The 57,671-nt window shown below is 56.8% G+C and carries 49 protein-coding genes and 1 tRNA gene (1 of these 50 running past the window's edge); 30 read left to right on the top strand and 20 right to left on the bottom strand.

Translation table 11 applies throughout. The annotated features are described in order from the left end of the window. Positions 1 to 709, top strand: the 3' portion of a protein-coding gene (locus ACE3SE_RS12545) for a symmetrical bis(5'-nucleosyl)-tetraphosphatase (RefSeq protein ID WP_045846696.1). Its footprint begins 113 nt before the window's first position; the window shows 709 of its 822 coding nt (coding positions 114-822); the start codon falls outside the window, past its left edge; the stop codon is at positions 707 to 709. On the opposite strand, the gene ACE3SE_RS12540 is transcribed toward ACE3SE_RS12545, so the two are convergent. Together ACE3SE_RS12540 and mutM are read right to left on the bottom strand one after the other, a co-directional pair. Then, positions 636 to 1,466, bottom strand: a complete 831-nt coding sequence (locus ACE3SE_RS12540; RefSeq protein ID WP_045846695.1) for a lysophospholipid acyltransferase family protein — start codon at positions 1,464 to 1,466, stop codon at positions 636 to 638. The genes ACE3SE_RS12545 and ACE3SE_RS12540 overlap by 74 nt on opposite strands. Before the next feature lie 42 nt (positions 1,467 to 1,508). Beyond that, positions 1,509 to 2,324, bottom strand: coding sequence for a bifunctional DNA-formamidopyrimidine glycosylase/DNA-(apurinic or apyrimidinic site) lyase (gene mutM, locus ACE3SE_RS12535; RefSeq protein ID WP_374555709.1), 816 nt, complete (start codon positions 2,322 to 2,324; stop codon positions 1,509 to 1,511). Between the two features lie 87 nt (positions 2,325 to 2,411). Between mutM and ACE3SE_RS12530 the strand changes: the two genes are divergently transcribed. The 8 genes from ACE3SE_RS12530 (at position 2,412) to ychF (ending at position 9,197) form a co-directional block, all read left to right on the top strand. Beyond that, positions 2,412 to 4,166, top strand: coding sequence for a tetratricopeptide repeat protein (locus tag ACE3SE_RS12530; protein ID WP_239689517.1), 1,755 nt, complete (start codon positions 2,412 to 2,414; stop codon positions 4,164 to 4,166). Next, positions 4,163 to 4,714, top strand: a complete 552-nt coding sequence (gene lolB, locus ACE3SE_RS12525; RefSeq protein ID WP_374555707.1) for a lipoprotein insertase outer membrane protein LolB — start codon at positions 4,163 to 4,165, stop codon at positions 4,712 to 4,714. Before ACE3SE_RS12530 ends, lolB begins: the two co-directional genes overlap by 4 nt. A 42-nt stretch (positions 4,715 to 4,756) precedes the next feature. Then, entirely contained in the window at positions 4,757 to 5,608 is an 852-nt protein-coding gene (gene ispE / locus ACE3SE_RS12520; protein WP_374555705.1) for a 4-(cytidine 5'-diphospho)-2-C-methyl-D-erythritol kinase, read from the top strand. A gap of 8 nt (positions 5,609 to 5,616) precedes the next feature. Then, positions 5,617 to 5,691 (top strand) — tRNA-Gln (locus ACE3SE_RS12515). Positions 5,692 to 5,780: 89 nt separating this feature from the next. Beyond that, positions 5,781 to 6,764, top strand: a complete 984-nt coding sequence (locus tag ACE3SE_RS12510) for a ribose-phosphate pyrophosphokinase (protein WP_045846690.1) — start codon at positions 5,781 to 5,783, stop codon at positions 6,762 to 6,764. 60 nt (positions 6,765 to 6,824) lie between these two features. Then, a complete protein-coding gene (locus tag ACE3SE_RS12505) occupies positions 6,825 to 7,385 on the top strand; it encodes a 50S ribosomal protein L25/general stress protein Ctc (RefSeq protein ID WP_045846689.1) in 561 nt (186 codons plus the stop codon). Positions 7,386 to 7,459: 74 nt separating this feature from the next. After that, positions 7,460 to 8,044, top strand: a complete 585-nt coding sequence (gene pth, locus ACE3SE_RS12500) for an aminoacyl-tRNA hydrolase (protein ID WP_197077171.1) — start codon at positions 7,460 to 7,462, stop codon at positions 8,042 to 8,044. A 61-nt stretch (positions 8,045 to 8,105) separates the two neighbouring features. After that, positions 8,106 to 9,197: a redox-regulated ATPase YchF gene (gene ychF / locus ACE3SE_RS12495; RefSeq protein ID WP_062788843.1), complete on the top strand. Its 1,092-nt coding sequence runs from the start codon at positions 8,106 to 8,108 to the stop codon at positions 9,195 to 9,197. Between the two features lie 71 nt (positions 9,198 to 9,268). Here the strand turns inward: ychF and ACE3SE_RS12490 are convergent, their stop codons facing one another. Beyond that, positions 9,269 to 10,888, bottom strand: coding sequence for a DUF945 family protein (locus tag ACE3SE_RS12490; RefSeq protein ID WP_374555702.1), 1,620 nt, complete (start codon positions 10,886 to 10,888; stop codon positions 9,269 to 9,271). Positions 10,889 to 11,093: 205 nt separating this feature from the next. Here ACE3SE_RS12490 and ACE3SE_RS12485 point away from each other — a divergent pair, with 205 nt between their 5' ends. The 3 genes from ACE3SE_RS12485 (at position 11,094) to ACE3SE_RS12475 (ending at position 13,527) form a co-directional block, all read left to right on the top strand. Further along, complete coding sequence (locus ACE3SE_RS12485) at positions 11,094 to 11,870, top strand: sulfite exporter TauE/SafE family protein (RefSeq protein ID WP_374555700.1); 777 nt, start codon at positions 11,094 to 11,096, stop codon at positions 11,868 to 11,870. A gap of 101 nt (positions 11,871 to 11,971) precedes the next feature. Further along, a complete protein-coding gene (locus ACE3SE_RS12480; protein WP_045846684.1) occupies positions 11,972 to 12,754 on the top strand; it encodes a transporter substrate-binding domain-containing protein in 783 nt (260 codons plus the stop codon). A 113-nt stretch (positions 12,755 to 12,867) separates the two neighbouring features. Further along, positions 12,868 to 13,527, top strand: coding sequence for an amino acid ABC transporter permease (locus ACE3SE_RS12475; RefSeq protein WP_062788883.1), 660 nt, complete (start codon positions 12,868 to 12,870; stop codon positions 13,525 to 13,527). A gap of 62 nt (positions 13,528 to 13,589) precedes the next feature. Here the strand turns inward: ACE3SE_RS12475 and ACE3SE_RS12470 are convergent, their stop codons facing one another. Beyond that, on the bottom strand, positions 13,590 to 15,245 hold the full coding sequence (locus ACE3SE_RS12470) for an AMP-dependent synthetase/ligase (protein WP_374555697.1): 1,656 nt from the start codon (positions 15,243 to 15,245) through the stop codon (positions 13,590 to 13,592). 321 nt (positions 15,246 to 15,566) lie between these two features. On the opposite strand from ACE3SE_RS12470, the gene ACE3SE_RS12465 reads away from it, so the two are divergent. Both ACE3SE_RS12465 and ACE3SE_RS12460 read left to right on the top strand, forming a co-directional pair. After that, entirely contained in the window at positions 15,567 to 16,712 is a 1,146-nt protein-coding gene (locus ACE3SE_RS12465; RefSeq protein ID WP_374555695.1) for a trans-sulfuration enzyme family protein, read from the top strand. Between the two features lie 101 nt (positions 16,713 to 16,813). Next, entirely contained in the window at positions 16,814 to 17,593 is a 780-nt protein-coding gene (locus tag ACE3SE_RS12460; RefSeq protein ID WP_062788833.1) for a ferredoxin--NADP reductase, read from the top strand. A gap of 53 nt (positions 17,594 to 17,646) precedes the next feature. Here ACE3SE_RS12460 and ACE3SE_RS12455 read toward each other — a convergent pair whose 3' ends face one another. Continuing rightward, entirely contained in the window at positions 17,647 to 19,902 is a 2,256-nt protein-coding gene (locus ACE3SE_RS12455) for an arginine/lysine/ornithine decarboxylase (protein WP_045846677.1), read from the bottom strand. Between the two features lie 493 nt (positions 19,903 to 20,395). Next, entirely contained in the window at positions 20,396 to 21,946 is a 1,551-nt protein-coding gene (locus ACE3SE_RS12450) for a phospholipase D-like domain-containing protein (RefSeq protein ID WP_374555693.1), read from the bottom strand. Positions 21,947 to 22,209: 263 nt separating this feature from the next. On the opposite strand from ACE3SE_RS12450, the gene gltB reads away from it, so the two are divergent. From gltB to ACE3SE_RS12385, 13 genes are all read left to right on the top strand, one after another. After that, positions 22,210 to 26,658 (top strand): glutamate synthase large subunit, encoded by a 4,449-nt coding sequence (gene gltB, locus ACE3SE_RS12445; protein WP_374555691.1) that lies wholly within the window; start codon positions 22,210 to 22,212, stop codon positions 26,656 to 26,658. Between the two features lie 33 nt (positions 26,659 to 26,691). After that, positions 26,692 to 27,054 (top strand): four helix bundle protein, encoded by a 363-nt coding sequence (locus ACE3SE_RS12440; protein WP_374555689.1) that lies wholly within the window; start codon positions 26,692 to 26,694, stop codon positions 27,052 to 27,054. 65 nt (positions 27,055 to 27,119) lie between these two features. Then, positions 27,120 to 28,538: an FAD-dependent oxidoreductase gene (locus ACE3SE_RS12435; protein WP_374555687.1), complete on the top strand. Its 1,419-nt coding sequence runs from the start codon at positions 27,120 to 27,122 to the stop codon at positions 28,536 to 28,538. A 246-nt stretch (positions 28,539 to 28,784) separates the two neighbouring features. Continuing rightward, positions 28,785 to 30,122: an O-antigen ligase family protein gene (locus ACE3SE_RS12430; protein WP_374555685.1), complete on the top strand. Its 1,338-nt coding sequence runs from the start codon at positions 28,785 to 28,787 to the stop codon at positions 30,120 to 30,122. 115 nt (positions 30,123 to 30,237) lie between these two features. Further along, positions 30,238 to 31,674, top strand: a complete 1,437-nt coding sequence (locus ACE3SE_RS12425) for a UbiA family prenyltransferase (protein ID WP_374555683.1) — start codon at positions 30,238 to 30,240, stop codon at positions 31,672 to 31,674. Beyond that, positions 31,671 to 32,966, top strand: a complete 1,296-nt coding sequence (locus tag ACE3SE_RS12420) for an FAD-binding oxidoreductase (RefSeq protein ID WP_374555681.1) — start codon at positions 31,671 to 31,673, stop codon at positions 32,964 to 32,966. Before ACE3SE_RS12425 ends, ACE3SE_RS12420 begins: the two co-directional genes overlap by 4 nt. Positions 32,967 to 32,974: 8 nt before the next feature. Next, positions 32,975 to 33,718, top strand: a complete 744-nt coding sequence (locus ACE3SE_RS12415) for an SDR family NAD(P)-dependent oxidoreductase (RefSeq protein ID WP_374555679.1) — start codon at positions 32,975 to 32,977, stop codon at positions 33,716 to 33,718. Positions 33,719 to 33,737: 19 nt separating this feature from the next. Further along, entirely contained in the window at positions 33,738 to 35,633 is a 1,896-nt protein-coding gene (locus tag ACE3SE_RS12410) for a hypothetical protein (protein WP_374555677.1), read from the top strand. Between the two features lie 37 nt (positions 35,634 to 35,670). Then, positions 35,671 to 37,359 carry a hypothetical protein gene (locus ACE3SE_RS12405; RefSeq protein WP_374555675.1) on the top strand — a complete coding sequence of 563 codons (1,689 nt, stop codon included), beginning with the start codon at positions 35,671 to 35,673 and terminating at the stop codon, positions 37,357 to 37,359. A 72-nt stretch (positions 37,360 to 37,431) separates the two neighbouring features. Beyond that, positions 37,432 to 38,367 (top strand): NAD-dependent epimerase/dehydratase family protein, encoded by a 936-nt coding sequence (locus tag ACE3SE_RS12400; protein WP_374555673.1) that lies wholly within the window; start codon positions 37,432 to 37,434, stop codon positions 38,365 to 38,367. A 2-nt stretch (positions 38,368 to 38,369) separates the two neighbouring features. After that, positions 38,370 to 39,659 (top strand): NAD(P)/FAD-dependent oxidoreductase, encoded by a 1,290-nt coding sequence (locus tag ACE3SE_RS12395; RefSeq protein WP_374555671.1) that lies wholly within the window; start codon positions 38,370 to 38,372, stop codon positions 39,657 to 39,659. Continuing rightward, positions 39,656 to 40,057, top strand: coding sequence for a GtrA family protein (locus ACE3SE_RS12390; RefSeq protein ID WP_045846665.1), 402 nt, complete (start codon positions 39,656 to 39,658; stop codon positions 40,055 to 40,057). The genes ACE3SE_RS12395 and ACE3SE_RS12390 overlap by 4 nt, the downstream gene beginning before the upstream one ends. Before the next feature lie 7 nt (positions 40,058 to 40,064). Further along, complete coding sequence (locus ACE3SE_RS12385) at positions 40,065 to 41,006, top strand: lysylphosphatidylglycerol synthase transmembrane domain-containing protein (RefSeq protein WP_374555669.1); 942 nt, start codon at positions 40,065 to 40,067, stop codon at positions 41,004 to 41,006. A 24-nt stretch (positions 41,007 to 41,030) separates the two neighbouring features. On the opposite strand, the gene ACE3SE_RS12380 is transcribed toward ACE3SE_RS12385, so the two are convergent. The 14 genes from ACE3SE_RS12380 to rfbB all read right to left on the bottom strand — a co-directional run bounded on the left by ACE3SE_RS12380 (position 41,031) and on the right by rfbB (position 54,682). Beyond that, positions 41,031 to 41,837, bottom strand: a complete 807-nt coding sequence (locus ACE3SE_RS12380; protein WP_374555667.1) for a glycosyltransferase family 2 protein — start codon at positions 41,835 to 41,837, stop codon at positions 41,031 to 41,033. Between the two features lies 1 nt (position 41,838). Next, on the bottom strand, positions 41,839 to 42,729 hold the full coding sequence (locus ACE3SE_RS12375; RefSeq protein WP_374555665.1) for a glycosyltransferase family 2 protein: 891 nt from the start codon (positions 42,727 to 42,729) through the stop codon (positions 41,839 to 41,841). A gap of 82 nt (positions 42,730 to 42,811) precedes the next feature. Continuing rightward, positions 42,812 to 43,732: a glycosyltransferase family 2 protein gene (locus ACE3SE_RS12370; RefSeq protein WP_374555663.1), complete on the bottom strand. Its 921-nt coding sequence runs from the start codon at positions 43,730 to 43,732 to the stop codon at positions 42,812 to 42,814. A 124-nt stretch (positions 43,733 to 43,856) separates the two neighbouring features. Further along, complete coding sequence (locus tag ACE3SE_RS12365) at positions 43,857 to 44,846, bottom strand: glycosyltransferase family 2 protein (RefSeq protein ID WP_374555661.1); 990 nt, start codon at positions 44,844 to 44,846, stop codon at positions 43,857 to 43,859. 27 nt (positions 44,847 to 44,873) lie between these two features. Next, positions 44,874 to 46,202, bottom strand: a complete 1,329-nt coding sequence (locus ACE3SE_RS12360; protein WP_374555659.1) for an MATE family efflux transporter — start codon at positions 46,200 to 46,202, stop codon at positions 44,874 to 44,876. After that, entirely contained in the window at positions 46,186 to 47,217 is a 1,032-nt protein-coding gene (locus ACE3SE_RS12355; RefSeq protein WP_374555657.1) for a GDP-mannose 4,6-dehydratase, read from the bottom strand. Before ACE3SE_RS12355 ends, ACE3SE_RS12360 begins: the two co-directional genes overlap by 17 nt. Next, entirely contained in the window at positions 47,214 to 48,074 is an 861-nt protein-coding gene (locus tag ACE3SE_RS12350) for an NAD-dependent epimerase/dehydratase family protein (protein ID WP_374555655.1), read from the bottom strand. The genes ACE3SE_RS12355 and ACE3SE_RS12350 overlap by 4 nt, the downstream gene beginning before the upstream one ends. Positions 48,075 to 48,081: 7 nt before the next feature. Then, positions 48,082 to 49,407, bottom strand: coding sequence for a lipopolysaccharide biosynthesis protein RfbH (gene rfbH, locus ACE3SE_RS12345; protein WP_131357739.1), 1,326 nt, complete (start codon positions 49,405 to 49,407; stop codon positions 48,082 to 48,084). After that, positions 49,407 to 50,495, bottom strand: a complete 1,089-nt coding sequence (gene rfbG, locus ACE3SE_RS12340; RefSeq protein ID WP_207389888.1) for a CDP-glucose 4,6-dehydratase — start codon at positions 50,493 to 50,495, stop codon at positions 49,407 to 49,409. Before rfbG ends, rfbH begins: the two co-directional genes overlap by 1 nt. Next, a complete protein-coding gene (gene rfbF, locus ACE3SE_RS12335) occupies positions 50,492 to 51,265 on the bottom strand; it encodes a glucose-1-phosphate cytidylyltransferase (RefSeq protein WP_131357742.1) in 774 nt (257 codons plus the stop codon). The genes rfbG and rfbF overlap by 4 nt, the downstream gene beginning before the upstream one ends. 12 nt (positions 51,266 to 51,277) lie before the next feature. Then, positions 51,278 to 51,826, bottom strand: coding sequence for a dTDP-4-dehydrorhamnose 3,5-epimerase (gene rfbC / locus ACE3SE_RS12330; RefSeq protein ID WP_131357744.1), 549 nt, complete (start codon positions 51,824 to 51,826; stop codon positions 51,278 to 51,280). A 15-nt stretch (positions 51,827 to 51,841) separates the two neighbouring features. Continuing rightward, on the bottom strand, positions 51,842 to 52,711 hold the full coding sequence (gene rfbA / locus ACE3SE_RS12325; protein WP_045846657.1) for a glucose-1-phosphate thymidylyltransferase RfbA: 870 nt from the start codon (positions 52,709 to 52,711) through the stop codon (positions 51,842 to 51,844). Positions 52,712 to 52,727: 16 nt separating this feature from the next. Then, positions 52,728 to 53,621: a dTDP-4-dehydrorhamnose reductase gene (gene rfbD, locus ACE3SE_RS12320; RefSeq protein ID WP_374555652.1), complete on the bottom strand. Its 894-nt coding sequence runs from the start codon at positions 53,619 to 53,621 to the stop codon at positions 52,728 to 52,730. Continuing rightward, the gene (gene rfbB / locus ACE3SE_RS12315; RefSeq protein ID WP_374555650.1) at positions 53,618 to 54,682 is read right to left on the bottom strand and encodes a dTDP-glucose 4,6-dehydratase; all 1,065 of its coding nucleotides are present in this window, start codon (positions 54,680 to 54,682) and stop codon (positions 53,618 to 53,620) included. The genes rfbD and rfbB overlap by 4 nt, the downstream gene beginning before the upstream one ends. A 200-nt stretch (positions 54,683 to 54,882) precedes the next feature. Here rfbB and ACE3SE_RS12310 point away from each other — a divergent pair, with 200 nt between their 5' ends. From ACE3SE_RS12310 to groL, 3 genes are all read left to right on the top strand, one after another. After that, a complete protein-coding gene (locus tag ACE3SE_RS12310; RefSeq protein ID WP_062789171.1) occupies positions 54,883 to 55,983 on the top strand; it encodes an MraY family glycosyltransferase in 1,101 nt (366 codons plus the stop codon). Positions 55,984 to 56,155: 172 nt separating this feature from the next. Further along, positions 56,156 to 56,443 carry a co-chaperone GroES gene (gene groES / locus ACE3SE_RS12305; RefSeq protein WP_045846653.1) on the top strand — a complete coding sequence of 96 codons (288 nt, stop codon included), beginning with the start codon at positions 56,156 to 56,158 and terminating at the stop codon, positions 56,441 to 56,443. Between the two features lie 54 nt (positions 56,444 to 56,497). After that, the coding region (gene groL / locus ACE3SE_RS12300) for a chaperonin GroEL (protein ID WP_374555647.1) at positions 56,498 to 57,671 on the top strand (1,174 nt) is incomplete at its 3' end.

Genomic DNA, 57,671 nt, shown 5'->3' with positions numbered 1-57,671 from the left:
GGTCAATCGTGGGCCGGAATCCTTGCAGGTGCTGCGCTGGGTATTCCAGCAGCAGGACCGGGTGCAGATTGTATTGGGCAACCACGACCTGCACTTGCTGGCCGTGTCAGAAGGCTTTGGCAAGCTGCACCGCAGCGATACGGTGGAAGACATTCTCAATGCGGCGGATGGCAAGGTATTGCTGGACTGGCTGCGCTGTCAGCCCTTGATGATTGCCGAGCAGGGCTATGCCATGGTGCATGCCGGCCTGTTGCCCGAGTGGAGCATCGACCGGGCACTGCGTCTGGCCGAAGAGGTGGAAGATGGCCTGTCCGGCCCTTACTACCGCGAATTCCTGTCCCGGCTGTATGGCAACAAGCCGGTTCGCTGGTCGGATGAGCTCAAGGGGGCCGAGCGCCTGCGCGTCATCGTCAATGCCATGACCCGCATGCGCTTCATTACCCGTGATGGTGAAATCGACCTCGCCTACAAGGGCGAGCGTGACGGCGCACCGGCCAACCTGATTCCCTGGTTCGAGGCCAAGGGGCGGCGCAGCAGCCATACCCCCATCATCTGCGGTCACTGGTCGGCGCTGGGCTTGCACCTGACCGAGGATGTTCTCGCCATCGACAGCGGCTGCCTGTGGGGCGGCAGCCTTACTGCACTTCGGCTGGAGGACAGGCAGACGTTTTCGCTGCCGTGCCCGGCGTATCGGGAAGTGGCAGCCTGAGCCCGAGGCAGACTTCGCGGAACGCACGTTCCGACAGGGCGAAGCGCGTGGTCAACTCGCCTTCGCCTGCTTTCATCGGCTGACCGTAGGTGAGGGCAACCTCCATCGCCGGCTGCGCCAGAATCAACTTGATGCTTTGCCAGAAGGTGGTGTCACCGGCATAAGCCGGAGCGGTGGTCAGGCTGCCATCCGGCAGTTGATAACGCATGGACACCGGCTGCACCGTGCTGCGCGAAGGCAGGGCGGCTTCAAACAGTGAGGCCTTGAACGGCAGGATGCCACGGCCATCCGAAGTGGTGGCCTCGGGGAACACTGCCATGCAGCTGCCCTTGCCCAGTGCGTCGGCCAAGAGCTGATTCACCCGGCTGGCATCGCGGCGGTTGCTGCGGTCGATGAACAGCGTGCCGCCCGCATTCACCACCCAGCCAATCAGCGGCCAGGAGCGGATTTCACGCTTGGCGACAAAGCGCGAGACCGTGCAGCTGCTGAGCACGAAAATGTCCAGCCAGGACACATGATTGGCCACCAGCAGGGTATTGGGCGGATAAAAGCCGGGGTTCACCCCCTCCACCTTGACCGTGATGCCGAGAATCTTCAGCAAATGACCAGACCAGCGCCGGGTCACCACCGCACGCTCGGCCTGCGCCAGGCGCGGATAGCGGGTGGCAACAATGAAAATGCCCAGGGCAATGTGGCAAACCAGGCGCAGCAAACGGCTGGCGCGGGTGAAATAAGACGTAGAGGCAGTGGACTTCAAGATACGCGGCGCTTCATGTGCGGGTTTGAATGATTTGCCACTCTAGCATGGCTGACACAGCGGGCAATAGTAGGAACTCCGTTGGCCCTGCCGTATCTGATGAATCGGACTGCCACAAGCGCGACAGGGCTGCTCTTGCCGGTCGTAGACATAGTAATCCTGCTGGAAGTAACCCGACTTGCCTTCGGTATTCACAAAATCGCGCAGCGTGCTGCCGCCGGCCTCAATGGCCAGTGCCAGTACCCGCTTGATTTGTGTTGCCAGCCGCTGGCAATCGGCCAGGCTCAGCGCGCTGGCTTCGCGTGCCGGATGAATGCCGGAGTGGAACAGGGATTCGTTGGCGTAGATATTGCCCACGCCCACCACCACGTGGTTGTCCATGATGGCCAGCTTGATGGCGCTATTGCGCTTGCGGATGGCCGCATGCAGCACCGCGCCGTCAAACGCCTCGGACAAGGGTTCCGGGCCCAGCTTTTGCAGCAGCGGATGATGTTCCGGCGGGCCGACATGCCATAGCATGGCACCAAAACGGCGTGGGTCGCGGTAGCGCAGCACGTGGCTGTCCAGCTTCAGGTCGATGTGATCATGTTTTTGCGGCGGCGTATCGGCCGGGACATAACGCAAGCTGCCGGACATGCCCAGGTGGATCAGCAAGGTGCCGCTGTCGAAATGTATGAGCAGGTACTTGGCACGACGCGTGACTGCGCGTACTGTCAAACCGGCAAGGAGACTATCCAGCTGTGGTGGCACCGGCCAGCGCAAGCGCGCCTCGCGTACGATGGCTCCGTGCAGGGTGGCGCCATCCAGATACGGCGCTACGCCGCGGCGGGTGGTTTCGACTTCCGGCAGTTCGGGCATGCTGCTTTCGCTTTCAGGACAAGATTGACTAGATCAAATAACCGAGCGTGCTATTCTACGCGCTCAACCGGCACAGACTCCATGCGAATGAAACCGCTGAATCGACCCCTTTCCCTGCTGCTGGTGCTGCTGTTGTCAGCCTGCACCAGCCTGAAGACGCCAACCCAGGTCAAAACGGCTGCAACTGCTGCCGAGCAAAGCGCGGATGAAGACACTACCGCAGTGGCCGAGGACAATTCCAATTTGCCGCGGGTAGAGCTGACCCCGCAAATCGTCTACGGTGTGCTGGCCAGTGAAATTGCTGCCCAGCGCGGTGCTGCCGCCTCGTCAGCGGTGACCTACCTCGATCTGGCCAGGCAAACGCGCGACCCCCGTCTGGCCCAGCGTGCAGCGGAATTCGCCCTGTTTACCGGCCAGCTGAAAGAAGCGGCCAATGCGCTGGAACTGTGGATGACGCTGGACCCGACATCGCAGATTCCGCGCGAGCAGCTGTTCATTACCATGTTGCGCGCAGGCAAGCTGGCCGAAAGCCAGCCGCTGGTGGAGGACCTGCTCAAACGTGAACCGCAGCGTGCACGCGATGTATTTGTCCAGCTGGCCAGACTCACCGCCCGCCAGGACGACAAGCAAGCGGCTTATACCCTGGTGAAGCGGCTGGCCAGCCAGTATCCCGATTTGCCCGAGGCACGCTTTGCCGTGATTGCCGTCGCTGCCGAAGTGAATGATGACGCCACCATTCAGCAGGAATTCGACCGGCTGGCGAAAATCGCTCCCAAGTGGGACTTGCCGGTTGCCTGGCAAACCGACCGCCTGCGCCGCATCCGGCTGGGGCAGGCCATCGACTTCTTGCAGCAGGAACTGGCACGACGCCCGGATGCCGGGCTGGAGTTACGCATGGCCTATCCGCGCCTGCTGGTGGGGGCCAAGCGCTTCCCCGAGGCCCGCGTCGCGTTTGAGGCCTTGCTCAAGCAAAACCCGGACAATCCCGACCTGCTCTATGCCACCGGCCTGCTGGCCTATCAGCTGCGCGACCTGGACGTTGCCGACCAGCGCCTGAGTGCAGCCCTGCAGCAAAAGCATCCGGAAGCCGACTTCATCCGTTTCAGCCTGGGACAGATTGCCGAAGAGCGGCAGGACAAGGCAGCGGCGCGGCAATGGTACGAAACGGTTGCCAGTGGCCAGCAATACCTGCCAGCCCAGGCCAGGCTGGCGGCACTGGATGCCGAGGCCGGCAAGCTGGATCAGGCCCTGCAAAGACTGGCACCGCTGGGGCAGGGCGAGCAGGAAAAAGTGCAAGTGGCCATGCAGCAGGCCGATCTGGCACGGCATGCCAAGCGTTACGACCTGTCCTATCGCATCCTCAGCCAGGCGCTGGAAAGCTGGCCGCGTTCTCCGGAATTGCTGTATGACCGCGCTCTGGTTTCCGACCAGCTGGGCAATCTGGGCGATGCCGAGCGCGACCTGAAAGCCTTGCTCAAGGAAAAGCCGGACGACACCCAGGCACTCAATGCCCTGGGTTACACCCTCACCAACCGCAGCAACCGTCATCAGGAAGCGCTGGGTTATATCGAGAGGGCGCTCAAGGCTGATCCGGAAAATCCGATGATCCAGGACAGCATGGGCTGGGTACTGTACAAGCTGGGCCGCACCGAAGCCGCGCTCAAGTACCTGCAACGCTCCTACGCTGCGCTGCCGGATAGCGAAGTGGCGGCCCATCTGGGTGAAGTCATGTGGAAGCTGGGTCGCAAGCAAGAGGCCGTCAGCCTGTGGCAGCAAGCGCTGGGCAAGGACCCGGATAATGAAGCCCTGCAAGATGCGCTCAAGCGCTTTCATCAGCCATGAAGCAGCGCCTTGCCCTGATGTGGCTGGCCGGCAGCCTGTTGCTGACCGGCTGCGCCACTGAAACCGTTTTCCGTCCTGCCGCCAGCACGAGCAGCACCGCGCGCGATCAGGCCTTCAATGTCAGTGGCCGTATTTCGGTCAATATGGATGGCAAGGGCTCGGTCGGGCAGTTTGACTGGGCGCATCAGCCGGATGCAGACCAACTGTCCGTGAATAGCCCGCTGGGTACCACCGTGGCCAGGCTGCAGCGCAACCCGGCTGGTGTCAGCCTGCAGGCCGATGGCAAAACCTGGCAAGCCACTGACGTTGAATCACTCACCCAGGATGTACTGGGCTGGACACTGCCGCTGGGCAATCTGGTGTGGTGGATACGCGGCCTGCCGGCCCCGGACGCTCCGTACCAGTTCGCCGCCGATGGCAGCCTGGCGCAACAGGGCTGGACCATCCGCTTTGTCAGTGATGCCGACGTACCTTCCCTTTACCCGAAGCGGGTGGACATGCAGCGCGACCGCCTCACCGTCCGCCTGTTGCCGCAAAGCTGGCATTGAAGCCGCGCCCCGATTTCACGTATTCACCGAATCTGCTTTCGTATGAACCAAACATTCCATTCCTATCCTGCTCCGGCCAAACTCAACCTGCTGCTGCATATCGTCGGCAAGCGCGCTGACGGTTATCACCTGCTGGAGACAGTATTCCGCTTCATCGACTTCAGCGACACGGTGGAACTGTCCGTACGCGACGATGGGCAGATCGTGCTGCTTAACCCGATTGACGGTGTTGAACCCGAGCAGGACCTTACCGTGCGTGCGGCGCGTTTGCTGCAACAAGCCAGTGGCGCTACCCAGGGAGCCAGCATTCGTCTGACCAAACGCATCCCGATGGGCGGTGGATTGGGGGGCGGAAGTTCGGATGCCGCCACTGTTTTGCTGGCGCTGAATCATTTGTGGCAGACAAATCTGTCGCGTGAAAAATTGATGGAGCTGGGTTTGCAGCTGGGAGCAGACGTTCCGGTGTTTATTTTCGGCAAGAATGCGCTGGCTACCGGAATTGGCGAAAAACTGAATGAAATCAATCTCAAACCGGCTTGGTATGTTGTAATTCATCCCGGGGTACATGTACCAACTGCAGAAATATTTAAGAAATTTGCAGGAAGAGTGTTGACAGAGGAAGGCAGCATCAGCATAATGCGAATCCTCGAAACAACGCAGCAACGACGAAACGAGCTGCAGCAAGTTGTTTCAGGGTTGTACCCGGCGGTGAATGAAGTACTGAGCGAGTTGAAAAAATATGGTTCGCCGCTGATGACTGGTTCCGGAGCATGTGTGTTCCTTGAGTGCCAGTCGAAGGAAGAAGCCGATAAAGTTTATCAGGCAATGTCCGGAAAATATAAGGGATTTGTTGCAGAAGGGCTGAATAGCCACCCCTTGTTGGACATTGTTTAAAAGTTTATTGGGGAGTCGCCAAGTGGTAAGGCACCGGATTTTGATTCCGGCATTCGTAGGTTCGATCCCTACCTCCCCAGCCAAGACTTTCTCTCAATAAGAGAGAGCATGAAAAAAGCGTGTAAGAATCCCTTACACGCTTTTTCTTTATCCTGCTAAGGCAAATGGAATCATGGCGTCATACGACAGTTTGATGGTATTTACCGGGACCGCTAACCCGGAACTCGCTCAAAACGTAGTCAAGCATCTGGATATCTCCCTGGGCCGTGCCGATGTCGGCAAGTTCAGCGATGGCGAAGTTGCTGTCGAACTGCTGGAGAATGTCCGCGGACGCGACGTGTTCATCCTGCAGTCCACCTGTGCTCCCACCAATGACAACCTGATGGAAATCCTGACCATGGCCGACGCGCTCAAGCGTGCTTCTGCCGGCCGGATCACCGCAGCCATTCCGTACTTTGGCTACGCCCGTCAGGACCGTCGTCCGCGTTCCGCCCGTGTGCCGATTTCCGCCAAGCTGGTGGCCAACATGCTGACCAGTGCCGGTATCGACCGCGTGCTGACCGTCGACCTGCATGCTGACCAGATCCAGGGCTTCTTCGACATCCCGGTAGACAACGTTTACGCCACCCCGGTACTGCTCAAGGACATCCGTTCCCAGCGCATCGACGACCTGATCGTGGTCAGCCCGGACGTGGGCGGTGTGGTACGTGCCCGTGCCATGGCCAAGGCGCTGAACACCGATCTGGCAATCATCGACAAGCGTCGTCCCAAGGCCAATGTGGCCGAGGTGATGAACATCATCGGTGATGTATCCGGTCGCACCTGTCTGATCGTGGATGACATGATCGACACCGCCAATACCCTGTGCAAGGCCGCTTCTGCGCTGAAAGAGCGCGGTGCCCAGCGCGTACTGGCCTATGCCACCCATGCGATTTTCTCCGGCCAGGCCGTGGATCGCATCAAGAATTCCGACATCGACATGGTCGTTGTCACTGACACCATTCCGTTGACTGCACAGGCCCTGGCCTGCCCGAACATCCGGGTTGCCAGCATCGCCGGCCTGCTGGCCGAGACGCTGCGCCGCATCAACAACGAGGAATCGGTGTCCTACCTCTTCAATGAGGAACTGGTTTCGTCGGGCGCTTGCCTGCCGTAACATCAGGCCCGCTGGTCGCGGCGGGGCTGGTGCCTTTAACTTGAAATACTGGAGTATTACATGTCTTACGAACTGATCGCCGCCAAGCGCGAAGAGATGGGTACTGGTGCGAGCCGCCGCCTGCGTCACGCTGGCAAACTGCCGGCCGTGGTATACGGCAATGGCGCTGCTGAGTCCATCGTTCTGGACCACAACACCATTTTTTACGCACTGAAGGAAGAGGCTTTCCACTCTGCGATCCTGGATCTGGTTATCGACGGCCAGAAGCAAGCTGTCATCCTGCGTGACTTCCAGAACCACCCGTACAAACAGCAAGTTCTGCACATTGATTTCCAACGTGTTGACCTGAGCCAGAAAGTACACGTAAAGATTCAACTGCACTTCGTTAACGCCGACCAATCGGAAGCCGTTAAGCTGCAAGGCGCCAAGATCAGCCACATCATCAATGAAGTGGAAGTTCGCGCTCTGCCGGGCGACCTGCCGAAGTTCATCGAAGTTGACCTGTCCGCCATCAAGGCTGGCGAAGCTGTTCACCTGTCCGACCTGAAACTGCCGGCTGGTGTTGAAATCACCGCTCTGGTACGTGGTGAAGACGCCGCTATCGCTCTGGCCAACGCCTAAGCACTAGTGTTTGTCTGAACAAGGGCTCGTTGTGAGGCTTAGGCCTGCAGCGGGCCTTTTTACTGGAAAATCCGATCATGTCCTCCATTCGCATGATTGTCGGTCTGGGTAACCCCGGGCCGGAATATGAAAGAACCCGTCATAACGCCGGTTTCTGGCTGCTGGACGAGCTGTGCTGGAAATACAAGGGCAACTGGCGGACAGAAGGCAAGTTTCACGGTGATATTGCCCGTGTTGCGATAGAAGGTCAGGATATCTGGCTGCTCAAGCCGATGACCTTCATGAACCTGTCCGGGCAGGCGGTACTGGCGCTGGCGCATTTCTACAAGATTCTGCCTGATGAAATCCTGGTGGTGCATGACGAGCTGGACCTGCCGCCGGGTACGGCCCGCCTGAAGCAGGGCGGTGGCCATGGCGGTCATAACGGCCTGAAAGACATCGCGGCCCGTCTGGGTTCTCCCGCTTTCTGGCGTTTGCGTCTAGGCATCGGCCATCCGGGCGACCGCAACGAAGTGGCGAATTTTGTGCTGAAAAAGCCGCGTGCCGAAGAACAGAGCGCCATCGACGACGCCGTGCTCAAGGCACAGACCTACCTGCCGCTGGCCATTGCCGGCAACATGGCGATGGCGATGAAAGAGCTGCATACTGCAGCCAAGTGATTTCACGGGCCGGACCACATGCCGGCCTGCATCTTAGTGAACCTAATCAAGGAATGCTGACATGAGTCTGAAGTGCGGTATTGTTGGCCTGCCCAATGTTGGCAAGTCCACCCTGTTCAATGCGCTGACCAAGGCCGGTATCGAGGCCGCCAACTATCCTTTCTGCACCATCGAGCCCAATGTGGGCATCGTGGAAGTGCCGGACCCGCGTCTGGCCGAGCTGGCCAAGATCATCAACCCGCAAAAAATCCAGCCTGCCATCGTCGAGTTTGTTGACATCGCCGGTCTGGTAGCCGGTGCCTCCAAGGGTGAAGGCCTGGGTAACCAGTTCCTGGCCAACATTCGCGAAACCGACGCCATCGTCAATGTGGTGCGCTGCTTTGACGACGACAACATCGTGCACGTGGCCGGCAAGGTAGACCCGATTGCCGACATCGAAACCATCGGCACCGAACTGGCGCTGGCCGACCTCTCCTCGGTAGAAAAAGCCATGCAGCGCGAAGGCAAGAAAGCCAAGTCCGGTGACAAGGACGCCCGCGCACTGATCGCCGTACTGGAAAAGCTGGTGCCGCATCTGGACCAGGGCCAGCCGGTGCGCTCGCTGGACCTGTCCGACGAAGAAAAGGCCATCCTCAAGCCGCTGTGCCTGCTCACCATCAAGCCTGCCATGTACGTGGCCAACGTGTCGGAAGACGGCTTCAGCAACAACCCCTACCTGGACAAGCTGCAGGCACTGGGCGAGCGTGAAGGCGCGCCGGTGGTTGCCCTGTGTGCGGCCATCGAAAGCGAAATTGCCGACCTGGACGATGCCGACAAGGCTGAATTCCTGGCCGAAATGGGCCTGGAAGAGCCGGGTCTGGACCGCCTGATCCGCGCCGGTTACAAGCTGCTGGGCCTGCAAACCTACTTCACCGCCGGTGTGAAGGAAGTACGCGCCTGGACCATCCACGTGGGCGACACCGCTCCGCAGGCTGCCGGTGTGATCCACACCGACTTCGAACGCGGCTTCATCCGTGCGCAAACCATTGCCTACAATGACTTCATCACCCTGGGTGGCGAAGCCAAGGCCAAGGAAGCCGGCAAGATGCGTTCCGAAGGCAAGGAATACGTGGTACAGGATGGTGACGTGATGAACTTCCTGTTCAACGTCTGATCAGCCTCACCCACGCCCAATGAAAAACGCCCCCGGATGCCAAGTCCGGGGGCGTTTTGTTTGGCTGGCGTCTAACGGCCCCGGTTGGCGCAGCGGATGATGGCAAGGTCGCCGTGCTGGCGCAGGCAGTAGCGCAGGTCAAGCCGGGGGCCGGGCAGGCGCATGTGGCCTTGGCCTGCTTTGGCTTCCGGTGACGATGCCGGTGCCGCCGTGGCAGCAGGGGCAGCAGCAGGGGCTGGTGCTGTGCTGGCCGGTACAGGTGCTGTGCTGGCCTGCTGCTCGGCCGCTGTCGGCATGGCCGGCGCAGCTTCCGGCGCTGGTGCAACTGGTGCGGGCCTGTTGTTCATCCCCGACATGAGGCCCGGCAGGTTCAGCGGCTGGCCATTGGCTTTTACCCCGTTGCGATCAATCAGCAGGCTGCTGCTGATGACCTTGCCATCGTTCTTGATCAGCCCCTGCGTTTGCCATTGGGTCAGCATCATCTCGGCTTGTGCCTTGGCCTGGCTGGAAGGGGCCAGGGCGTCGAGCAGGCTGCGCTCGACCGCCAGGCTGGCTTTCAGCGTGCTGCGCTGCTGGCCTTGTGCAGCAAGCCAGGGCAGGGTGATGTCGGCGGCCTTGACGCCGCTGCCATCAAAGCCGATGGAGAAACTGCCCTGGATCGTGCCCTTGGGCATGTGCAGTGACAGGCGTTGCAGATTGAAGGACGGGGATTGTGCCAGGAAGGCACCCATGTGCTTGTAGACCAGCGCCATGGATGCCTGATGCATGGCGGCGGGATTGTTGCGCAGGTCGGCACGGCTGGCCAGTGCCATGGTGTCGGCTTGCCAGGCAAGCAAGGCCTGCTTGTTGAGGTTGGTGTAGCTGAAGTCGAGGTCGATATTGTCCTGCTCCTGCGCGGGCAGGCCGGGAGGGGATAGCTTGAGGCTGTCCAGATGAGTCAGGTAGCTGATATCGAAATTGCCACCCTTGTCATCCAGTTTGATCTCCATGCGGCTTGGGCCCACCTGGGCCAGCGGCGTGGCACCAGCCAGCAGGCTGGCACCGCCCAGTTGCTGCTTCATTTGTGAGGCCCATGCGGCATCGGGCTGATTGAAAGCGCTCACCTGGCCATTGAGCTTCAGATCATTCATGCGCAGGACCAGGCCATTATTGCCACTGTTGGCGGCGAGGAAGCTGAAGGTGGGCAGTGTGAAGTCGTAGCTGACCGGCTCGCCTTCTTTGGTGTGGGCCTTGCCTTCGATGCTGAAGGTGAAGGTACCGGCCGCCGTGTTGACGATGACGTCATGGCCGGCAAGATGGCTTTCATTGCTGCCATCGGTCTTGCGGATGCTTTCCAGCGTCAGCGGCAGGGGCAGGCCTGGTTTGCCTTGTTCATCCACTGGCGTGAAGCTGATGTCGGTGCGGGACCAGCGGATGAAAGGCAGCGGCAACTGCTTGATCTTGTAGTCCAGCTGAATCACCTGTACCTGGCTGCCGATGGGCAGCTTCAGTTGCACCCTGGCGGTGGAGGTGAACCAGCCACGGTCGAACTGTTGCAGGCTGAGCATGGAACCACCAGCCTTGTCGGCCATCGTGGCAAAGTCACTGCGCATTTTTTCTTCATAGCGCATGCCGACAATGCCGGGGGCAATGGCACACCATCCCGCCACCACGAGGCCTGCTAGCGCTGCGCTTATCTTGATTGCCTTCATTGCATCTCCCTGTGGCGCTGAATGACATACGCCTATCGCTGACATGTTTGCCAGACTATCAGGGGAAGGAAGGCCGCACCAGCCCGCTTTTGCATTGCCGGCAGCACATGCCGGGGAACATCCGGGTGTCCATGCCCTGGCATTCCGGGCAAAATGGAGCGCTTGTCGCCGGACAATCCCCGGCTGATCCATCTTGGGGCCGTTCATGTTTCATTTTTCGCAGCCTTTACCGCTACCCCTGCTGGCACTGATTGCCGCAGCCGGCCTGTATGCCGGCATCCAGAATGCGCTGGCGGGAGGCGGCTCCTTCATTACCTTTCCCGCCTTGCTGCTGGTAGGGCTCAACCCGCTGGCGGCCAATATGAGCAGCACCATTGCGCTGTTTCCCAGCCAGATCACCTCGGCGCTGGCCGGGCGCAAGCTGGTGGGTGGCGTGGGGCCGGTGCCGTTTCGTCATCTGTTTGTTGTCAGCCTGATTGGCGGCGTACTGGGTGCCTTGCTGCTGCTCTCCACCCCGGTCAGCATCTTTACCCGGCTGGTGCCGTGGCTGGTGCTGTTTGCAACCAGCGTGTTTGCCTGGGGCAGTTTCCGTCGCAAGCCGGTGGTGGACCCAGATGCGCCTCCACGGCACTTGCCCACCCCGCTGTTGCTGCTGATTCAGGGTGCAATTGCGGTGTATGGCGGCTATTTTGGTGGCGGTATCGGTTTCCTGATGCTGGCGGCACTCACCATTGCCGGCCAGCAGGTGCGTATGGCCACTGCCACCAAGAACGCACTGGCCATGACCATGAATGCATCGGCAGTGGCCATTTTCGCCATGTCGCCACAAATCAACTGGGCTGCGGTGCTGGCCTTGGGGGCTGGCGGCATTGCCGGTGGCGTGGTGGGCGGCTGGCTGATGCACCGTTTGCCGGAGCGCCAGTTGCGCGCCTTTGTGGTGGTGGTGGGAACCGCACTGACAATATGGCTGTTTATCCGCTGAGGCTGGAGTATGCTGGCGACTTCTGTCCCCGCCAGCCCGTTACGGTCTGCCACCTGGTTGGCGGAAGGTTTCTGTTTTCATAATCTGATGGATGATCTGTAATGAAAAAAATCCTGTGTGCGTCCCTGTTTGCCGCTTTTGCCAGCCATGCCATGGCTGCTGACCTGCTGGATACCGTCAAGCAGCGCGGTACCCTGAAAATTGCCGTGGAAGGCACTTACCCGCCCTTCACCTTCAAGGATGCCCAGCAGAACCTGACCGGTTTTGATGTGGAAGTGGCCACCGAAGTGGCCAAGCGTCTGAAGGTGAAGCCGGAATTCACCACCGGCGAGTGGAGTGGTCTGCTGGCTGGCCTGCAGGCAGGCAAGTTTGACGTGGTGGTCAACCAGGTGGGCATTACCGACAAGCGCAAGGAAACCTTCGACTTTTCCCAGCCCTACACCTTCTCCAGTGCCCAGCTGATCGTCCGCAAGAACGAGACGCGCGTATTCAAGTCGCTGGACGACCTGAAAGGCAAGAAAGTGGGCGTGGGCCAGGGCAGCAACTACGCTGACATGGTCAAGGCAGTGAACGGTATCGAGGTGAAGGTATACCCGTCTGCGCCGGAAAACCTGCAAGACCTGGCCTCTGGTCGGATTGACGCGGCACTCAACGACAGCCTGCTGATTCCGTTTGCCATCAAGCAAGCCAAGCTGCCGCTGAAGGCTGGTCATCCGGTAGGCGATGTCACCACCATGGGCATTCCGTTTGCCAAGAACAACCCCAAGTTCAAGCAGGCGGTGGACAAGGCACTGAATGACATGAAGGCCGATGGCAGCTTCAAGAAGATTTCGGTGAAGTGGTTCGGTATCGATGTGTCCAAGGCACCGACCGCCGCCAAGTAAGCAGGACTGGCCCCGTGCGGCCATCGTGTTTTGCCTTCAGTACCATTAGAATGTGCTGATTGCTGCGCCCCTGCCGGTCAGGGGCGCAAGTGTTTCTGAATGGGGATAAAAACATGGAGTGGGCAGATCTGATTGCGGCGGCCCTGCCGGTAATGCTGAAAGGGGCGCTGTACACGCTGATGTTTGCCGTGGTGGCCATGGTGCTGGGCTTGCTGCTGGGCTTCGTGGTGGCCTTGCTGCGGGTGGGCAAGGTGCCGGTGCTATCGCAGCTGGTGGCTTTTTACGTCAGCGCCATGCGCGGCACGCCCTTGCTGGTGCAGATTTTTGTGATCTATTACGGCTTGCCCGGCATTGGTATCGAACTGGACCCGGTACCGGCAGGCATCATCGCCCTGACCTTGAATGTGGCGGCTTATCTGTCGGAAAGCCTGCGTGGCGGCATTGCCGGGGTGGAGCGTGGCCAATGGGATGCCGGGCTGTCGCTGGGTTTCAGCTGGTGGCAGACCATGCGCTACATCGTGGCACCGCAGGCTTTGCGCCTGTCCGTGCCCAGCCTGTCCAATTCGCTGATCAGCCTGATCAAGGACACCTCGCTGGTGTCGGTCATTACCGTGACCGAGCTGATGCTGGCCACCAAGGAAGTGATTGCCCAGACCTTTCAGCCGCTGCCGCTCTATCTGGGTGCTGCGGCACTGTACTGGGTAATGAGTGCCAGCTTCGAGCGCCTGCAAAAGCGGGTGGAGCGCAAGCTGGACATGGCACATCAGCGCTGAATGCGCTACTGGGCAATAAAAATCCCCGCACAAGGCGGGGATTTTCATGACTGGCCTGTCACTCAGGCGTGGCGGTACATGCTTTCTATCAAGGCCTGACAGCGCTGGCTGATGACCTTGCGGCGCAGCTTCAGTGTGGGAGCCAGTTCGCCGGCGTCCACACACCAGGGCTTGTCCAGCAGGGCAAACTTCTTGATGTGCTCCCAGCTGCCAAAGTGGCGGTTGAAGCGCTTGATCTCGCGTTCTATCAGTTCCACGATGCGCGGATGCAGCCGCATTTCACTATGGCTGGTATAGGTGATGCCCTGTTCCTGGCACCATTCCTGCAGCTTTTCATACAGCGGCACAATCAGCGCGGCAGCGAATTTCTGGCCATCGCCGACCACCATGATCTGGTCGATATAGGCCGATTCCTTCAGCTTGTTTTCCAGCAACTGCGGCGCGATGTACTTGCCATTGCTGGTCTTGAACATTTCCTTCTTGCGGTCGGTAATGCGCAGATAGCCCTGTTCCAGCACGCCGATGTCCCCGGTATGCAGCCAGCCCTGTTGCAGGGTTTCGGCAGTGAGTTCCGGCTCGCGGTAATAGCCCACCATCACATTGGGGCCGCGCACCAGGATTTCGCCATCTTCAGCCAGTTTCAGTTCCACCCCTTGCAGAGCGATGCCGACGCTGCCAATGCGTACCTTGTCTGGCGAAAAGGGATTGGCAGTGATCACCGGCGCGGCTTCCGTCATGCCATAGCCTTCGGCCACAGCAATGCCGCTGGCCCATAGCAGCCGAGCCAGACGCGGTTGCAAGGCAGCAGAGCCCACATTCACCCAGCGTAACTCGCCACCCATGGCTGCGCGCCATTTGCGGTATACCAGACGGTCGGCAATGGCATGCCGGATGGCGGCCAGACCGCGTGGCGGCTGGTTCGGTTCGTAGGCTTCGGCCTGTGCCAGTGCCCACAGATAGAAGCGGCGTTGCCAGCCCTTGAGCGTGGCAGCCCTGGCGTGCAGCTTTTCATGCACTTTCTCCAGCACGCGGGGAACCGCGCTGAAGGTGTGCGGGCGGACTTCGGCCAGGCTGCCGGACAGCGCCTCGACGCTGGAAAAATACACGCCGCTGCCGGTCAGCAGGTAATACAGCACGCCGGCGCGCTCGAAAATGTGCGACAGCGGTAAAAAGCTCAGCGCCCGGCACTGGCCGGCGGGCAGGCGGGTATGATCTGCCGTGGCGGTGACGGTGCTGACCACATTGCGGTGGGACAGCATCACGCCCTTGGCGCGGCCGGTGGTACCGGAGGTATAGATGATGGTGAACACATCATCCGGCTGGATGCTGTTACGCAGCAGCGCCAGTTGCTGCAGCTTGCCCAGGCGTCCGGCATCGCGCAGCGCCGTCCAGCATGGCAGGCCGTCTAGCGGTTTGAGCCCATAGCAAGGGCAGGGACGGCCACAGAGCGCCTGTTCCAGCTTGCGCTGCAATGCGCTGCTGCCGACAAACGCCAGCTTGACCGCGGCATGCTCCAGGATATAGCGTGCATCTTCCAGCGTGCAGGTAGGGTAGAGCGGTACGCTGATGGCACCGATCTGCTGCAGGGCAAAGTCGACAATCACCCATTCGGGGCAGTTGTCGGCAGCAATGGCCACGGTATCGCCACGCTGAATGCCTTGTTGCAACAAACCCAGGCTGAGTGCATTGACAGCCTCCATCACGGTGCTGCTGCTCATGGATTGCCACTTTCCGTCGACTTTGCCACTCAGGCAATCTGGCCGCGGCAGGCTTTCCAATTGATGAAAGAGGATGTCAAAAGCGCGTTCTAGCTTCATTCGTACAAATGTTTGATTCAAGGACGGCGCAAATTAGCCCTATTCCCTTTCGGTGTAAAGAAAATTGCGGTCTGTTTTTGGGAATAATCAATAAATTGCCGGTAAAGTGCCGGTTTCAGTCATGATCGTGCAGTTATTCATGCCATTGGTATTGCTTGGTCGTCGGGCGCTAACTGTCGTCCTGATCAGGGTGTCACTGGCACAGGACCACCAGGAACAATAATGAAATTTGCCACCAAGACCATCCATTCCGGCTATGACAGCAGCCAGCACTGCAAGTCGGTCATGCCCCCCATTTATCAAACCTCGGCCTTTGAATTTGCCGAAGTCGGCGAGCAACTGCCATTTGCCTATGCCCGCACCGGTACGCCTACTCGCGCTGCGCTGGAAAGCTGCCTCGCCAGTCTGGAAAACGCCAGGCACGGCCTGGCTTTTGCCAGCGGCATGGCTGCCATTGATGCCGTACTGCGCGCCACGCTGAAACCGGGTGACGAAGTGATTGCCGTGGCCGACCTCTACGGTGGCGCTTATCGCCTGCTCACCAAGGTGATGGCACCGGCCGGTATCACGGTGACTTTTGTCGACCTGACCGACCCGGCCAATTTGCAGCAAGCCATCAGCGCGCGCACCAAGCTGCTGTGGCTGGAGTCGCCCACCAATCCGCTGCTGAACCTGGTGGACATCACCGCCTTGTCTGCCATGGCGCACCAGCATGGCGCGGTGGTGGCGGTGGACAGCACCTTTGCCACGCCGTATCTGCAGAACCCCATCGACCTGGGCGCTGACATCGTGGTGCATTCCGCCACCAAATACCTGGGCGGCCATTCCGACGTATTGCTGGGACTGGTGGCGGTCAGCGACGACAAGCTGTTTGCCGACATCAAGTTCATCCAGAACTCGGCCGGTGGCGTGCCGGGGCCGCAGGATTGCTTCCTCACCCTGCGCGGCATCAAGACCCTGCACCTGCGCATGGACCGCCACTGCGACAATGCCGAACAAGTAGCGGCCTTCCTGCAGGGCCATCCCAAGGTGGAAAAAGTATTCTTCCCCGGCTTTGCCGACCACCCTGGCCATGACATCGCCAAACAGCAGATGCGTCGCTTTGGCGGCATCGTCACCATCTGGCTGAAGGAAGACACCCGTGCCGAAGCCAGCCGGGTGGCCAGCAAGCTGCAGCTGTTTGCACTGGCCGAATCGCTGGGTGGGGTGGAATCGCTGGTCAACCACAGCTACACCATGTCGCACGGCGGTATGCCACCGGAACAGAAAGCTGCACTGGGCATCCGTGAAGGCGGCCTGCGCCTGTCCATCGGCGTGGAAGATATCGAAGACATTCTGGCGGATCTGGCACAGGCACTGGCCGATTAAGCCGTCAAGATGTGAAACGGGCTGCGCGGCAAGCCGGGTCTGGCTTGTTGCGGCGGCCCTGATGCGGTAAATTACCTGAGTAAATTACTAAGGTATTGCTCATGAGCGCCCCCGCAGCAGAAAAATACACCACCCAGACCATTCTTTCCTTGCAGCACTGGAGTGAAAAGCTGTTCAGCTTTCGCCTGAGCCGCCCTGAATCCTGGCGTTTTGTCCCCGGCCAGTTTGCCCGGCTGGGCCTGCCGCTGGAAAACGGCGGCATGGTGTGGCGGGCTTATTCCATGACTTCCGCCAGTTGGGACGAGCATCTGGAGTTTTTCTCCATCGTGGTGCCGGACGGGCTGTTCACCTCGCGCCTGGCGCGTTTGCAGGTGGGTGACACGGTATTGCTGGACAACAAGGCCAACGGTTTCTTCACCGTGGACCGTCTGCCCGATGGCGATGACCTGTGGCTGCTGGCCACCGGTACGGGTCTGGCACCCTATCTGTCCATCCTGCAGCAGCCCGAGGTATGGCAGCGTTTTGCCCATATCGTGCTGGTGCACTGTGTGCGTGAGGTCAGCGAACTGGCCTACCGCAGCGAAATTGACGCACTGCGCCAGCACCCCTTGTGGGCGGAGTGGGGCGACCGGCTGCACTATGTGCCGGTGGTAACTCGTCAGGCCGAACCGGGCATGTTGCAACAGCGCATCCCCGCCTTGCTGGCCAGCGGTGAGCTGGCCGAGGCGACCGGACTACCGCTGACAGTGGAGCGTTCGCGCTTCATGATCTGTGGCAATCCGGCCATGGTGGAGGACACCCACCGCCAGCTGATGAAAATGGGCTTCCGTCTGAGCCGGCTGAGCGCTCCTGGCCATCTGGTGCTGGAGAACGGCTGGTAAGCCAAAACAAAAAAGCCCCACTGCAGTGGGGCTTTTGACTTGATGGTTCGCGTTTACTTGACGCAATCCACGCAGTACACCTTGCGGCCTTCCACATCGGTGGCCACCAGGCCGTGCACGTCGGTCTCGAAGCCCGGCAGTTCGCGGTTGAAGGCCTGGGCAAAGCGCAGGTAGTCAACAATGGTCTTGTTGAAACGCTCGCCCGGAATCAGCAGCGGGATACCCGGCGGGTACGGGGTCAGCAGCACGGCGGTGACGCGGCCTTCCAGCTGGTCTACCGGCACGCGTTCGATCTCGCGGTGCGCCATCTTGGCAAAGGCATCGGCCGGACGCATGGCCGGCTCCATCTCGGACAGATAGATCTCGGTGGTCAGGCGGGCGATGTCGTGCTTGGTGTACAGCGCATGAATGCGCTGGCACAGGTCGCGCAGGCCCACGCGTTCGTACTGCGGGTAGCGCGAGACAAAGTCCGGCATGGCGCGCCACAGCGGCTGGTTCTTGTCGAAGTCGTCCTTGAACTGCTGCAGCAGCGAAATCAGCGTGTTCCAGCGGCCCTTGGTAATGCCGATGGTGAACATGATGAAGAAGCTGTACAGGCCGGTTTTTTCCACCACCACACCGTGTTCGGTCAGGTACTTGGTGACGATGGCGGCTGGAATGCCCATTTCTTCGAAGCTGCCGTCCACGTCCAGACCCGGGGTCAGTACGGTGGCCTTGATCGGGTCCAGCAGGTTGAAGCCTTCTTCGATGCCGGCAAAACCGTGCCAGTGCGCGCCGGGTTTCAGTTCCCAGTCCACCGGGTCGCAGATGCCGTCGTCGGACAGCTCGTCCGGGCCCCATACGCTGAACCACCAGTCGTTGCCGTATTCCTCGTCCACCTTGCGCATGGCGCGACGGAAGTCCAGTGCTTCCACCAGCGATTCTTCCACCAGTGCCTGGCCGCCCGGCTGTTCCATCATGGCGGCTGCCACGTCGCAGCTGGCAATAATGGAATATTGCGGGCTGGTGGAGGTGTGCATCAGATAGGCCTCGTTGAACCAGGCGGTATCCAGCTGACGGTTTTGCGGGTCCTGCACCAGAATCTGCGAGGCCTGGCTGATACCGGCCAGCAGCTTGTGGGTGGACTGGGTGGAGAAGATCAGGCTGTCCTTGCAGCGCGGACGGCCTTCGCCAATGGCGTGGAAGTCGCCATAGAAGTCATGGAAGCTGGCGTGCGGCAGCCAGGCTTCGTCAAAGTGCAGCGTGTCCACTTCGCCATCCAGCAGGCCCTTGATCTCTTCCACGTTGTACAGGATGCCATCGTAGGTGGACTGGGTGATGGTGAGGATGCGCGGCTTGAGCTTGGGGTTCTTTTCCAGTGCTTCGCGGGCAAAGGGGTTGGCCAGAATCTTCTTCTTGATGCTTTCCAGCTGGAATTCCGACTTGGGAATCGGGCCGATGATGCCGTAGTGATTGCGCGTGGGCATCAGGAATACCGGAATGGCACCGGTCATCATGATGGCGTGCAGGTTGGACTTGTGGCAGTTGCGGTCCACCAGCACGATGTCACCGGCTGCCACGCAGCTGTGCCAAACGATCTTGTTGGAAGTAGAGGTGCCGTTGGTGACGAAGAACAGGTGGTCGGCATTGAAAATGCGCGCTGCATTGCGTTCCGAGGCGGCAATCGGGCCGGTGTGGTCCAGCAGCTGGCCCAGTTCGTCCACCGCATTGCACACGTCGGCGCGCAGCATGTTTTCGCCAAAAAACTGGTGGAACATCTGGCCGACCGGGCTCTTCAGGAAGGCCACGCCACCGGAGTGACCGGGGCAGTGCCAGGAGTAGGAGCCATCGTGGGCGTAGTCCACCAGCGCGCGGAAAAACGGCGGGGCCAGGCTGTCCAGGTAGCTCTTGGATTCGCGGATGATATGGCGCGCCACGAATTCCGGCGTGTCTTCGTGCATGTGGATGAAACCATGCAGCTCGCGCAGGATGTCGTTGGGAATATGGCGCGCGGTACGGGTTTCGCCATACAGGTATACCGGGATGTCCGGGTTACGGCGGCGGATTTCCGCCACAAAGCTGTACAGCTGGCCCAGGGCGTTTTCCGATGCGTCGTCGGTCTGGAACTCTTCGTCGTCGATGGACAGGATGAAACCGGCTGCCCGGCTTTGCTGCTGGGCAAAAGAGGTGAGGTCACCATAGCTGGTGTAACCAATCACACTCATGCCTTCGGCCTCCATGGCTGCTGCCAGTTCGCGGATGCCGGAGCCGCTGGTGTTTTCCGAGCGGAAGTCCTCGTCGATGATGACGATGGGGAAGTGAAAACGCATACCTGAGTCCTTGTCGGTCAAAACTCGGACACCACAGCCGGGGATGGCCATTCAGGAAGGCAGCCCTTGCCATGGGCAAGGACACTACCGTGCACCTGTAACGCCTGTCGGCCCGCAGCTTGCTGCAGTGTCACTCGGTGCGCGTTGGGGCGCAGTCGCCGGGTTGGCGAGGCTGGCCTTGAGGCGCGTAAAAACGGGGCGCTTTGCGCCGCGGTGCGCACGAAAACCGGGGTGCATCCTGCAGGCTGACGTGGAGTGGCCGCAGATCCCCGGCTTCCTTAGGGAGCACGATGAGCGTGCGTCCTTCACGTCGGCCGGCTTGGAGAACATCCCAAGAAAGCGCGCATTGTAGTCCTTTTACCGTGCTTGTGTTGCAAGGCAATATCAGAGAGTGAAAATATTCTGCAGGTTTGATCAAATATCCTGCTGAAATCCTTGTCTGGCAAGGCTTTCAGCAGGACGCAGCAGGCTTAAAGGATTGTTTTAAGACGGTTTAGCCCGCAGGCGGGACTGGCGGTTTGAGATTATTTTTTGTCTCGGCCAACTGTTGTTTTTTTTCATTGCGCCGCCGATACAGGCCCAGCGCCTTCAACACGATGGCGCCACCGCTCAGGGTGAGCAGGAAAACCAGCGGGCCGGCCACCAGCCAGGGAAACAGGGCGGCCAGTACGGCAAAGCCCAGCAGGCTCAGGCCGATGGTGAGAAAGGCGGTGGCTTCGCTGCTGTCTATGCTGCGGGTACCGCGCACCACGGCACCCAGTGCATCGCCAATGCGCGCGGCCTGCCGGGCGGCCGCACTGGCCCCACTGCGCGCTGCATGCCCGGCACTGGGAAACAGGAAGGAGACTTGCTGGCGCTGGCGCGGGTGGGTCAACACCGGCGTGCGCTTGTGACCGCTGAGCACTACTTCGGTGGATTGTTCCAGATCCTGCAAAAAGCGGGCGGCCAGTTCGCCAGCCACGCATTCGTCCTCGATGGCGACATCGATTTCGCGATTGGCCAGCCAGCTGGAAATGTTCAGGTTGGTTGAACCGATGCGCGCCCAGCGGCCATCTGCCACGGCCGTCTTGGCATGAATCATCGGGCCGTTCCACTCGAATACCCGCACGCCGGATTCCAGTAGTGGCCGGTACATGGTGCGCGACACGGTGGCAATCCAGCGGATGTCGCTGGAGCGGGGCACCAGCAGCCGCACATCCACGCCATCGCGCGCCGCCTGTTTCAGCGCGGATAGATAGGTGCTGGTACCCATGAAATAGGCATCGGTCAGCCACAGGGTACGGCGGGCAAAGCTGGCAATCAGCAAATCCAGCCGCATCATGTGGGCGGTGGACGGGGTGGTGGCAATCAGGCGGGCGGCAATGGTGCCGCTGTCCGGGATCGGGGTGGGAAAATCCAGCCAGTGCGCGTCCAGCGCCGGGCCACAACTGGCCCAGCTGTCCGCAAACGCTGCCATGGCCTCGCTCAGCAGCGGGCCACGCAAGGACAGGCCGGTGTCGCGCCACGGGGCAATGCCGTCTTGCGGCCGGCCTTCCCAGCTGGAGCTGATGCACAAGCCGGAAATGAAGGCTTCCTGCCGGTCCACCACGATCAGCTTGCGATGATTGCGCCCCAGCAGGCTCAGGCCGCCAGTCAGCGTGGGAGGATTGTAGGCCCGCACCTCGACCCCGGCGGCCAGCAGCGGGCGGAAAAAGCCGGTGAGCCATGGCCGCCAGCTGCCCAGCCAGTCATAAAGCAGGCATACCTTGACGCCAGCCGCGGCCTTGTCGGCCAGCAACTGGCGGATTTCACGGCCAAACGCGTCGTTGGCCACGATATACATCTCGATGAACACCGACTCTTCTGCTGCGGCAATGGCCTGTTTCCAGGCCGGAAAGTTGTCCGTGCTGTCGTACAGCAGCCTGACCAGATTGCCGGCAATCAGCGGTGCTCCGGCCGAACGCGAGAAGGCCTGGTCGGCCAGCTGGCGCACGAAATCCTGAGCGGGGGCTGTAGTGCTGTCGCTACGCATGGTGAGTGATGTATGTTGTCCTACAATATTCATTAATTGGCGGTTTTGGCCATTTTGGATTTGCCAGTCGTGCACCAGAATGGGTCGTAATTTTGAATATGGGTGTCACAAAACTGGAAGAAAAATGGACTTTTTTTACGGGTTTTCCCTGATTTTTTTGGCGAAAATTTAAATCAAGTCTTTGAAAAATAAAGGTTATTGCGTTGCGAGAAAATTGGCAATAACTGGTTGCAAGGTCAAGCAAGTTGCCCTTAGAATCAATTCATTCGATTCACAATTATAAGCAGGACAGAGCAATGGACAGACAGCGCTGGTTGCAGGGTACCCTGTACCACCCGGATTTCGAGCAGGACAGCTGCGGATTCGGTCTTATCACCCAACTGGACGACAAACCCAGCCACTGGCTGGTGGAAACCGCCATCTCCTCGCTGGCCAAACTGACACACCGTGGAGCGGTGGCGGCAGACGGCAAGTCGGGCGACGGCTGTGGCTTGCTGTTTCGCAAGCCGGACGGTTTCCTGCGTGAAGTAGCCGCCGAGGCCGACATCGCGCTGAAGGCAGTGTACGCCGCCGGTCTGGTATTCCACCACCCCGACAGTGAAATCGGTGCACGCAGCTTGCGTCGCCTCAAGGAATTCCTGGAAGCCCAGCAACTGGAAGTGGCCGGTTTCCGCGTGGTGCCGACCGATGTCAGCGCCTGTGGCGAAGCCGCACTGGCCAGCCTGCCTGCCATTTCCCAGGTCTTTGTGAACTGTCCTTTCGGTATGGACGAGCTGACTTTCCAGCGTCGTCTGTACATGGGCCGTCGTCAGGCCGAAAAAGCCAACAAGGTGGACGATCCGTCCTTCTACCTGCCCACGCTGTCGCCGCACACCCTGTCCTACAAAGGCCTGGTGACCCCGGAAAACCTGCCCAAGTTCTTCCTGGACCTGAACGACCCGCGTTTTGAATCCAGCCTGGCGGTATTCCACCAGCGCTTCTCCACCAATACCTGGCCGCAATGGAAGCTGGCACAGCCCTTCCGCTTCCTGGCACACAACGGTGAAATCAACACCGTGCAGGGCAACCGTTACTGGGCGCGTGCCCGCGAGCGCATCATGGCCTCGCCGCACCTCGACATGGACGCCGTGCGCCCTATCGTGCAGACCGACGGTTCGGACTCCATGAGCCTGGACAATATGCTGGAAGGCCTCCTGATGGGCGGCATTCCGCTGTTCCGTGCGCTGCGCCTGCTGGTGCCGCCGGCCTGGCAGAACGTCGACTCCACCGACAAGGACCTGCGCGCCTTCTACGAATACAACTCCATGCACATGGAGCCGTGGGACGGCCCGGCCGGCATCGTGCTGACCGATGGCCGCTACGCCGCCTGTATGCTGGACCGCAACGGCCTGCGCCCGGCGCGCTGGGTGCTGACCAAGGATAATATCCTCACCATCGCCTCCGAAGTGGGCGTGTGGGACTACAAGCCGGAAGACGTACTGCGCAAGGGCCGCGTGAAGCCGGGCCAGCTGTTTGCTGCCGACCTGGCAACCGGCGAGCTGCTGATGCCGGAAGACATCGACGCCATGCTCAAGAGCGCCAAGCCGTATCGCCAGTGGATCAAGGACAGTGCCAAGTATCTGGAACTGTCGATCGAGGACGATGCCGGCATCGAGGCGGTGAGCAAGGAAGAACTGTCCCGTCTGCAAAAACTGTACAACTTCAGCTTTGAAGAGCGCGACCAGATCCTGCGCGTACTGGCCGAAGACGGTCAGGAAGCTGTCGGCTCCATGGGTGATGACACCCCGATGGCGGTGCTCAGCCAGAAAGTGCGCTCGCCGTTCGACTACCTGCGCCAGCAATTTGCCCAGGTGACCAACCCGCCGATCGACCCCATCCGCGAAGCGGTGGTGATGTCGCTAAACAGCGTGTTTGGCCCGGAACGCAATATGTTTGAAGAGAGCGCCGAGCACGCCAAGCGTCTGGAAGTACGTTCGCCGGTGCTGTCGCACGAAAAATTCGTGCGCGTTACCACTCGTCCGGAAACCTATCTCAAGGCCACCACCTTCGACCTGTGCTACGACCCGAACGAAAGCTCGCTCAAGCAAGCCATCGAAAAGCTGTGCCAGCACGTGATCGAAGCCGTTCAGGAAGGCACGGTGATCGTGGTGCTGTCCGACCGCATCATCACCCAGGGCCGTCTGCCCATCCATGCGCTGTTTGCCACCGGTGCAGTACACCATGCACTGATTGAATGCGGCCTGCGCTGCAAGACCAACATCCTGCTGGAAACCGGCACCGTGCGCGACGCGCACCAGATGGCCTGTGTCATCGGTTATGGCGCCACCGCGGTTTATCCTTACCTCGCTTACCAGAGCATCATCGACCTGGTGAACAGCGGCGTGGTCAACTGCAAGATCAACGAAGCACTGCAGCACTACCGCAAGGGCATCAACAAGGGCCTGCTCAAAGTGCTGTCCAAGATGGGTATTTCCACCATCGCCTCCTATCGCGGTGCCCAGCTGTTTGAAGCCGTGGGCATCCACAAGGACGTGGTGGACCTCTGCCTGAAGGGCACCGTGTCGCGCGTATCCGGTGCCAGCTTCGAGGACTTCGAAGACGACCAGCAACAACTGCTGCGCTTTGCCTTTAACCCGATGCGCCCGATTTCGCAAGGCGGTCTGCTCAAGTACGTGCACGGCGAGGAATACCACGCCTACAACCCGGACGTGGTGCAGCTGCTGCAAAAAGCGGTACAGAACGACGACTATCAGGCCTACCAGCAATACGCCGACACGGTGAACACCCGTCCGGTAGCCATGCTGCGCGACCTGATGAAGGTGAAACTGGCCGAACAGCCGATCTCCATCGACGAAGTCGAGCCGATCGAAGCCATTCTGAAGCGTTTCGACTCCGCCGGCATGTCGCTGGGCGCGCTGTCGCCGGAAGCCCACGAGGCACTGGCAACCGCCATGAACCGTCTGGGTGGCCGTTCCAACTCCGGTGAAGGTGGTGAAGACGCCGCCCGCTACGGCACCGAAAAGATGTCCAAGATCAAGCAGGTGGCCTCCGGCCGCTTTGGCGTCACCCCGCATTACCTGGTGAATGCCGAAGTGCTGCAGATCAAGGTGGCCCAGGGCGCCAAGCCGGGTGAGGGTGGCCAGCTGCCGGGCGACAAGGTCACCGGCCTGATTGCCCGCCTGCGTCACGCCAAGGAAGGCATCAGCCTGATTTCGCCGCCGCCGCACCACGATATTTACTCCATCGAAGACCTGGCCCAGCTGATCTTCGACCTGAAGCAGGTCAACCCGACCGCGCTGGTGTCGGTAAAACTGGTTGCTGAGCCGGGCGTGGGCACCATTGCCGCCGGTGTGGCCAAGGCCTATGCCGACCTGATCACCATCTCCGGTTACGACGGTGGTACTGGTGCGTCGCCGCTGACCTCGGTGAAATATGCTGGCTCGCCGTGGGAACTGGGCCTGTCCGAAGCACAACAAGTACTGCGTGCCAACGGCCTGCGTGGCCGGGTACGGGTGCAGACCGACGGTGGTCTGAAAACCGGTCTGGACGTGATCAAGGCAGCCATCCTCGGTGCGGAAAGCTTCGGCTTCGGTACCGGCCCGATGGTGGCGCTGGGCTGCAAATACCTGCGTATCTGCCACCTGAACAACTGCGCCACCGGCGTGGCCACCCAGGAAATCAAGCTGCGCTCCAAGTACTTCCTCGGCCTGCCGGAAATGGTGATGAACTACTTCCTGTTCATCGCCCGCGAAACCCGCGAATGGATGGCCAAGCTGGGCGTACGCAGCATGGAAGAGCTGATCGGCCGCATGGACCTGATGGAACTGCTGGAAGGAGAAACCACCAAGCAAGCCAAGCTGGACCTGTCGCCGCTGCTGTCGCAAGGCACGGTGCCGGATGATGTGCCGCGCTTCTGCATCAGCGACAGCAACCCGTCCTTCGACAAGGGCGAGCTGGCCGAGCAGATCCTGGCCGATGCGCTGCCTGCCATCCATAACAAGCAAATGCTGGAGCTGTCCTACCCGATCGAGAACATCCACCGTTCCATCGGTGCCCGCCTGTCCGGCGAAATCGCCCGTGTACACGGTGCGGCTGGCCTGCCGTTTGGCTGTCTCAAGGTCAAGTTCACCGGCAGCGCCGGTCAGAGCTTTGGCGTGTGGAACGCGCCTGGCCTGCACCTGGAACTGGAAGGCGATGCCAACGACTACGTGGGCAAGGGCATGGCCGGTGGCCGCGTCACCATCTACCCGCCGAAGAATGCGGCGTATGAAAGCGGCGAAGCCATCATCATCGGTAACACCTGCCTGTACGGTGCCACCGGTGGCCAGCTGTTTGCCGCCGGTGTGGCCGGCGAGCGTTTCGGTGTGCGTAACTCCGGCGCGCTGGCGGTCATCGAAGGTGCGGGCGACCACTGCTGCGAATACATGACCGGCGGTACCGTCATCGTGCTGGGCGAAACCGGCTACAACTTCGGTGCCGGCATGACCGGTGGCTTCGCCTTCGTCTACGACCCGGGCGAGCGCTTTGCCTACCGCTACAACAATGAACTGGTCGATATTCATCTGATCAACGGCGAAGCAATGGGCATGTACCGTGCCTTCCTGCTGGAGAAGATTGCCAAGCATGTCGAGCTGACCGGCTCCGAAACCGGCCGCGCCATGCTGCAAAACTTCGACGACTACGTGGACTACTTCTGGCTGGTGAAGCCGAAGGCCGCCACGTTGGACAGCCTGCTCAAGGATTGAGGTAAGCCGGGAGTGGTGAGTAGGGAGTAGGGAGTGGACAAGCCGCACAAGCAGCTACAGGCATGGAAGGAAAGCATGAACCTGGCGCAGTTGATATATCAATTGACTGCCAGCTTTCCCGCCGAAGAAAAGTTTGGCCTGACAGCCCAGCTCAGGCGTGCAGCAGTGTCCATTCCTTCCAATATTGCTGAAGGAGCCGCACGCAGTACAACCAGAGACTATGTCCATTTTCTGGTAGTGGCACGCGGCTCACTCAGCGAGATGGATACACAGCTGGAACTCGCGGTTCGGTTGGGTTATCTCCCGCAGCAACATACTGCCATCCCGGCACTTAACAAAACCGGAAAGCTGCTTTCTGCATTGATCAGCAGTTTGCGAAACAAATTGAAAGATTAAGTGGGCTGGTCGGGCCGGGGTTACTCCCCACTCCCGACTCCCCACTCCCAAACAGGGAGAAAACGATGTCAGGTGATGTTTTTCAGTTCATGAAGCTCTCCCGCAACCCCGGCGAAAAAGTTGAAGCCGCGGTGCGCAAGATTGAGTTCAAGGAAATCTATCAACCGCTGCACAAGGTGGACGCCGCCGACCAGGCCGGGCGCTGCCTGTCCTGTGGCAACCCCTATTGCGAATGGGAATGCCCGGTACACAACTACATTCCCAATTGGCTGAAGCTGGTGACTGAAGGCAAGCTGTTCGAAGCGGCCGAAATGTCGCACAAGACCAACAGCCTGCCGGAAATCTGCGGCCGTGTATGCCCGCAAGACCGCCTGTGTGAAGGCTCTTGCACGCTGAATCAGGGTGGTTTCGGTGCCGTTACCATCGGCAGCATCGAAAAATACATCACCGACGAAGCCTATAAAGCTGGCTGGCGTCCGGACATGTCCAAGGTAATCTGGAGCGACAAGAAGGTTGCCGTCATCGGTGCCGGCCCGGCAGGCCTTGCCTGTGCCGACGTGCTGGTACGCAACGGCGTGAAGCCGGTGGTATATGACCGCTACGAAGAAATCGGCGGCCTGCTTACCTTCGGCATCCCGGAATTCAAGCTGGAAAAGGCAGTCGTTCAGCGCCGCCGCGAAATCATGCAAGGCATGGGCGTGGAATTCGTGCTGAATACCGAAATCGGCAAGGACATCGAAATCGAAGCCCTGCTGGAACAGTACGACGCCGTATTCATGGGCATGGGTGCTTACAAGTACATGAAGGGTGGCTTTGCCGGTGAAGACCTGCCAGGCGTGCTGGAAGCACTGCCGTATCTGGTGAACAACGTGCGCCAGTGCATGGAAACCCTGCCTGCAGACGAGCCTGCCATCTCCATGGCCGGCAAGCGCGTGGCGGTGCTGGGTGGTGGCGACACCGCCATGGACTGCAACCGTACCGCCATCCGTCAGGGTGCCAAGCGCGTCACCTGCGCCTACCGTCGTGACGAGGCAAACATGCCGGGCTCCAAGCGCGAAGTGGCCAATGCCAAGGAAGAGGGCGTGGAATTCCGCTGGAACAGTCAGCCGGTGGGCATCGAACAACTGCCCAATGGCGCGCTGGCGGTGATCCTGGCCGAAACCCGCCTGGGTGAGCCGGATGCCCGTGGCCGTCGCAATGCCGAAATCGTACCGGGCAGCGAAGAGCGCATCGAGTGCGACCACGTCATCATCGCCTTCGGCTTCCAGGTGGAAGCAGCCAGCTGGTTCGACCGCGCCGGCATCAGCAGCCAGCCCAATGGCCGCACCATCGCCTCGGAAAAGTCCAGGTTCAAGTACCAGACCAGCCACGCCAAGATCTTCGCCGGTGGCGACCAGGTACGCGGTGCCGACCTGGTGGTGCGTGCCGTGTTCGAAGGCCGTCAGGCGGCAGAAGGCATCCTGAGCTACCTGCAGGTGTGGTAAGCAGGGACTGCCTGATTGCTTGAGTAAAGAAGCCCGCCGTATAGCGGGCTTTTTCTTTACGCATGCGGTATGTGGCTGTACTCAAGGCAGCTGTTACAATGTGCCGTTTTTGATTTTGATTATGCAGACTGGTTTGCACACCATCTGCTCGGTCCGCACGCATTTTGGAATGTGGCTGCCTGCACACCGTGTGTACACGGCGAGATGCATGCCTGGCCATCATTGTTTGCCATGTATGAGGTATTCATGAGTCGTTTCCTGTCGATCAGCGACACGGCGGCCAGCAAGGGCTGGCACGCAATAGCGGTACTGTTGCTGTCTTTCATCTATGTTGCCGTATGCAGTGTGGGGCATACGGTAGCGCTGCGCTATGCCTTGCAAGGCGGCCTGCTGCTGTTGGCGCTGCCTTTATTGCGCCACAGCTGGCCCACCTTCCGCGCTGCCAGATATCCCATCATCCTGCTGGCCCTGTTCATGGCTTATGCCACTCTGCATACCTTGTTGTTATCACGCTGGCCAGCCATTTCCATGGCGGAACTGCGCAGCCAGCTGGGCATGGCTACCTTGTGGTTCTTTATCGGGATGGTTTTGTACCGGGTATGGCGCAAGTATTCCATCATTGATGTCGTGATTGCCGGTGGGGTAGCGCTGGCGCTGGCCGAGTTCGGCCTTGAGGCCTACCAGTATCTTGCGACTGGTACCTGGCCTTATCGCGAAACATTTTCCACACCCACGTATCTTGAGTTCACCTTCCTGATCAACTTTGTGCTGGCCTTTGTCGTCGCTACCCTGTGTTTTGGTCATTGGGGCCGGCAACGGGTCAGCCGCATCAGCAAACCATGGCTGCTGGCCATTCTGGCCTTGTTCGTGTTCGTCAGCCTGCATGCTGCTGCGCGCAACGGCATGATAGGTATGGTCTACCTCAGCTTTTCCATGCTGTTGTTATATTCCATTTTCCAGGGGGTGAAGCATGGCTGGGCCAAGTTATTGCTGATCTGGCTGGTGGTGATTGGAACGCTGAGTAGCTTGGTGGTGTATGCCATCAAGCAGGACAGTCGCAATCTGGCGTTTACCGAGTCCGTGGCTGCAGGCTGGGACTACCAGCATCATCCCAGCTGGACGCAGCTAGGCCCCCTGCCGCTGATGTCAAACGGCGAACCGGTGGATGACTCGGCCTTCAAACGCGTGGCCTGGATTCACAGTGGTCTGGACATGATTGCCAGCCATCCCCTTGGATTCGGCTTCATGCGCGAAGTATTTGCCCAGGCTGCCACTAGCTTGGGCATCAAGAATAATCTGGGGCATGCCCATAGCGGCTTCATCGACCTTGGGTTGGCTCTGGGTGTGCCGGGCATTGTGCTGTGGCTGCTGTTTTGTGCCAGCCTGTTTGTCACCGGCTACCGGCGCTTCCGCTATCAGCAGGATGTGCGCGGGCTGATGCTGATGCTGATGGTGTGTGGTTTCCTGGGGCGCATGCTCAACGAAAGCATCTTCCGCGATCACATGCTGCAGTTGTTGTTGTTTGTGGCCGGTGCCTTGCTGGCAGAGATGATTGCCATGGCCAAGCCAGGCCAAGGTTATTGATGTGGATTCGACAATTTGGCGGCTGTCCCTGCGCTTAGGCGATACCGGATCTTGTAGTTTAATCACGCCGCTTGCCATGTCCCCATGTTTGCTGTTCAGGATGTAACAATTGACAATGAATAATCATCCCCCCTTGTGTGTCGATCTGGACGGAACGCTGATTTACTCCGACATGCTGCATGAGTCCACCTTGAGCATGTTGAAGACCAAGCCGCTTGCCGCGTTTTGTCTGCCGGGCTGGCTACTGCAAGGCAAGGCAGTCCTCAAGGAAAAAGTGGCAGCAGCAGGTGATTTCAATCCGGCAAGCCTGCCTTATAACCAGCCTTTTTTGGACTGGCTGCGCGCGCAACATGCCCAGGGGCGCAGGCTGATCCTGTGTACTGCATCCGACCAGAAAATTGCCCAACGTATTGCTGAGCACCTGCAGGTCTTTGACGAGGTGATGGCTAGCGAAGGGGCCGTCAATCTGGCGGGAGCCAACAAGGCTGATGCGCTGGTGCAGCGCTTTGGTGAAAAGGGTTTCGATTACGCGGGCAACTCCACTGCCGATATTGCAGTCTGGGAGCGCGCACGCAAGGGTGTCGTGGTGAATGCATCAGCTACCGTGCAGCAAGATGCTGAAAGTTGCGTAGATGTCGAAAAGGTATTCGCCGGTCCTTGCAAGGGCATTGCCGTTTGGCGGCGCGTATTGCGCATGCACCAGTGGCTGAAGAACATCCTGCTGTTCATTCCCTTGATTGCCGCCCATCGCATTGCCGACATGGATGCATGGCTGTCCTTGCTGTTGGGTTTCCTCGCCTTCAGCTTGTGTGCGTCGTCGGTGTATATCGCCAATGACTTGCTGGACCTGGAAAGCGACCGCGCCCATCCGCGCAAATGCCAGCGTCCGTTTGCTTCGGGTTCGGTCCCGGTCTGGCAGGGCTGTATTGCCGCACCCATGTTGCTGCTGGCCAGCTTTGGCATTGCCTGCCAGGTGGGTGGCAGTTTCCTGCCCTGGCTGGTGGGCTATTTTCTGCTGACCTGCCTGTATTCGCTCAAGCTCAAGCAGCTGGCACTGGTCGATTGTCTGACCCTGGCCTTGCTCTACACCTTGCGCATACTGTCCGGGGCGGCAGCAGTATCCATCAGCATGTCATTCTGGTTGCTGGCTTTTTCCGGTTTTCTGTTCCTGTCGCTGTCCTTTGTCAAACGCTTTGCCGAACTGCAAATGCAGATCCTGCACAACAAGCACAAGGCCCATGGCCGTGGTTATTACTCAACAGATGCGCCCTTGGTGCAAATGCTGGGGGTTGCTTCAGGATTTTCCGCCGTACTGGTGCTGGCCATGTACTTGAACAGCAAGGAAGTGCTGTTGTTGTACCGTCACCCGGAGTGGATCTGGGGAACGGTGCCGGTGATGCTGTTCTGGATCAGCTGGATGTGGCTGCGCGCGGCACGCGGCGAAATGCATGACGACCCGCTGGTGTTTGCCGTCAAGGACAAGGCAAGCCTGATGGCCGGACTGCTGTTTGCCCTGTTGCTGCTGGCCGGTTCGGTAGGAGGCATGGCATGAAGGTGTATTCATGGGGCCGGCTCAGTGGTGAGCCACATGCAGTAAGCATGCTTGCCAGTACCCGCAGCTTACCCCCGCTAGCCGATGGGCAACGCGCATTGCCACACGGCATGGGCCGCAGCTATGGCGACAGCTGCCTGAATCCACAGGGTGCGCTGTGGAAAACCACCGCGCTGGATCACTACGTTTCATTCGACCCTGAGACTGGCCTGCTGGTGTGCGAAGCCGGCATCCTGCTGCGGGATATCCAGCGCACTTTCATTCCCCGGGGCTGGATCCTGCCGGTCACTCCCGGCACCCAGCTGGTGACCGTAGGTGGTGCCATCGCCAACGATGTACACGGCAAGAATCATCATGTACACGGCTCCTTTGGCGACCATGTCCGCCAGCTGCGCCTGCTGCGCACTGACGGCAGCGTCATCGAGTGCGGTCCGACAGAGAATGCAGACTGGTTTGCCGCCACCGTGGGCGGGCTGGGGCTGACCGGTGTGATTACCCAGGCTTGCCTGCAATTGCGGCCGGTAGCCGGGCCGTGGATGGAGACGGAAACCCGTCCTTACCATTCGCTGGATGACTTTTTTGAGCTGGCCGATGCCTCCGAGGCACAATGGGAACATACCGTGTCCTGGATCGACTGCATGTCTGGCAGTCACAGTCGTGGCATCTTCATGCGCGGCAATCCTGCCACGGCAGACAACCGGCAACCGGAACCCGCGGCCAAGGCATTGACGGTTCCCCTGGTGCCGCCGGTTTCACTCATCAATCCGCTGTCCTTGCGCCCCTTCAATGCGGCTTATTTCCATGCACATGCACGTAAAACCGGGCGCCGTATCCAGCACTATGCCAGCTATTTTTATCCGCTGGACAATTTGCTGGAGTGGAACCGCATCTATGGCCCGCGCGGCTTTTACCAATACCAGAGTGTGGTGCCACGGCACGTTGGCCAGGATGCCGTCGCTGCCATGCTGAAAGAAATTACCCGTTCCGGTGCAGGTTCCTTCCTGGCTGTGCTGAAAACTTTCGGTAACCGCCAGGCCTTGGGCATGATGAGCTTTCCACAGCCGGGCGTGACGCTGGCACTGGATTTCCCCAACAAGGGCGCACCGACCCTGGCCTTGTTCGAGAGGCTTGATGCCATCGTGCGCGAAGCCGGTGGCAGGCTGTACATGGCCAAGGATGCGCGCATGCCGCGCGATTTGTTCGAGGCCGGCTATCCCCGGCTTGCCGAATTCCTCAACTATCGTGATCCGGGCCTCAGTTCCGCCCTGTCACGCCGTCTGATCGGATACTGATGTCTAGCATGCGTAAAATTGTGATTGTGGGTGCCACCTCCGCCATGGCCGAGCATTGTGCCCGCCTGTGGCTGCAACAAGGTGTGGACGAAATGGTGCTGATCGGACGCGATCTACAACGTACCGACCGGGTTGCTGCGGATTTGCGTGTGCGTGCTCCGCAGTGCCGGATCCAGACCATCTGCAGCGACTTTCTGCAGCCGGAGGCCATTGCCAGTACGGTAGAGCAGGCCTGCGCCACCATCAGTCCGGACATTGTACTGATCGCCCATGGCTCCCTGCCCGAGCAGGCGCTTTGCCAGCAAGACCTGCAGGACAATCGTACCGCACTGGAAGTGAATGCCATTTCGCCGGTGCTGTTTGCCGAAGCCTTTGCCACGCATCTGGAACAGGCAGGGCAGGGCAAGCTGGTATTGATTGGCTCGGTGGCGGGGGATCGCGGCCGCAAGTCCAATTATGTGTATGGCGCCGCCAAAGGCCTGGTGACGCGTTATGCGCAAGGCCTGCAACATCGCTTTGCCGGCAGCCGGATTCAGGTGGTGCTGGTCAAGCCAGGCCCGACCGACACCCCGATGACCGCTCACCTCAAGAGCAGCGGCGCAAAACTGGCGAGCGTGGAGCAGGTGGCCGGCAATATCGTATCCGGTGTGGCGCGCGGCAAGGCCGTGATTTATGCACCGGCCAAGTGGCAGTTGATCATGCTTATCATCCGGCATTTGCCTCGTGTCATTTTCAACCAGATGAATATCTGACCAGCAGAACCGCGATTACATGAAGCCGAATTTCACCTCGAACCGCAGCAAATTCCAGTTCTGGCTATTGCTCCTGACTGTGTATGCAGTTTTTGTCCCTTTGATGCCCGGTATGCCATCCGGTGGTCTGGACGAATCATGGCAACTGGGAGTCAACGAGGCCTTGGCCAAGGGCATGGTGTTTGGTCGCGACCTGATCTTTACATTCGGGCCTTACGCATCGGTCTATGCCAATAAATACCATCCTGCCGTCGCGCACAGCATGCTCTGGTCAGGTTTTTTCCTGGGTAGTTGTTTCTTTCTGGCCGCGATTCTGAATTTCGCCAGTTTGTCCTTGCGGATGACGCTGTTCCTGGTACTGGTTTTGGCGGTCAACTTCGCGTTTGATCCGCGTTTCCTGGTCTATCCGCTGTTGGTGTTTGCTGCGCTGACCAGGCTGGACTGGAGCCTGCTGCGGATGCCAGGGCAATACTTGGGCAGGTTGCTGCTGGTCTCGGCCTTGTTTGCGCCCTTCGGCATGATTGTGCTGGTCAAAGGGTCGTTTCTGGTGACCTGTCTGTGCGGAATGGTGCTTTCCTCTGCCTTCCTGTTCAGAAGAAAGCAATGGCTGCTCGCCGCTCTGGTGGTGATACTTCCTTTTGCCGCCATGGCCGGATTCTGGTGGTTGGCAGGACAGCCGATGGATGCATTGCCGGATTACTTCCGGTCCATGCTCCCGATCATTTCGGGTTATACCGAGGCGATGGCCTACAACAGCCGCGTCAGTGAACTATTGTTGTACCTGCTGGCGGCCATCCTGCTGCTGGTTGTCGCTGCAAGAGAGCTGGAACTGCATTTTTTCGACAAGATGCTCTTTCTGGCCTGTCTGTTTGTCACTTTGTTCATTACCTTCAAGGCCGGCTTCGTCAGACATGATGGCCACGCGGTGATTGCCGCCAGCAGCCTCGCCATTTGTGCGGTCCTGGTTTGCTCCCGGGTTGACAGCAGAAACGCCCGCTCTGTGCTGGCCTTGTCGTTCATTGTCTGGCTCGGTGTGTGTGCCCTGCATAACAAACCACTCCCCAAGCAGGCATTGCAGGCAGTCGCCTCAACGTATGGCAATCTCTTCAAGGGGAGCTACTATCGCCTTTTCGAGCCAGATGCCATCACGCAGCGTTACAAGGTTCGCATGACGGAAATTGCCAAAGAGGGAAAGTTTCCCTTGTTGCATGGCAGCAGTGATGTTTATTCCTATGACCAAGCCTTTCTGATTGCCACGGGGAATGACTGGCGGCCTCGTCCCATTTTCCAGAGTTATTCGGTTTATACCGACACACTCTCACAAATCAACCTGCAGCATCTGTCTTCATCGCGTGCTCCGGCCAACATTTTCTTCAAGGTCCAGCCCATCGATGAGCGTTTGCCATCCCTGGAAGATGGTGCCAGCTGGATGGCACTGTGGCAGGGATACCACCCAGTCCGTCTGTTTAATGACTATCTTCAGCTGGCACGGAATACACAGCCACCAATCATGCAGCTGTCTGCGGCCGGGCTTGAAAAGCGCACGGCACATCTGGGTGAAGCCATCTCCGTACCGCAAAACGGTAGCCTGGTGATGATGCGGGTTCATGTGCAGAAAAACATGCCGGGTAACCTGGTTTCCCTGTTATTCAAGCCAGGCTTACTATCGGCACGGCTGAAACTGGTCAATGGCCAAGTCAGATCATTCCATGTGGTATCCGGCATGATGAGTTCCGGCTTTGTGGTTTCTCCTCTTATTGAAACCACTAACCAGTTCAATCTGGTTTATTCACAGGATGCTTCATTGGTAAATCAAAAAGTGAGCAGTATTACAATTTTGTCTGACTCCAAAATTATGTTGTGGCAACCGGTTATCACTGTTGAGTTTATTCCTTATTTCATACGCCACGTTTGATTCTTGATTTTGATAATGTATCAAGGAAAGATATTTTGTGATCGAAATTATTAAATTAACCGGTTCAAAATGGCTGTTTGCCATGTTGCTGGTGACAACGGTGCTGATGTTGGGTCTGGCCATTGCTGGTGGCGTATATAATTATACCGCCATTCCCTATTGGGATATGTGGGATGGCACCTTGGGTTTCTTGTTGAAACTGCAACGCGGCGAATATGCTGTTTGGTGGGGGCAGCACAATGAGCATCGTATCGTTTTGTCAAGAATTATATTCTGGTTTGATTCTGTTTTTTTTGGTGATGCCAATATTTTCTCAGAGCTGGTGAATTACATTTTTGTATTCTGTTCTGCTGTGTTTTTTGTTTTCTATCTCAGAGTGCTATCGCGAGATAGGCAGTTGCCAAAAATCTGGTTGCACATTTTTTCCCTGTTGTTGTTCTCCTGGATTTTTCTGTGGAGTCAGGCAGATAATTTTTACCAGGCATTTCAGTCCCAGTTTGTTCTTGCTCAGCTATTGCCCTTGGTGTCTTTTTATTATTTTGCCAAGAGTGTGGATGAGTCGCGTGCCAGATATTTCTGGTATGCCATGGTTTGTGCATGCCTTGCTTTAGGCTCCATGGCGAATGGGGTATTGGCGTTGCCTTTGCTGTTTGCTCTTTCCTTGTTTTTTCGGCAGCCAGTAAAGAATTGTCTGATAGTGCTCTTGTTGGCTGTGCTTGGCGTTGTCGCCTATTTTTATGATTATCACTCTCCGTCTAGTAGTGGTGCATCCTTGTCTCTATTGCTGACACACAAGGAAAAATTACTGCTATATGTACTGACCTACCTGGGGAGCCCGTTTTATTACCTGTTTCTTGGTGTCATGCCGATAGCCATTTTCAGCGGTGCAGTATTCATTCTGCTATTCATACTGGTTGTGCTGCGAGTGCTAAAAGAAAAACAGCGTCATCCATATGTATTGGCATTGGTGTTCTTTTTGATTTATATCTTGTTGACTGCGCTGGTTACCGGAGCAGGAAGGTTGACGCTGGGAGTCGAACAGGCCCTGGAGTCGCGCTATACCACGCCAGTCCTGATGGCTTGGGCTGCGTTGGCACTGACACTAGGCCGCGTTGTGACTTGGCCTGACTGGTTTTTTCCAACCAGTCTGAGCATTGGTATCGTCCTGCTGATGCTGTTGATGTTGTTATTCCAGTTTAATGCGCTACTTTCTGCAAACAGAACCACATTTATCCGTAGCCATGCCGCACTGGCATTGGCGATGGGGGTAAAGGATAATGATCTTGCCCTCAGTCTTTTCCCTGATCCGGCATACCCACGTTTGTTACTTCCCGCGGTAGAGCGTGGTGGTATTTCCATTTTCTCTCGTGAGCCTTTGGTCAGCATGCGTGCCAATATCGGTCGGCCTGCCATCAACACCGCTACCAGTGCCTGTATCGGCTTTGTCGACCATGTTTATGAAATGCGTGATGAGCCGGATTATCTGCGTTTTGATGGCTGGATATTTTCCCCTGCTGTTCAGCGCGTGCCAGAAAGGATCTCGGTGCTTAATCAGCAGGGCATCATTGTCGGCTATGCCGAAGTGGGCCTCGCGCGTGACGATGTCAAGGCTAAATACGGGGCTGCTGCGCTTTTTTCTGGCTTTGGTGGCTATGTCCGGAAATCCTTGATGACCCGATCACTGACGGCCATCGGATCCAACCCTGAATGCAAGCTGGTCCTGTAGTGGATTTTGTCACCAACAGCATGACACGAACGGCTTTGAACTCCTCTGAGTGGAGTGGATAGGAATTGAAGCATGAATAGCAAAATAATATTGCCCGGTGGCGCTGGTCTGGTCGGTCAGAATCTGGTGGTTCACCTGAAAAGAGCGGGCTATACCAATCTGGTGGTGCTGGACAAGCACAAGACCAATCTGGAGATCCTGCGCAGCCTGCATCCGGACATTACTGTTGAATATGCCGATCTGGCAGAACCTGGTGAATGGGAACGCCATTTTGAAGGTGCAGCCGCGCTGGTGATGTTGCAGGCACAAATCGGTGCCCCCACGCTGGAGCCCTTTGTCCGCAACAACATCACCTCCACCAAGCATGTACTGGCAGCCATCAAGCGCTACAACATTCCTTACACCGTACATATCAGTTCATCGGTAGTGGAGTCGGTGGCGAATGATGATTACACCAACACCAAGAAAGAGCAGGAAGAAATGGTGCTGGCCAGTGGCATCAATTGCGTGGTGCTGCGCCCGACCCTGATGTTCGGCTGGTTTGACCGCAAGCATCTGGGCTGGTTGTCGCGCTTCATGCAGAAGGTGCCGGTGTTCCCCATTCCCGGTGATGGCCGCTATATGCGTCAGCCGCTGTATGTTGGCGATTTTGCCAGCATTATCGTCAGCTGCCTGAAGTCGGGTATCCACGGTCAGGTTTTCAATATCAGTGGCCGGGAAAAGATCGACTACGTGGATATCATTCGCGCCATCCGCCAGGCTGTCGCAGCCAAGACCATGCTGCTGCACATTCCTTATGGCCTGTTTTATGTCCTGCTCAAAATCTGGGCCCTGTTTGACCGCAATCCGCCCTTTACGGCAGATCAACTCAAGGCACTGGTGGCGCACGACGAATTCGAGGTCATTGACTGGCCAGCCATTTTCCAGGTGACACCAACGCCTTTCAGCAAGGCTGTAGACGCAACTTTCAACGACCCGCAATACAGCCGGGTAGTACTGGATTTCTGAGCATGAACAAACAACGCATTGCAGTACTGGGTGCCGGGCCCATGGGGCTGGCTGTGGCTTATCAGCTGGCACGGGACGGACATGAGCCGGTCCTGTTCGAAGCAGATGACCGGGTGGGTGGCATGACCGCCACTTTTGATTTTGATGGCCTGGATATCGAACGCTATTACCATTTTCATTGCATCTCCGACCATGCCTTCCTGCAGATGCTGGAAGAGTTGAACCTGGGTAGCAAGATGAAATGGGTGGAAACCAAAATGGGCTACTGGTACCAGAACCGTTTGCAACCGTGGGGCAATCCCCTGGCGCTGCTGCGGTTCAAGGGGCTGGGTCTGGTGGCCAAATTCCGTTACGGTCTGCATGCCTTTCTCTCTACCAAGCGTGACGACTGGAAGCCGCTGGATCATGTCGAGGCGACTGGATGGATCCGCCGCTGGGTAGGCGAAGAGGCTTATGAAGTGCTGTGGCGTCGCCTGTTTGATTACAAGTTTTACGACTACAGCTCCAACCTGTCTGCGGCCTGGATCTGGAGCCGTATCCGCCGTATCGGTCGCTCGCGCTACAGCCTGTTCCGCGAAAAACTGGGCTATCTGGAAGGTGGCTCGGCAACCTTGCTGCAAGGCATGCGCGACGATATCACCGCACATGGCGGGGAAATCCGTCTGAGCACGCCGGTCAAGCGGGTGGTGATGGCCGAAGGCAAAGTGCGAGGCGTGGAAACCGCCTCCGGGATCGAAGCCTTTGACAAGGTCATCAGCACGGTCCCGCTGCCGTTTATCCCCAGAATCATGCCGGACTTGCCCGCAGATGTGCTGCAGAAGTTCCAGCAGATCAAGAACATTGCTGTCGTCTGTGTCATTGCCAAGCTGAAAAAGCCGGTAACGGAAAATTTCTGGCTCAACACCAATGATGATGAAATGGATATTCCCGGTCTGGTGGAATACAGCAATTTGCGCCCGCTAGACCAGCATATTGTTTATGTGCCGTTTTACATGCCGGGCGAGCATGCCAAGTATGCCGAGCCGGATGAAGTGTTCCTGGGCAAAGTGAAGCGCTATCTCAAGAAGATTAATCCGGCGTTGCAGGACGACGATTTCATCGCCATGCGGGCCAGCCGTTATCGTCATGCACAGCCGATCTGCGATCCGGGTTATCTGGAGCAGCTGCCACCGGCAGCATTGCCGGTTCAGGGCCTGTGGGTGGCGGATACCTCGTATTACTACCCGGAAGACCGTGGTATTTCCGAGAGTATCGGCTATGGCCGTGCACTGGCGCAAAAGGCGGTGGGATGATCCGTCATTTCATGTCGCGCCAGTTTCTGGTGTTCCTGCTGACCGGGGGATTGGCGGCTGCGGTCAACTTTGGCTCGCGCATTGTGTACAACCAGTGGTGTGACTTCTCCACCGCCGTGATTCTGGCTTATCTCACCGGGATGGTGACCGCCTTTGTGCTGGCCAGAATGTTTGTTTTCAAACAAAGCAGCCAGTCCATGCACCGTTCAGCGCTGTATTTCACCCTGGTCAACCTGGTTGCGGTGATACAGACCTGGCTGATCAGCATGGGTCTGGCACTTTACCTGTTGCCCATGCTCGGCGTGACGCACTTCAGCCGGGAGATCGCCCACGCTATCGGCGTGGCAGCTCCGGTGTTCACCAGTTATCTGGGACACAAACGCTGGTCCTTCCGCTGACACAGGCATGAAGCTGAATCGACCCCTACTGGCATTTGCCGCACTGACTGCCTGTTATCTGGCAGCCTTGCTGATTTCGGATGCCCGGCATGACATGTTTGCCCGATTGCCTGCGCTGGCGAGCATCATGCCGGCGCTGATGGGCATGGCCTTCCTGTCTTTTTTCCTGCGCTATCTGCGCTGGTATTACCTGCTGCGGCGTACCGGGCATGGGCAGCCATTTGGCCTGGGTTTTTGCATTTACCTGTCCGGCTTCGCTTATACCGCAACGCCCGGCAAAGTAGGGGAGCTGATCCGCATCCGCTACCTGCAGCGACTAGGCATTGCGCACGAGCAGGTGCTGTCGGCCTTCATCTACGAACGCGGCTGGGATTTGCTGGTGGTGTTGCTGCTGGCCATGCCAGGCATGCTGGCTGCACCACTGTTTCCGCTACTGGCCCTGTTTGTTGGTGCAGTGTTGCTGGTGCTGGCCATTCTGATGCGGCAGCCGCGCTGGCTGGGACGCTTGCATGCAAGGTTGCGCCTGTATCGATGCCGCAGGCTGTACCGGCTTATGCGCTTGCTGCAGCGTGGCATGCGCGGTGGATTACGCTGGTTGGGCTGGCAAGACATGCTCGTTGCCGCCGTCGCCGGCCTGGCGGCCTGGTCACTCACTGCCACGGCTTTTGTCTGGCTGGTGCAGTCTTTATCCCCCGGCATGGCCTGGTGGCCGCTATTCTCCAGTTATCCACTGGCCATGCTGGCAGGCGCTGCCTCCATGTTGCCTGGTGGCATTGGCTCCACCGAATCGGTCATCGTGGCCAGCCTGCTGTGGCAAGGTGCTTCAATGCCGACAGCAGTCTTGGCCGCCGTTGGCATCCGTTTTGCCACCATGTGGTTTGCCGTCTTGCTGGGGATGGTCGCTATCGTGCTGGCTGAATGGAAACTGTCAGACCATACCACGCATTAGGGCCCCAAGCCGTAAGCAGACCATTCAGCGCCGCGGCAACTGCGCCAGGCATGCCTTGTTCAGTCGGCTGCGTGTCCGGTCGAACAGCCAGCCCCACTTGTTGAAATACTGCACGGCAGAGCGGATGTGGGCTTTCAGCAATTTCCTGTCGGTATACGATGCCTTGGCAAAATGATGGGTCACCGTCATCTGTGGCAGATACAGATTGCCAAACCGTACGGCGCAGCGACGGGACAGATCGACATCCTCCATATACATGAAGAAATTGTCATCAAAGCCGTTCAACTCCAGCAGTGCTGCGGCGCGGAACAACATGAAGCAGCCGGATAGCGACGGGGCAAAAAAGGCCTTGTCAAAGTCTGCATGACGCAGCATGTAGCGCTGGTCCAGCTTCTCTGCCAGCGCGGGCAGAAAACGCCGCGCAAACAGATTAGCCGGGCTGGGTAGCAGTTTGCACAGCTCCTGCTGCGTGCCATCCGGGTAAACGATGCGCGGCATGAACAATCCCGCGGTACGTCCGCTCAGTCCTGTCAGATAACGGTCCAGATCAGCGCTGTGAAACTGGATGTCCGGATTGCAAACCAGAAAGTAATCCGCTTGTCCGGCAAATGCCTGTATGGCCTGATTGTGACCATGACCATAACCACCATTACGATCCGAGCGGATGTAATGCACCTTGGGCAGTGTCAGTTGCCCTGCCCATTCACAGCCACCATTATCCACCAGCACCAGACCGTGCAGGCTGTTGCAGCCAAGTAGCGCATCCATGGTGGGTTGCACATCCTGATGTTGATGCTTGTACAGCACGATGGATGCAAAGAGCTTGGGCATTTCAGTACTTTCCATTCAGTCCATCCTTCAGCCCACGCCACAACGAACGCACATAACCCATTTTGTTGTGCCCAAACAGAATCAATACCAACTGATGTACCAAATTGAAGGCAATTTCCCGTAATGCCAGCAATGTCGGAACATGCGGCATCTTCATCAGGAAAAAGGCATTGCGGATACGGTAATAGCGGCGGAAGGCACTATGCACCGGTACACGCCACTTCAGCAGTTTCAGGGAGTTATCGCCAATCGCGTGCAACATCTGAACCTGCGGATTCACAAAGATGACGTAGCCTTTGGCATGTGCACGCAGACACCATTCGGTATCGACATAATCAATGAAAAAGCGCTCATCCATAGGGCCAATGGCGCGCAAGGCATCAGCCGCAACAAGACTTCCAGAGGAGATGATCAGCGATGCAGCGAAAGGCTGCTGCATATGCTGGGTATCAATCTTGGTGCGACGGCCATGACGGTCAATATTGACAATCTTGTAATGAAAACCGTGTTTCTTGTCGACAAAGGCAGGGCCAATGGCTGCCAGCCGGGGGTGTGCTGACCTGAGTTGTTCAAATGCAGCTGTTTGCTGTTGGATGAATTCGGCATCAATCGTGCTGTCCTGGTCAAAGAACACCAGGTAGGCATAGTCATGATCCAGTGCAAAACGGATACCAACATTTTGGGCATGGGCAATGCCGGTATTTTCCTCAAGGTAGAATGGGTGCACACCAGATGAAACAGAAAAAACAGAACGAATCTGTTCCTTATTTTGCGAATTGTTGTCGACAAGGCAAACGGCAACGCCGCAAGCTATCAGCTGTTCTGTCAGTTTTTGCAGGTTTGTCGGTTCTGGATTAAAACTGACAATAACGGCACAAATCTTGTTTTCCATTATTTAATCGTCGAGGTTTATTTCTATAGTCTATCTTTGACAGTACAGGTAATGTCTGTGCAGGCCCGGATGTTCTGATGGCTTACCAATACAAGAATTTCATGAAATCAATAAATGAAAAGCTATTTATATTCGGTTTGATGTATTTGTACTGCTGGCAATAAATAAACGCAGCTTGCGGGTGAACTATTCCCTGGCTTAGGCTGCGATGAAAGCAGATCGCCTGATTAAAAATTTCTTGTTCAGTCATGCTGAATGCATTTCGATTAATTGCCAGCAAGTTCTGTAATTGTTTCAGTGCTATTTTTTTTCTTAACTGCTTCTGGCCGGTGCCAATTTTAGTGCGCAGCTTTGCCGTTTGGTTGGCTCCCGTGTCCTGATTGGCATGTTGCCGATATCTGACCAATGCCTCATCCAGAAACCTGACGCCATTGCCTTTGGCAGCACACAATGCCAGCCACCAGTCATGATAGGCAATACCTTCCGGGAAAGGTAGTGCGCGTAACAAGCTTTCCCGGCGTAGTAATGCCGTACAGCCAGTGACATTATTGAAAAATAGCAATTCAGCCAGTGTGCTGGTCTGTCGTTCCTTGTTTTTCCAGAATGGCTTGATGGTATGGTCTTGCTCATCAATCAGGCTGCAATTGGAATGGATCAAGTCTGCATTCCCGATCTGGTCCAGCAAGCGTTCTATTTTGTTATTTTCCCAGATGTCATCCTGATCGCATAAGGCAATATAGCTACCCTTTGAGGCTTTTAGTCCTTCTTCGAAATTTTTGACAAATCCGGTATTGTGTTGATTAATTCGAATTCTGATTCTTTGATCCGCAATTTGGCTGGCAATGGCAATGGTGTTGTCAGTCGAAAGATCATCCTGAATGATGATTTCAAGATTTGAATACGTTTGTTGCCTGATGGATTCAAGTTGTTTTGCCAGGTATTTTTCACCATTGTATGTGGCAATCACTATCGAAACCAATGGTTGATGTTTTTCATTTTCCATGTTTTGGCATGCTAACTTGGAGTGTAGTGGGCAAGTAATACTCCTCAAGTCAAGGTGATATGCCTTGTTTCTGTTCGTATTAATGCTTGCCCGTTGTCGAGTTGAATTCTGAAGCTATCAACAATTATTTGAAATGTGAAGATGGTTTTATGCCAATTTTGCCGGAGATGCGCTTGACCAATTTGATGATTGAAATCGGAAATATAATGATTGGATATAGTGAAAACCAGGCAGCTGGTATCGGGTATGTGTATCGAGTCAAATTGCGAATGTTTTCAATGGACAATCTGGTAGTACTATTCAGTTTTGCCGAGTAAACACGGAATATCAGATCGCGCAGGATTGACTTTCTGGCAATTCTATTAAGGCAAGATGGATCAAATCCCATTTCCACTGCGGTGTGTGTCAGCAGTTTGAACCATTGATAGCCAAAGGCATAAAAAATCCGATAGCTACCAGTATATTGACTTCTGATGAAGATGATTGGAGTTGCGCCAATTATTTTTTGTGCCGAAGGGTTGTTGGCTAGTAGAGCATACAGGGTGTATGTCAGATAAATGTCCGTGCCAATATAATCTGCTCTGTTATGGATATTCATCCAGTGTTCGCGTTTGAACAGAAATGAAGAAATAAATGTTGCCCAGACCCAAATTTTTTCGATAAAAATATTGTTGTCTGTTGTAATGATATCCTTATCGGTGTCGATGACTTTTGATGTTTTGCCTTCAAGATTCAGTGGTTTGGCATTCAGAAAGTGGAAGCAAAAGTCCTGTTGATTAATCTTGTTTAATACGTAATCAATTGCATTGTCAGCAATGACATCATCGTCGGATAGCATCCATACATATTCACCACGGCTTCTGTTTACTACCTGATGAATGTTGCCATCAATGCCAAGATTTTTTTCGTTGCGGAAATAATGTATTTCCTTTCCATACTTTTCGGCAGCGAAACGAATAATATTTTCGGTGTTGTCTGTAGATGCATTGTCCGAAATGACAATTTCAATCTCCGCATCCAAAATCGTATTGCATGCGAACAGGCGATCCAATGCTCCTTGCAGGAATTGAGATCTGTTGTACGTTGGTATGGCGATTGATAGTTTCGGGCTCATGTGCAGTATATTCGCAATATTTTAAATTTATGTTGATAGCAAGTTGTTTAATTCTTTTCGGGTAAAAAATGTCAGCCCGGGGATTGCAGTCAAAATGAAGGAGAGACAAAGGCCGATCAGGATGCCATTAATACCATAGTAATCAGCTAGATTCCACTGGCAAATAAAGCCAATTATTGCCTGTATGGGGGTAATAATCCATAGCGGATTTGTCTTGTTCAGGCTTTGTAAAACCATGGCATATGTGTCAGAGTAAATCCTGATGGATAAGTAAAAGCCGAATATTAAGATCGTCGTCAAGCTTACACTTAATGCATGCTTGGGTGTCAATGTGTGGATGATTATGTCTTTTAGTCCAATAAAAAATATTATTCCAAGCAGTGCCAGCGCCATTCCGATCGAAATATATCGTCGAATGGCAGTTTTCATTGCTGGAAATTTCTTATTGATGCGCATTTCTACAAGTGCTGGCCATGCGGCTTGTAATAGTGCGGCATACAAAATAAGAATGAAGCTGAATATTTTGGTCAGTATCCCATAGGCAATAATGTCATTGCTGGAGAGCTTTTGGGAGATGACAATATAGTCTGTCTGCAGGGTAATGGTACCAACTACTGAAAATAACCAGAATCCACTTCCCCGTTTAAAAAGCGCAATGCTCTTGTTTTTCAGGGCGCTGATATGGCATGCCTTGATGGCGGACCAGGTTTTTCCTGCCAGAACCAAAGTCGGGATCATGGCTGTTGGCAGGTAGTATAGAAAAATTGACAGAGTGAGACTTGGGTGTGTGCTGATTGTTCCAAGGCTGATTACCAGAATCAGTCCCGTGATGGTTCCGGCTGTTTGAACCAGATTGGCAATCCATCCATTATGCTCGGCAAACCATATTTTATAAGATACCCCACCTATGCAGGTCATGCCAAACAAGACTAATGATAGATAAACAGTGCTGGCGCTATTGCCTGTTAGCGTTGCGTTTTTCAGGTAGTGAGTGGATAGCACAGCGGCAATCGGCCATGCTAGTAGCAGGAAAACACCAAGCAGAATGAAACAGCATATCCCCGCACTGGCGATCCAGTTGGCATAGCTCTCTTCTTGGGACTTATACTCTGTAATATAATTCTGTAGACTGGTACCAATACCCATATCCGTGAGTGCAATCCATGCAATCAAGGCTGAAATCAGCGTAAAAACAGCATAGTTATCAATGCCAAGAAGCTGTATCAGATAGCGAATGCTGATGATCTGTAAAAAGGCAGATAATAGTCTACACAGCCAAGAGGTCGCTGCAACAAAAACATGAGGAGGAATTTTTGTTGTAGCGACCAAGTCGGCTATTTTATTGATTTTTTTCATTCAGTGATCTAACCCACTCCACCATTCTGTGGATGCCGTCTGTTGCAGAAACGCTGGGTTGCCAACCGAGTAAACGTTGTGCTTTTTTGTGGTTGGCGACAAATACAATCTGATCGCTTTCTCTAGGCGGCAGTTTAGTATAATTCAACTTCTGACCGGTAATTTTTTCCAGAAGGTTGAATAATTCAAGCAGGGAAAGACTGTTGCCGATTCCTCCGCCAATATTGAATGCATTGCCACGAGCTGAGTCGATCTTTTCCAGTCCGGTAAAATAGAGACTGATCATGTCGTCGGCATGAAGGACGTCCCGCACCTGTTTGCCATTCCCGGAGATAGTAAAACTGTGTGACGGATCTTGAATGGTTTCGATTGCTTGCTGGCAAAACCAGCCAATCCATCCTTGATCATAGGTGGAAAACTGTCTGCCACCATACATGGAGGAGTGACGGAATACCATGGTCTTCAGATTGAATATTCTGGCGTAATCCAGCATGTATTGGTCAGCACAACCTTTTGAACAGCCGTAGGGTGAATGAAAATCAAGTGTTACCTGCTCATCGAAACCATCCGGGGAATCATTGCAAACATAGCGCGTCTCATTTTCGGAATAGCTGAATTGTGTCAGGTCGCCATAAACCTTGTTGGTTGATGAATAAAGAATGGCGGTTTCCGGGCTGAAATCACGAACGGCTTCGAGTATATTATGTGTGCCCAGTGCGTTGATTTCAAAATCCTTGCGGGGATTGGCAATTGATGTAGTCATGGCCACTTGGCCCGCAAGATGGAAAATGGCATCGGGTTTGTTCTGGCGCACAGTCGTAGCAACATCATTGCTATTACGAATATCTGCATGAATGAAATGAATCTCGCCTTGCTGTTGCAGCCAGGCCAGATTATCTGTACTGCCTTGTCGAGACAGATTGTCTAGCACAATGAGTTCATCACCGCGTCGCAGTGCTTCTGCCGCCAGATTGCTGCCAAGAAAACCACATCCACCCGTAATCAGTATTTTCATTTCATTGCCTTAAATGTCTTTTCAATTCCGTCAATAATATTCGTTTGTGCTTTCCAGCCAAGTTTTTCAATATCGGTATTATTGGCTACGGATAGCATGGTTTCATTTTTCCGGTAGGGAATGGCACCAAATTGCAAATTGGTACTGCTGTGGCTCAGCGTGTGGATCAATTCGACCATTTTCCTGATGCTGATTGTTTTGCCGGAACCAACTGAATACTTCGTGTAATATTGTTTATGTGGGCTGTGGAGAATTGTCAGATAGGCTGCGACAACGTCATCGATATAGATGAAGTCGCGTTCTGCTTCTCCTTTGGTCAGTTTGAGCTCTGGCGTGTTCTTCAACAAGGTATCCATGACATATGCCATGAACTTTGTTGTGTCGTCGCCTGGGCCGTAGATGTGCTCCAGACAGATGTCGACAAAACGAATTTTCTCCTGACCTGCAAAATAGGCACCCCAGTCAGAAAATTGCGCTTTGCTCAGGGAGTAATAATTGAGGTCGCGTGGCAGGGAGCTGCTGGTGTTGATGAACAGCTTTACGCCATTGACAATGGCCTGGCTCAATAATGCAAGAGGCTGGTTCAGATTGCTGTCCAGCACAGTTGCTAAATCTTCGCCCTGCCTGCCATAGCAGGTTGCGGTGTGTATCACGCATTCCACATCAGGATGGACAGCGAATACATCAGGCGAGCCCTCCGAGCAAACATGCCAACAGGCATGCTTGCCGGCCTCTCCCGCCCTTTCCCTGTTGCTACTGGCTCTCGCCAGTGCCACCACTGCATGGCCCTGCTGCTGCAGGGCGGCCAGGAGATTTCGCCCCAGAAAGCCGGTGGCACCTGTCAGCAGGATTTTCATGTGACTCTCAGAAATTCACGCCAATGATGGTTTCAAGTTTCTCAACACTGTAGTCCAGCATGTCTTGGGTCAGTGCCGGGTGCACGCCGATCCAGAAAGTGTTGTTCATCACCAGGTCAGTATTGGTCAGCTCTCCGCTTACGCGATATTGCTGGCCGTCCATATACGGTTGGCGGGTCAGGTTGCCGGCAAACAGCAGACGGGTGCCTACACGGTGCTGGTCGAGGTATTGCAGGACATCGACACGGCTGATGCCGCTTTCCGGCCGGATGGTAATCGGGAAGCCAAACCAGGACGGATCGCTGTTTTCAGTAGCCTCTGGCAGGATAAGGAATTCGCTGCAGCTTTGCAGGGCATTGCTCAGGTAACGGAAGTTGTCCTTGCGTGCCTGGATGAAGCTTTCCACCTTGTCCAGCTGGGCCAGTGCACAGGCGGCCTGCATGTCGGTGATTTTCAGGTTGTAGCCCAGGTGACTGTAGGTGTACTTGTGGTCATAGCCTGCCGGCAGGCTGCCCAGTTGCCAGCCAAAGCGCTTGCCGCAGGTATTGTCGCAGCCCGGTGCGCAATAGCAGTCGCGGCCCCAGTCGCGGAAGGATTCGATGATTTTCTTCAGTTCGGTATTGTTGGTGAATACCGCACCGCCTTCACCCATGGTGATGTGGTGTGCCGGGTAGAAACTGAGGGTGCCGATATCGCCAAAGGTGCCGACCAGTTTGCCGTCATAGGTACTGCCCAGTGCATCGCAGCAGTCTTCGATCAGCCACAGGCCGTATTTGTCGCACAGCTCGCGGATCACCTTGAGGTTGTACGGATTACCCAGCGTGTGGGCCAGCATGATGGCCTTGGTTTTGCTGGTGATGGCGGCTTCAATCAGCTCGGGCTTGATGTTGTAGGTCGGGATGTCGACATCGACAAACACCGGGACTGCGCCGAATTGCAAAATGGGATTGACTGTGGTGGGAAAGCCGGCAGCAACACCGATGACTTCGTCACCTTTACGGATGGCACGCTCGCCCAGCTTGGGGGAGGTCAATGCCGAGAAGGCAAGCAGGTTGGCCGACGAACCGGAGTTGGTGGTCAGCAGGTGGCGCACTCCCAGAAATGCAGCCAGGCGTTTTTCGAACATGTCGTTGAAACGGCCAGTGGTCAGCCAGCCATCCAGTGAGGCCTCCACCATGTTTTTCAGTTCAGCGCCATCAATCACTTTGCCGGATGGGGGAATGACGGTCTTGCCTGCTTCAAACGGGCGGGGGGCCATGGCAATGGCTGCGTATTCATCAACCAGCTGGGCAATCTGCTGGCGAAGTTGTTGGGCTTTGTCTTGTGTGCTCATTAATGCTGTCCCTTGGCGGGCTGGGCCTCAAAGGCCTTGATTTGTTGAATGGTGATGTCTTGCATATCGGCCCCGGTCAGGTGTGCCTGATGCCAGCTGCAGATGTGTTCGAGTGCGGTATGCAGCGTCCAGCGTGGTTGCCAGTCAAGTCGGGTTTGTGCCTTGCTGCAATCCAGACGCAGATAATGGGCTTCGTGCAGGTCTGCACCGGCAGGGTCGATCTGGTAACTGGCACCCTGGCCCCAGATCCGGGTGAGGGTATCCACAATCCAGGCCACCGGCTGGGCATCTTGCGGGCGTGGGCCAAAATTCCAGCCTTCGGCAAATTCGCTGCCGGAGCTGAACAGTTGCTCTGCCAGGAGCAAATAGCCTGACAGGGGCTCCAGCACGTGCTGCCATGGGCGGATGGCATGGGGGCTGCGTATCTGCACTGGCTTGGCCTGTTCGATGGAGCGCATGATATCGGGAATCAGCCGGTCTTCCGCCCAGTCGCCACCGCCAATGACATTGCCGGCACGGGCACTGGCCAGGGCCACGCCATGGCGTTGATAGTCGGCCGGGTTGAAGTAGGAGTTGCGATAGGCACTGGTAACCAGTTCGGCACAGCCTTTGCTGTTGCTGTAAGGGTCGTAACCTCCCATTGCCTCGTTTTCGCGATAGCCCCACAGCCATTCGCGGTTTTCGTAACACTTGTCGCTGGTGACATTGACTACGGCACGTACGCTCGGGGTTTGCCGAATGGCTTCCAGCAGATACACCACCCCCATGACGTTGGTGGAGTAGGTTTCGACCGGATTTGCATAGGAGTAGCGCACCAGCGGCTGCGCTGCCATGTGGATGACGATATCGGGCTGCGCGGCCTGCATGGCCTGCATGAGCTTGGCCGGGTCGCGGATGTCGCCGATGATCGAGGTCATGCCTGCGGCAACCCCCGCGGTTTCAAACAGGTTCGGTGTGGTGGCCGGTGCCAGCGCATAGCCGGTAAGCTCCGCGCCCAACTGTTGCAACCACAGCGACAGCCAGCTTCCCTTGAAGCCGGTGTGACCGGTCAGGAAAACTCGCTTGCCTTGCCAGAACTCACGCTTCATTCCCATACCTTCCATGGCGCCTGACCGCTTTGCCACAGCTCTTCCAGATGGTTCTTGTCGCGCAGGGTATCCATCGGTTGCCAGAATCCTTCATGACGGAAGGCAGACAATTGCTGTTTGCTGGCCAGTTGTTCCAGCGGTTCGCGTTCCCAGATGGTGGCGTCGTTATCAATGAAATCGATCACCTTGGGCGACAGGACAAAAAAGCCCCCGTTGATCATGCCACCATCGCCTTTGGGCTTTTCCTTGAAGGTGGTGACTTTGTCAGCCTGGATGTCCAGTGCGCCGAAGCGGCCGGGTGGGTAGGTGGCCGTGAGGGTGGCCAGCGTACCTTGCTGCTGGTGGAATTTCACGAGCGCGCCAATATCGACATCGCCGACACCATCGCCATAGGTAAAGCAGAATGCTTCTTCATCTTGCAGGTACTTGCGGACGCGTTTCAGGCGGCCACCAGTCATGGTTTCTTCACCGGTATCCACCAAGGTGACACGCCATGGTTCGGCGTAGCGCTGGTGGACTTCCATGCTGTTGCTGGACATGTCGAAAGTGACATCGGACATGTGCAGGAAGTAGTTGGCAAAGTATTCCTTGATGACATAGCCCTTGTAACCGCAGCAGATCACGAAATCGTTGATCCCATGGTGGGAGTAGATTTTCATGATGTGCCACAGGATGGGTTTGCCACCGATTTCAACCATGGGTTTGGGGCGGACCGATGTCTCTTCGCTGATCCGGGTACCCAGCCCGCCTGCCAGAATGACTGCTTTCATGATGTGTTCCGTTCAATCAAAAAGCTGCGCGGTGTTGAAGGCGCAGGCTTGCATGTCTTTGCCCGACAGGGAAGGTGTGCTGTCCAGCATCCAGTCGATGTCTAACTCGGCATCGTTCCAGATGATGCTGCGCTCATGCTCTGGGGCGTAGTAGTTGGTGGTTTTGTACAGGAATTCCGCGTAATCAGAAGTAGTGACAAAACCGTGGGCAAAGCCTTCCGGAATCCACAACTGGCGTTTGTTTTCAGCGGACAGTACCACACCAACCCATTGACCGAATGTGGGCGAGCTGCGGCGGATATCCACTGCAATGTCATACACTTCGCCCAGCGTACAGCGCACCAGCTTGCCTTGGGCAAACGGCGGCATCTGGTAGTGAAGCCCGCGCAGCACACCCTTGCTGGAGCGGCTGTGGTTATCCTGGACAAATTCAACCTTGCGACCGATGGCTTCTTCAAAGCGCTTCTGGTTGAAACTTTCGAAGAAAAAACCACGCTCGTCACCGAATACGGCAGGTTCAATGATTTTGACGTCCGCAATGGCGGTATCGATGATTTTCATGAATGGCTTGCTTTCTTACTTCAGCAGCTGCAGCAGGTATTGCCCGTAGGCATTTTTCTTCAGCGGTTGTGCCAGCTGTTCCAGTCTGGCGGCATCAATCCACTGCTGCACGTAGGCAATTTCTTCCAGACAGGCCACTTTCAGACCCTGGCGATTTTCCACGGTGGCAATGAACTGGCTGGCTTCCAGCATGGATTCGTGGGTGCCGGTATCCAGCCAGGCATAGCCACGCCCCATGGTCTGCACATCCAGCTGGCCTTGCTGCAGGTAGTGGTTGTTGACATCGGTGATTTCCAGTTCGCCGCGCGGTGAGGGGCGGATGGACTTGGCGATGTCGACAACCTGATTGTCGTAGAAGTAAAGGCCGGTGACAGCATAGTTGGATTTGGGTACAGCCGGTTTTTCCTCGATGGACAAGGCCTTGCCCTGGGCATCGAATTCCACCACGCCATAGCGCTCCGGGTCTTGCACATGATAGGCAAACACGCTGGCGCCTTGCTGCTTGGCGTTGGCCGCCTTCAGCAGTTTGGGGAAATCATGGCCATGGAAGATGTTGTCACCCAGTACCAGTGCCGAAGGCGCGCCTGCCAGGAAGTCTTCGCCAATGATGAAGGCCTGTGCCAGGCCGTCCGGACTGGGCTGTACTGCGTATTGCAGGCTGATGCCCCACTGGCTGCCATCACCCAGCAACTGCTCGAAGCGCGGGGTGTCCTGCGGGGTGGAGATGATCAGGATGTCGCGAATCCCGGCCAGCATCAGGGTGCTGAGCGGGTAGTAGATCATCGGCTTGTCATAGATGGGCAGCAATTGTTTGCTGACTGCCAGTGTGGCGGGGTACAGGCGGGTGCCGCTGCCTCCCGCCAGGATGATACCTTTACGTTTCATCTGCTTGCGTCCTGCATCAGGAATTGAAGATCTGCTGGAACACCTGTTCCACGCCGCTCTGCCATGTTGGCATGCTCAGGCCGAACGCGTCCTGGATTTTACTGCAATTTAGCCTGGAGTTGCCGGGGCGTTTCGCCGGGGTCGGATAGGCGCTACCGGGAATGGCGTGCAGGTTTTCCGGCTTCAGTTGCAGTGCGACACCGTAACGTTCCGCCAGTGTCAGCAGGTATTGGCTGTAGCCATGCCAGCTGGTGCTGCCGCTGCTGGTCAGGTGATAGGTGCCAAGCAACTGCTTGTCCTTGCTGGTTTGCCACTGCTTGATGATGTGGGCGGTCACATCGGCAATCAGCGCAGCGGGTGTGGGCGCACCAATCTGGTCGGCCACCACATTCAGGCTGTCGCGTTCACGCGCCAGGCGCATGATGGTCTTGAGGAAGTTGCCGCCATGTGCGCCCACCACCCAGCTGGTGCGCAGGATGATGTGGTTGGCACCACTGGCGCGGATGGCCTGTTCACCCTGGCATTTGCTCAAGCCATATACCGACTGCGGGTTGGTGGCATCGCTCTCTTCATAAGGCGTGGTCTTGTCACCATCAAACACATAGTCGGTGGAGTAGTGCAGCAGCAGGGCATTTTTTGCTGCGGCCCAGTCAGCCATCGCGGCCGGTGCGACTGCGTTCACGGTATGGGCCAGTTCGGCGTCAGTCTCGGCCTTGTCCACGGCGGTGTAGGCTGCCGGGTTGACGATGATGTCTGGTTGGTATTGCTCCAGCACCGAGGCAATGTCCGCCGGGCGGGACAGGTCCAGTTGCTGGCGATCCAGGCAGATGCACTCGCCCAGCATGGCCAGTGCGCGGCGTAGCTCAAAGCCCAGCTGGCCATTGATGCCGGTAATCAGGATGCGGCTCATGCCTTGTTCCCGTAGTGTTGTTCCAGCCATTGGCGATAATTGCCGCTGGTGACGTTGCTGACCCAGTCCTGATTGTCCAGGTACCACTCTACGGTCTTGCGGATGCCGCTCTCAAAGGTTTCTGCCGGTTTCCAGCCCAGCTCACGTTCCAGCTTTCGTGCGTCAATCGCATAGCGGCGGTCATGGCCGGGGCGGTCCTGCACATAGGTGATCTGCTCGGCATAGCCTGTGCCATCGGCCTTGGGGCGCAGGGTATCCAGAATGGTGCAGATGGTGTGCACGACATCCAGATTGGCTTTTTCGTTCCAGCCGCCAACATTATATGTTTCACCCAGGCGACCTTGCGCCAGCACGGTGCGGATGGCGCTGCAATGGTCTTTCACATACAACCAGTCGCGGATTTGCTGGCCATCACCGTAAATGGGCAAGGGCTTGCCGGCCAGCGCATTCAGGATGACCAGCGGAATCAGCTTTTCCGGGAAATGATAGGGGCCGTAGTTGTTGCTGCAGTTGGTGGTGAGGACCGGCAGGCCGTAAGTGTGGTGCCAGGCACGCACCAGGTGGTCCGACGCCGCCTTGCTGGCCGAGTAGGGACTGTTGGGTTCGTAACGATTGGTCTCGCTGAACGGCGCGTCAGTGGCAGACAGCGTGCCGTACACCTCGTCGGTGGACACGTGCAGGAAGCGGAAAGCTGTCTTGGCTTCGCCTTCCAGTGCACTCCAGTAGGCCCGCACGGCTTCCAGCAGGTTGAAGGTGCCTACCACATTGGTCTGGATGAATTCACCCGGGCCGTGGATGGAACGATCAACATGGCTTTCCGCCGCGAAGTTGATGACAGCGCGCACCTGATGTTGTTGCAGCAGTCGGCTGACCAGCTCGCGATCGCCGATATCGCCCTGAACAAATATGTGGCGCGGGTCGTTTTCCAGGCTGGCGAGGGTTTGCAGATTGCCAGCGTAGGTCAGCTTGTCCAGGTTGATCACACCTTCGTCATTGCCATTCAGCCAGTCCAGAACAAAGTTGGCTCCAATGAAGCCGGCACCGCCTGTCACCAATATCATTTAACAATTCCAATAAGTAAGTGGTTTTTGCTTGGCGCGGGGCCATGGTAAAGTAGCCCACCGTGGGCAAGTACATTGTGCTCGCCTGCAAGGCCGACATTATAAGACAAAATTGCCCGGCTTCTCGTTGTACAGTCTTGCGACTGCGGCGGGCAGGCCCGATTATTCCGTTTCCACGCCCATTCAGGCCTTGATGCCCCATGTTGCAGATTCTCTTGCTTGCACTGATTGCTTCTTTTACTACCGGGCTGTTGCTGATTCGGTATGCACACTTGCATGCACGCTTTTCGACCGATGGTGACGTCACCGGCGTGCAGAAATTCCATGCCACACCAGTGCCTCGCATCGGTGGCCTGCCCATCATGCTGGGCCTGATTGCAGGCTGTGCGCTGTCTGGCTATCTCAATACATCGGTGTGGGTGCTGTTGCTGTTGCTGTCGGCTTTCCCGGCATTTGCAGCTGGGTTTATTGAAGACCTCACCAAGAAAATCGGCCCCTTGCCTCGCTTGCTTGCTACCTTTGTGGCTGCTGCACTGGGTTATTTCCTGCTAGGCGCCGGGCTGGCCCGGCTGTCCATTCCCGGGGTTGATCAGCTGCTGGCTTCCTACTGGTGGCTGTCCTTGCTGCTCACCATGGTGGCGGTGGGCGGGGTGGCTCATGCCGTCAACATCATTGATGGTTATAACGGGCTGTCCGGCATGGTGGCGGTGTTCATTTTCCTGTCCATCATTTATGTCTGTTTCAAGGTGCATGACATCGTATTGATGAGTGTGTGCTTTGCCATGGTTGGCGCGGTACTGGGGTTCCTGTTCTGGAACTTCCCGCGCGGGTTGATTTTTGCCGGCGATGGCGGGGCTTATCTGATTGGCTTCATGATTGCTGAAATGTCGGTTTTGCTGGTGGCGCGCAATCCGGCAGTTTCGCCGTGGTTTCCCTTGCTGTGCGTGATCTACCCTGTTTTTGAAACCATCTTTTCCATCTACCGGCGCAAATTCCTGCAGGGCAGGGCGGTAGGCTATCCGGATGCGCTGCATCTGCATCAGATGATCTACAAGCGCATGGTGCTGTGGATGGTGGGCTCCAAGGATGCACGTCACCTGACCCAGCGTAACAGCATGACCTCACCTTACCTGTGGTTGCTGACCTCGTTTTCGGTGGTTCCGGCCATGTTGTTCTGGAACCATACCTGGGTGCTGATGCTGTTCTGCCTGCTGTTTGTGCTTGGCTATTTGCGTCTGTATCGCATGATCGTGCGCTTTAAAGTACCCAGCTGGCTGGTGTTGCGTCGCGACGATTCCTGAGCCCTGCCTGTCCCGGTGGGCAGCAAAGTTTTTGCAGCTCCCCCACTTGAAACCTCCTTGAGCCGTCCCTATTATTAGCACTCGTCAGGGGTGAGTGCTAATTCCCGCCCCGTGCTGCCATCCAGGCAGATCATTTTTGCTTTCAACAGCCAATTGTATTTAGGAGAGATCAATGGCAATTCGTCCGCTGCACGATCGTGTTGTTATCAAGCGCCTTGAGGCTGAAGAAAAAACCGCATCCGGCATCGTTCTGCCGGGCGCTGCAGCTGAAAAGCCCGACATGGGCGAGGTGCTGGCTGTCGGTAACGGCAAGGTTCTGGACAATGGCGAACGTCGTCCGCTGGAGCTGAAGGTTGGTGACAAGGTCATCTTCGGCAAGTACTCCGGCCAGTCCGTCAAGGTTGATGGCGAAGAAGTCCTCGTGATGCGCGAGGAAGATGTGATGGGCATCGTCGAGTAATTCCGACCCATACACCCTTCTACGATCCTTTCATAGAATTCTGGAGATATGAGCATGGCTGCAAAAGACGTAAAGTTTGGTGATTCCGCACGCGCCAAGATGGTGGTTGGTGTCAACATTCTGGCTGACGCCGTCAAGGTTACCCTGGGCCCGAAAGGCCGCAATGTCGTGCTGGACCGCTCCTTTGGTGCACCGACCATCACCAAGGATGGTGTTTCCGTTGCCAAGGAAATCGAACTGAAAGACAAGTTCGAAAACATGGGCGCGCAAATGGTGAAGGAAGTGGCTTCCAAGACTTCCGACGTGGCCGGCGACGGTACCACTACCGCTACCGTTCTGGCCCAGGCCATCGTGCAGGAAGGCATGAAGTTTGTTGCCGCCGGCATGAACCCGATGGACCTGAAGCGCGGCATCGACAAGGCTGTGGTTTCCCTGGTAGGTGAAATCGCCAAGATCGCCAAGCCATGTGCCACCACCAAGGAAATCGCTCAGGTTGGTTCCATTTCCGCCAACTCCGATTCCGACATCGGTGAAATCATCGCTACCGCCATGGAAAAAGTGGGCAAGGAAGGCGTGATCACCGTTGAAGACGGCAAGAGCCTGAGCAACGAACTGGACGTGGTGGAAGGTATGCAGTTCGACCGCGGCTACCTGTCCCCGTACTTCATCAACAACCAGGAAAAACAGATTGCCGCTCTGGACAATCCGTTCGTCCTGCTGTTCGACAAGAAGGTTTCCAACATCCGCGACCTGCTGCCGGTACTGGAGCAAGTGGCCAAATCCGGTCGTCCGCTGCTGATCATCGCCGAAGACGTAGAAGGCGAAGCACTGGCTACCCTGGTGGTCAACACCATCCGCGGCATCCTGAAGGTGGTTGCTGTCAAGGCTCCGGGCTTTGGCGACCGTCGCAAGGCCATGCTGCAGGATATCGCCATCCTGACCGGCGGTACCGTGATTGCCGAAGAACTGGGCCTGACCCTGGAAAAAGCCACTCTGGACATGCTGGGCCAAGCCAAGCGTATCGAAGTGGGCAAGGAAAACACCATCATCATCGACGGTGCTGGCCAGGCTGATGCCATCCAGGCTCGCGTTGGTGAAATCCGTCGCCAGATCGAAGAAGCCTCTTCCGATTACGACCGCGAAAAACTGCAAGAGCGCGTGGCCAAGCTGGCTGGCGGTGTTGCCGTGATCAAGGTTGGCGCTGCCACCGAAGTGGAAATGAAAGAGA

The sequence above is a fragment of the Aquitalea pelogenes genome (assembly GCF_041914625.1).
Lineage (GTDB): Bacteria > Pseudomonadota > Gammaproteobacteria > Burkholderiales > Chromobacteriaceae > Aquitalea > Aquitalea pelogenes.
This window is presented reverse-complemented; position numbering and strand designations above follow the sequence as displayed.

Excerpts from the sequence above, each read along its gene's own strand:
- mutM (WP_374555709.1), bottom strand. The coding sequence starts at position 2,324 with ATGCCCGAACTGCCGGAAGTCGAAACCACCCGCCGCGGCGTAGCGCCG.
- ACE3SE_RS12530 (WP_239689517.1), top strand. The coding sequence starts at position 2,412 with ATGAAACCGCTGAATCGACCCCTTTCCCTGCTGCTGGTGCTGCTGTTG.
- lolB (WP_374555707.1), top strand. The coding sequence starts at position 4,163 with ATGAAGCAGCGCCTTGCCCTGATGTGGCTGGCCGGCAGCCTGTTGCTG.
- ispE (WP_374555705.1), top strand. The coding sequence starts at position 4,757 with ATGAACCAAACATTCCATTCCTATCCTGCTCCGGCCAAACTCAACCTG.
- ACE3SE_RS12510 (WP_045846690.1), top strand. The coding sequence starts at position 5,781 with ATGGCGTCATACGACAGTTTGATGGTATTTACCGGGACCGCTAACCCG.
- ACE3SE_RS12505 (WP_045846689.1), top strand. The coding sequence starts at position 6,825 with ATGTCTTACGAACTGATCGCCGCCAAGCGCGAAGAGATGGGTACTGGT.
- ychF (WP_062788843.1), top strand. The coding sequence starts at position 8,106 with ATGAGTCTGAAGTGCGGTATTGTTGGCCTGCCCAATGTTGGCAAGTCC.
- ACE3SE_RS12490 (WP_374555702.1), bottom strand. The coding sequence starts at position 10,888 with ATGAAGGCAATCAAGATAAGCGCAGCGCTAGCAGGCCTCGTGGTGGCG.
- ACE3SE_RS12485 (WP_374555700.1), top strand. The coding sequence starts at position 11,094 with ATGTTTCATTTTTCGCAGCCTTTACCGCTACCCCTGCTGGCACTGATT.
- ACE3SE_RS12480 (WP_045846684.1), top strand. The coding sequence starts at position 11,972 with ATGAAAAAAATCCTGTGTGCGTCCCTGTTTGCCGCTTTTGCCAGCCAT.
- ACE3SE_RS12475 (WP_062788883.1), top strand. The coding sequence starts at position 12,868 with ATGGAGTGGGCAGATCTGATTGCGGCGGCCCTGCCGGTAATGCTGAAA.
- ACE3SE_RS12470 (WP_374555697.1), bottom strand. The coding sequence starts at position 15,245 with ATGAGCAGCAGCACCGTGATGGAGGCTGTCAATGCACTCAGCCTGGGT.
- ACE3SE_RS12465 (WP_374555695.1), top strand. The coding sequence starts at position 15,567 with ATGAAATTTGCCACCAAGACCATCCATTCCGGCTATGACAGCAGCCAG.
- ACE3SE_RS12460 (WP_062788833.1), top strand. The coding sequence starts at position 16,814 with ATGAGCGCCCCCGCAGCAGAAAAATACACCACCCAGACCATTCTTTCC.
- ACE3SE_RS12455 (WP_045846677.1), bottom strand. The coding sequence starts at position 19,902 with ATGCGTTTTCACTTCCCCATCGTCATCATCGACGAGGACTTCCGCTCG.
- ACE3SE_RS12450 (WP_374555693.1), bottom strand. The coding sequence starts at position 21,946 with ATGAATATTGTAGGACAACATACATCACTCACCATGCGTAGCGACAGC.
- gltB (WP_374555691.1), top strand. The coding sequence starts at position 22,210 with ATGGACAGACAGCGCTGGTTGCAGGGTACCCTGTACCACCCGGATTTC.
- ACE3SE_RS12435 (WP_374555687.1), top strand. The coding sequence starts at position 27,120 with ATGTCAGGTGATGTTTTTCAGTTCATGAAGCTCTCCCGCAACCCCGGC.
- ACE3SE_RS12430 (WP_374555685.1), top strand. The coding sequence starts at position 28,785 with ATGAGTCGTTTCCTGTCGATCAGCGACACGGCGGCCAGCAAGGGCTGG.
- ACE3SE_RS12425 (WP_374555683.1), top strand. The coding sequence starts at position 30,238 with ATGAATAATCATCCCCCCTTGTGTGTCGATCTGGACGGAACGCTGATT.
- ACE3SE_RS12420 (WP_374555681.1), top strand. The coding sequence starts at position 31,671 with ATGAAGGTGTATTCATGGGGCCGGCTCAGTGGTGAGCCACATGCAGTA.
- ACE3SE_RS12415 (WP_374555679.1), top strand. The coding sequence starts at position 32,975 with ATGCGTAAAATTGTGATTGTGGGTGCCACCTCCGCCATGGCCGAGCAT.
- ACE3SE_RS12410 (WP_374555677.1), top strand. The coding sequence starts at position 33,738 with ATGAAGCCGAATTTCACCTCGAACCGCAGCAAATTCCAGTTCTGGCTA.
- ACE3SE_RS12400 (WP_374555673.1), top strand. The coding sequence starts at position 37,432 with ATGAATAGCAAAATAATATTGCCCGGTGGCGCTGGTCTGGTCGGTCAG.
- ACE3SE_RS12395 (WP_374555671.1), top strand. The coding sequence starts at position 38,370 with ATGAACAAACAACGCATTGCAGTACTGGGTGCCGGGCCCATGGGGCTG.
- ACE3SE_RS12390 (WP_045846665.1), top strand. The coding sequence starts at position 39,656 with ATGATCCGTCATTTCATGTCGCGCCAGTTTCTGGTGTTCCTGCTGACC.
- ACE3SE_RS12385 (WP_374555669.1), top strand. The coding sequence starts at position 40,065 with ATGAAGCTGAATCGACCCCTACTGGCATTTGCCGCACTGACTGCCTGT.
- ACE3SE_RS12380 (WP_374555667.1), bottom strand. The coding sequence starts at position 41,837 with ATGCCCAAGCTCTTTGCATCCATCGTGCTGTACAAGCATCAACATCAG.
- ACE3SE_RS12375 (WP_374555665.1), bottom strand. The coding sequence starts at position 42,729 with ATGGAAAACAAGATTTGTGCCGTTATTGTCAGTTTTAATCCAGAACCG.
- ACE3SE_RS12370 (WP_374555663.1), bottom strand. The coding sequence starts at position 43,732 with ATGGAAAATGAAAAACATCAACCATTGGTTTCGATAGTGATTGCCACA.
- ACE3SE_RS12365 (WP_374555661.1), bottom strand. The coding sequence starts at position 44,846 with ATGAGCCCGAAACTATCAATCGCCATACCAACGTACAACAGATCTCAA.
- ACE3SE_RS12360 (WP_374555659.1), bottom strand. The coding sequence starts at position 46,202 with ATGAAAAAAATCAATAAAATAGCCGACTTGGTCGCTACAACAAAAATT.
- ACE3SE_RS12355 (WP_374555657.1), bottom strand. The coding sequence starts at position 47,217 with ATGAAAATACTGATTACGGGTGGATGTGGTTTTCTTGGCAGCAATCTG.
- ACE3SE_RS12350 (WP_374555655.1), bottom strand. The coding sequence starts at position 48,074 with ATGAAAATCCTGCTGACAGGTGCCACCGGCTTTCTGGGGCGAAATCTC.
- rfbH (WP_131357739.1), bottom strand. The coding sequence starts at position 49,407 with ATGAGCACACAAGACAAAGCCCAACAACTTCGCCAGCAGATTGCCCAG.
- rfbG (WP_207389888.1), bottom strand. The coding sequence starts at position 50,495 with ATGAAGCGTGAGTTCTGGCAAGGCAAGCGAGTTTTCCTGACCGGTCAC.
- rfbF (WP_131357742.1), bottom strand. The coding sequence starts at position 51,265 with ATGAAAGCAGTCATTCTGGCAGGCGGGCTGGGTACCCGGATCAGCGAA.
- rfbC (WP_131357744.1), bottom strand. The coding sequence starts at position 51,826 with ATGAAAATCATCGATACCGCCATTGCGGACGTCAAAATCATTGAACCT.
- rfbA (WP_045846657.1), bottom strand. The coding sequence starts at position 52,711 with ATGAAACGTAAAGGTATCATCCTGGCGGGAGGCAGCGGCACCCGCCTG.
- rfbD (WP_374555652.1), bottom strand. The coding sequence starts at position 53,621 with ATGAGCCGCATCCTGATTACCGGCATCAATGGCCAGCTGGGCTTTGAG.
- rfbB (WP_374555650.1), bottom strand. The coding sequence starts at position 54,682 with ATGATATTGGTGACAGGCGGTGCCGGCTTCATTGGAGCCAACTTTGTT.
- ACE3SE_RS12310 (WP_062789171.1), top strand. The coding sequence starts at position 54,883 with ATGTTGCAGATTCTCTTGCTTGCACTGATTGCTTCTTTTACTACCGGG.
- groES (WP_045846653.1), top strand. The coding sequence starts at position 56,156 with ATGGCAATTCGTCCGCTGCACGATCGTGTTGTTATCAAGCGCCTTGAG.